Genomic DNA, 50,739 nt, shown 5'->3' on the forward strand with positions numbered 1-50,739 from the left:
CAATGGCGCGCGCGTCTTCGTCTCAACGTGCTGAGCCTATGTGGCGCAGGCTCGCCGCTGCCGGCGTTCTACGGCGAGCAGGCATTTGCCGATGGGGCGGGCGGCAATGCTGCCCGTGACTTCCTGGACCTGTTCCACCACCGGCTGCACCGCCTGATGCTGCCGATCTGGCGTAAGTACCGCTATCGCGCGTGCTTCGAGGGGGGCGCGCGGGACAGGTTTTCCGAACAGATGTTCGCCTTGGCCGGGTTGAGAGGCCAGCCGATTCGCGATGCCGCCCAGTTGAACTGCAAGCGACTGCTGCCTTATCTCGGGTTGCTCAGCCTGCGCGTGCATTCCGCGGCCTTGATCGAGACGGTGCTGCGTTACTACTTCAGGCACTCCCGTCTGTGGGTCGAGCAATGGGTGGCGCGCTCGGTTGTTATTTCACCGACGCAGCGCAACAGGCTTGGCGACGCCAACAACGCGCTGGGTGTGGACCATGTCCTTGGCTGCCGAGTCGACGACCGCAGCGGGAAATTCAGGGTGCACCTGCCGGACCTCGACTGGCAGCGTTTTCACGATTTTTTACCTTCGGGCACCGACCACCCGCCGCTGTGTGCACTGATAGGACTGATCGCGCGCGAACCACTGGACTATGACCTGCGCCTGGTATTGAGCAAAGAAGAGATCAGACCGTTGCAGCTTGGCGAACACAACGTTTGTCGATTGGGCTGGGCCAGTTGGCTGACGCCTGCACGCGCCGATGGCGCGGTCATCGTGACCGGCAATATTCGCCGCAAGGGCAGAGGCATATGATGAATGTAGACCTGCAACAACTGATCCGCGCATTGAATCCCCAGGCGCGGCGAGACTTGGAACGTTCAGCCGAGCGTTGCGTGACGCGCGGAGGCGGCGAGGTTCTTGTAGAGGATCTGCTGGGCGTCCTGCTGGAACACCGCGAAGGCCTGTTGATCAAGGCACTGGCTGACGCCGAGGTTGACAGCGCTGAACTGGCAGCCACGCTGCGGCCAAGGATTGAAACGAGTGCTTCGCCTAATCCGGTGTTCGCCAAGGGCCTGGTGCAATGGTTGCAAAACGCGTTGATGGTCGCCCATCTGGAGTTGCATCAAACCGAGGTGGACCATGCCGCGCTGTTGTTGGCGTTGTTGTGTCACCCGCCACAGCCTGAAGGTTGCGCTTATCAACGCGTGCTGAGCCGCCTGGATGCGCAGCGCGTGCGCGAGTTTGCTGCAAGTCGGAAGGTGGAGGGCGCCCCGGCAAGCGATGGTGAGTCGTGCCTGGCACGGTTCACTCACGATCTGACCCGGCAGGCCCATGAAGGCCGGATCGATCCGGTGCTGTGTCGCGATGGCGAGATTCGCCAGCTGATCGATATCCTTGCGCGACGACGCAAGAACAACCCGATCCTCGTTGGCGAAGCCGGCGTAGGCAAAACGGCTGTGGTCGAGGGGCTTGCCTTGCGGATCGCCAGCGATCAGGTGCCGGAACTGCTCAGAAACGCACGGGTGCTGACCCTGGACATGGGCATGCTGCAGGCCGGAGCCAGTCTCAAGGGCGAATTCGAACGGCGCCTCAAGGGCGTGATGGATGAGGTCAACGCCTCGCCACAAGCGGTCATTCTGTTTATCGACGAGGCGCATACGCTGGTGGGCGCGGGTGCCCAGGCGGGTGGCGCCGATGCGGCCAACCTGCTCAAGCCGGCGCTGGCCCGAGGTGAGTTGCGCACTATCGCCGCCACCACCTGGTCGGAATACAAACGTTACTTCGAGAAAGACCCCGCCCTGGCTCGGCGCTTTCAACCGGTCAAGGTCGGCGAGCCGAGTGTTGAGGAGGCGGTTTCGATCCTGCGTGGCCTGGTGCCGGTGCATGAAGCCAGCCATGGCGTCTATGTACGAGACGACGCCGTGGTGGCCGCCGCCTGCCTGAGTGCCCGCTACCTCGCTGGGCGCCAGTTGCCCGACAAGGCCGTGGACGTACTGGATACCGCCTGTGCCCGTGCACGCATCAGCCGGGTCTGCGCCCCCGAGTCGCTGCAGCGGCTGGGTGCGCAGAAGGCTGAATGTATGCGACAGCGTCTGTCGCTGTTGCGAGACACAGGCGCAGGGTTGCCGATGGATGCGCAGGCATTGCGCGCGCTGGAACGGCGACTGGCGGCTGTCGAGCACGCGTACCAACAGTTACAAGCACGTTGGCTTGAAGAGCAGGCGTGCGCGCAACAGGTACTTGCACTGCGACAGCAATTGGACGATGCCCGCCAGGCAGGGCAGGACGTGGATGCCCTGGAACAGGTGCTGGCAGAACAGCGTGCCCGACAGGGCGCACATCCCCTGGTTCATCTCGAGGTGTGTCCGCGCCTGGTGGCCCAGGTCGTCAGCGCCTGGACAGGTATTCCGGTTGAACGCCTGGCGGTCGAGCACAGTGAGACGGTCCTGGGATTCGCTGACGCGCTGCGCTCGCGCATCCTGGGTCAGGAGCACGCCGTGCAGGCCCTTGATCGCAACTTGCGTGCCGTCGCCGCAGGTCTCAACACGCCCGACGCGCCTGTTGGCGTATTCCTGCTGGTGGGCCCAAGTGGCGTAGGCAAGACGGAAACGGCCATGGCCCTGGGGGATTTGCTCTATGGCGGCGAGCGCTTTGTCACGATCCTGAACATGGCTGAATATCAGGAAAAGCATGCGCTGTCTCGACTCATTGGTGCACCTCCCGGCTACGTCGGCTACGGGGAGGGCGGTGTACTGACGGAAGCGGTGCGTCAGCGCCCGTATTCAGTGGTGCTGCTGGACGAAGTGGAGAAGGCTGACCCCGACGTGTTGAATCTGTTTTATCAGATCTTCGACAAGGGCCTGGCCAACGACGGCGAGGGGCGTGAGATCGATTTTCGCAACACGCTGATTCTGATGACCTCCAACCTGGGCAGCGAATGCATCACCAAGCTGTGTGCCGGCGCTCAGCGGCCCGACCCGCAGGTACTGCAAGCGGCCATCTATCCGATGTTGCGTGATTATTTCAAGCCGGCCCTGCTGGCTCGAATGCGTGTGGTGCCCTATTACCCGATCGCCGGTGACGTGCTTCACGATCTGGCCAGGCTCAAGCTGGAGCGTCTCGGCTGCAGGCTGCAATTGCGTCGTTTGTCGTTCAGCTATACGGACGATCTGGTCAAGCACATGGCCGAACGTTGCAGCCACAGCGACAGTGGCGCCCGTTATATCGACCAATGGATCGACAGCTGCCTGTTGCCGCAGATGGTTGACCGGCTTCTGGAGACCATGGCTGTCGGCGAATCCGTAGCGCGCGTGCATGCCGGTCTGGACGCCAACGCCCAGCCGATCTGCGAGTTCAGCCAATGACAGACAATCCGTTCAGCCAAGTACCCCATCCCCTGGACTATGCCGAGGCTATGCTGGCCTGGTTCACTCGCCTGGGCAGTGAGTGTGACGAAGCCAGCTTGCCTGACGCGTGCGTCGCGGCGGCGGCCCAGCTCAGCGGTTGTGAACTGAGCCAATTGTATTGGCGCGACGAGACAACGGGCCGGCTCGAGCTGACTGCCCAGCATTTGCCAGGGGTCACGCGACCCGCTGACCCCACGTGCGGGCCGGACTTTCAACATGAGCAACTGCTGCACTACGTAATCGATCAGGCTACCCCGCTGTCGCTCGATGAGTTGGCGCGCAGCGTCTATGCGTGCGGCTTCCTGCCGGCAATGGCGACACCCTGGCAGTCGTTGTCCTGCATACCGTTATTCGGGCGGCGCAAGTGCGTTGCCGGCCTGTTGCTGTGCGCCAGCCTACGTAAACAATCGTTGCAGGGTTACGCGTCGTCATTGGGGCAATTGGGCAGCTTTGCCTTGAGGCAGCTCACGCTGCTCAGGCGTACGGGGCCTGCACACACGCGTATGGGCGCCACGCCTCGTATGGGTGCATTCGGGCTGATCGGCAACAGCGCCGCTATGGCGGCAACCTGTCGCTTGATCGGTAAGGTGTTATTTGCCCCCAGCACCGTGCTCCTGCGGGGCGAGACCGGAACCGGCAAAGAGGTGGTGGCGCGTGCGATCCACGACGCAGGCCCGCGCAAGGGCAAGGCTTTCGTGGTGCAGAATTGTGCCGCCTTCCCCGAGGGGCTGCTGGAAAGCGAACTGTTCGGCTACCGCAAGGGGGCGTTCACGGGGGCCGAGCGTAACCATATCGGCTTGTTTGACGCGGCCAATGGCGGCACGTTGCTGCTGGATGAGATTGGCGATATGCCATTGTCGCTGCAGGCCAAGTTGTTGCGGGTACTGCAGGACGGGGAGATTCGCCCGCTGGGTGCCGGCGCGCCGCATAAGGTGGATGTGCGGATTATCGCCGCCACCCACCGCGACCTCGCCGCGATGGTGGCCGAGGGCCGTTTTCGCGAGGACCTGTATTACCGCCTGGCGCAATTTCCTATCGAACTGCCGCCCCTGCGTGAGCGAGAGGGTGATGTGCTGATGCTGGCCCGGCATTTTATGCAGAACGCCTGCGATGCGTTGGGACGCAGCCCCCTGGAGTGGTCAAGCGCTGCGCTGGATCAACTGTCGAGTCACGCTTTTCCGGGCAACGTTCGGGAACTCAAGTGCCTGGTGGAGCGCGCGGTGCTGCTCTGTGAAGAGGACGTGATCCTTCCGGCGCACCTTGCTCTCACGCCACCACCAGTGACCTGCGCCGTCGAGGCAACGTTGCGTCAGCGCCTGGAACGGGTGGAGCGGGTGTTCTTGATCGATTGCCTGCACAAGAACCGCGGCAATCGAACCCGCACTGCCCGCGAACTGGGGGTGGCACGTCGCACCCTGCTTTATCGTCTCGCACGCTTGAACATCCCTTGTGACGACATGCGCGGGGAGCGCTGATGAAGAGCTCATGGGTGCGATTTCCGGCTGCCCGGCCTGTTTTTCCTGGAGAAGCCTGATGCATTTTCGTCCATGGCAAGCCTGGTGGCTTGCGTTGTGTTTGTTGAGTGGCTGCAACGCCAATTACGTGTTTGATGACGCCGACTACCGTCCGCTGGGTGATCCCCAACTGACGCGTAGCGGCCGTTGAACGAGGGCCCTGGCATGCAATTAGTGTTTGAAGTGTGCGACGCCGCAAGCGGTGATTCGTCGGCGCGCAAGGTATTCGATGACGCCGGCGGCGTGATCGGTCGTGGGGTAGGGTGTGATTGGAACCTTGCCGATCCCAGTCGCTTGCTGTCCAGCCATCATGGTCTGGTCAGTTACCGTGACGGGCAGTACTTTCTCACCGATATCAGCAGTAACGGCATCGGCCTGCGGGGCAGCAGCGAACGCCTGCGCAAAGGCCTGGCACGGCTGATCAGCGACGGTGACGTCTATCAACTGGGGCCGGTGGATATTCGTGCGCGGCTGGCGGAACGACCAAGCCCCATCGCGGCGCAGAGCTGCGCCGGTAGCGAGACGATCCCCCATGATGCCTTTGTGGGGCTGGACCCGTTGCAGGCAATGCCCAGTGACGACTTGTCCCATCCGCCATCCGAAGATTCGCACGGGTTGCCCGACAACGCTGCGTTGAGCGCCCGCGCGCTTTCCAGCGGTGACTTGGCGCGCGACCACTTGATCGCGCCGAGATGGGCCGATGTCCAGGAAAAAGCACCGGATGTCGAACCGCTTTCGGCTCCTGTTCCGGTCCCTGCGGTCTTCTGGACGCAATTCGGCGAAGCGCTGGGCCTGCGGATGGAGGGGCTTGATTCACGCACGCGCGAAGCACTAGCGATCAAAGTGGCGGGCTTGTTCAGGCAAACCGTCGAGGGTATTCAGCAAAGCTTGCGCACCCGCGATGAGCTGAACAGCGAGTTGCACCTGGACCTGACCACCTCACCCTTCAAGCGCCAGAACCCGCTCAAGGACTGTGTCGACCCCCAGGCTGCCATGAGCGCGCTGCTGGGCATGGAAGAACAAGGCCAGCTTTGCTCCGAATGGGCGGTTGCCCAGGCTTGCCGTGAACTGCAGATCCACCAACTGGCGCTGCTCGTGGCTTGCCGTGCCACGGTGCGCAGTGCGGTAGCGGCGTTTGCCCCAGTGCATCTGCTGACATGCTTTGAACGTGAGCGCAGCCCGTCGAGGTTCACCACCGCTGGTGCACATTGGCGCGCCTACCAACGTCATTACCAACGACTTAACGACACGCCTGGCCTTGAGGAACGCCTGTTACGCGAGGATTTTTCCAAAGCCTATGACGAACAGGTGCGTCTGGTTTCAACACTGCACACGGCCTATCCGGGATGACTTTCATGTATCGAGCTGTCGTCGTCTTTCTACTGTCGGCGTTGAGCCTGCTGGCCGGCTGCCACAGCCTCTCTCCTTTTTCGACCTTGACCAAGCTGGAGCTGACCCTGACGGCCAGCGAAACGCTTAATCCGGACCTTCACGGTCGTCCATCGCCGGTGGTCATACACCTGATCGAACTGCGGCACCCGGCGGCATTTGAGCATGCTGATTTCTTCAGCCTGTATGGACGCGCTGAGCAAGCGCTGCCCAAGGACTGGGTCGGCAGCGAGGAGCTGGCCTTGAGTCCCGGTGAGCGGCAGATGCTCAAGCTCAGTATCGAACCGCAGAGCCGCTACGTCGGCGTGCTGGCGGCCTACCGGGATCTGCCTCGTGTGCAGTGGCGCAGGGTACTCAGCGTTCAACAACAGCAGTTGACCCGTGTCGACCTTGTGCTTGACGAGGCGGGTATCCGCATCGTCGGCCATGAGGCCGGTCGCTTGGGAGATCGAAATGCAGATCTATAACGTCATCTGGCAGGAGGGCATGTTGCTGCGCCCGCAGCACTTGCAGCACAGCGACCGTTACTACCACCAGCAGCTTAACCAGACCCGCCTGTTGCAGGGCGATGGCTGGGGATTCCTGACGCTTGAGGTCGACTCGCAATACCTTAACCTGGGCAAAGTGGTAGTCGCCCGAGCCAGCGGGGTATTTCCGGACGGCAGCCTGTTCGAGCTGGGCAGCGCGAACGAACCCTTGGTGCTGCAGGTGCCTGCTGACGCGGGCGGGCAAGCGGTGTACCTGGTGTTGCCGCTGGCGGTCGGCAATCAGGTGGAGGTGCGCAGGGCGGAGCAAGGCGACGTTCTGGCGCGCTACGTCAGTCATGAAACCCAGGTAGGCGACTCCAATGCCGGTGTCGATTCCCGTTGCCCGATCAATTGCGCTCGTCCGGACCTGCGACTGGCGTTGGGGGAGCAGGCCGGCGACCCGCTCCTGGTGAAACTCCAGGTGGCCCAGGTGCTGGAGTCGACACGCGAGGGAGGCGTGACGCTGGACGCGGACTTTGTGCCGACGTTCATCTACCTGCAACGCTCAGGCTACGTGTCGTCGTGCGTCAATGAGGTGATCAGCCTGCTGGGTACCCGTGGCGACGCGATTGCCGAGCGCATCCAGGGCAACGACGGATCGAGCACGCAACTGGGCGATTTTCTCATGCTGCAGTTGATCAACCGTACAGAGTCGACCCTGCGTCATTACCTGACCCAACCTCAGGTTCGTCCAGAGACGTTGTACCGCGAGTTGTTGGTGATCCTCGGTGAACTGTCGACGTTCGCTACCCACAATAAACGCGCCCAGATAGAGGCGAGTTACCGGCATGGCGACCAGGGTGCGAGCTTTCGCGGGTTGATGGACGGCATTCGAACGGTGCTGTCGTCGGTGCTGGAGCAGCATGCCATTGAGCTCGTACTGCAACCGCGCCAATACGGGGTGCTGGTCTGTCCGGTCAGTGACCTCAAGTTGCTGGGCTGCGCCACTTTCATTCTGGCGGCCACTGCCCAGTGCGACTCGGAAGAGCTGCGCCAGCGCTTGCCCGCGCACCTGAAGGTCGGCCCCGTGGAGCGCATTCGCGAACTGGTCAACCTGCATCTCGCGGGAATCAAGGTCAAGCCGCTGCCCGTGGCGCCGCGACAGATCCCGTTCCATGCCGGCAAGACGTATTTCATGCTTGAACTCAGTGCTCGTGACATCGCGCAGCTGGCGCAATCGGGAGGTTTTGCCTTCCACGCCAGCGGCGAGTTTGCCGGGCTTGAGCTCAAGTTCTGGGCCATCAGGAACTGATCGTTATGACTATGGACAGTGAATACCCGCAGGACGAGAAAACCGTACTGCTTGATCGCGATGGTCACGGTCCCGTGCAGGGCGCCGTGACGGATTTCGCAGCGCCGCCGCGCTTCGAGCACCTCGAGGACCGGATGATCTACACCGCCGGCCTGCAGGGCGCGCACAGCTTTACGATAGGCCCCAACCTCCTGGTCGCGTCGGCCTGGGACCTGCTGCTCCAGACGGTCCAGCTCAAGACCAGTTCGGGACGCGAGAGCCTGCAGGCGCTTAACGACCGGCTGTCCGCAGGGATCCTGGCCTTCGAGGCGCGCGCCCTGCATCACGGCGAGGAAAACAGTCAGGTCATGTCCGCGCGTTATGTACTTTGCAGTGTGATTGACGAAGCGGTGGTGACCACGGCGTGGGGCGGCCATAGCGATTGGTCGAAAACAAGCCTGCTGAGCCGCTTTCATCAAGAGACCTTTGGCGGGGAAAAGTTTTTCCAACTGCTGGAGCGCTTGTCCCTCGATCCGCTTAAGCACCTGGCGATGCTGGAATTGATGTACCTGTGCCTGTCCATCGGCTTTGAAGGCAAGTACCGCGTGACGGAGCGCGGTGGGGTGCAGCTTGAAGCGGTGCGCGATGGCCTGTACCGACAGATTCGACATGGGCGTGGCGAACACGCGTCGATGACGGTTTCCACCGAGCGAGACAGACCGGCGCGCACGCGGCTACGCATGGTGCCGGCCAAATGGGTCGCCACTTGTGCTGGGATCTGCCTGCTGGCGATGTATCTGGCATTCGCCGGCGTGCTCGGCGACCAGCGCACGACCTTACTGCAATCCTTTCAATCTTTGGCGCCGGATCTGACGCGGACGTCCTCGTAACGCTGGGAGCAATCATGAGCGCATTCTTCAAGGGCGTGGGCGCGTTGCTGCGCAAAATTTGGTTATGGAGCCTGTTGTTGGTACTGGGCAGCGCACTGTTGGTATGGTTTGCCGGGCCGCTGTTGGCGGTCGCTGACCACCGTTTCTGGCAAAGCTCGACGGCGCGTCTGCTGACGATCAGCGCGTTGCTTCTCGCATGGGGGCTGGCGATGGTGGGGGCCGGCGGACGGCGTGCCGCACGGTTGCGCTTACCTGAGACCGAGGCGAGTCACCCGCGCGACGGATTGGTGGAGACGGAGCAACGCCAGGTGCGCGGGCGTTTCAAGGAGGCCTTGCACACCTTGAGAACCACGCGGCGTTACGGTGAGCGCAGCGCGCGCTGGCGCAACGAGTTGCCTTGGTATTTGTTGATTGGCGAGCAAGGCAGCGGCAAAAGCTCTTTGCTGTCGGCCAACGGTTTGGTTTACCCGCTCGATCGCTCAGAGGCGCGGTCTTCGAGAGCGAACGCTTACTTTGATGCCTACCTGGCCGACGAAGCCGTTGTGATAGAGGTTGCCGGGCGCTATCTGACGCAGCCTGACGTGCCGGTGGACGGTGCTGGATGGTCGACGTTGCTGGGCCTGCTCAAGTCGCGACACCGAGCGCGGCCGCTCAACGGTGTGGTGGTGACCCTGGCGGTGGAAACGTTGCTGGGCATGAACGAGCACGACCTCGACCTGCATGCACGACGGATACACACGCGTCTGCAAGACATCCAGCAACGGCTGCACATGGACGTGCCGGTGTACCTGATACTGACCCAGGCCGACCGCTTGCCGGGGTTCGCCGAATTCTTCGACTCCCCTATGGGCGACAGCGCAGAAGCGGTGCTCGGAGAGCCCCTGGCGGCAGGCAAGGCCGGCACCGAGATCGGCCATGTGCGCGAAGCGTTCGAGAGGTTGCTGAAGCGTCTGGGCACGCAGGTGATTGCTCGCTTGCATCTGGAACGTGATGTCGAGCGCCGCGGGCAGATGCTTGACTTCCCCCGGCAGGTTGCCCATATCGGTGAGCGTTTATGCCTGTTCGTGGAAACTGCGTTCTGCGCTCATCGCTTCCAGCGCATCAATCGACTGCGCGGGTTCTACCTGGCCTGCGGGGCGTCGGAGGACGGACGCTCGTATTTCGTGCAGGGCCTGTTCAACCGCGTGATCTTTGCGGAGGCTGACCTAGCGGGGCTGCATACCCCCGAGCGACAACGCCTGCGCCGCCGCCAAGGCCTTGGGATGCTGGTCGCTTCGTTGCTCGTGGTCGTGGCGGGAATAGTCTGGACACACAGTTACTCGGTCAACCACCAGCGCCTGCTGCAATTGGCGCAACTGCTCGACATCCAACCGCCCGATCCTGCCATAGCGGATTCCACCCTGGCACTGCTGCCGCGGCTGGACAGCCATCGGGCTGCGACCCAGGTATTCCCTCCCGTGGCGCAGGTGCGGATGGTCGAGCGGGTAGGGTTGTTCCAAGGCGAGGCCGTCCGTCCGCTGTTATCCGATGTTTATGACAGGACACTGCATCAGCAACTGCTGCCGCAAGTGGTTGCCCTGCTTGAAGAACAGGTCCGGGCCAGCCTGGGCGATCGCGAAACGTTGATGGATACGTTGCGGGCGTACCTGATGCTTAACTTGCCGAAACGTCGTGATAATGCCTGGCTGAAGGAGCGTGTGGCGGGTCATTGGTCTGCACGTTACGCCAGCGACCCGTCGGTGCAGAAGCGCTTGAACGAGCATTTCTCGCGCTTGCTTGAGCAACCGTTCGTGATGCCCTTGAGCGATGACCTGGTGGCCGAGGCTCGCCAACAATTGCGCGGTGAATCGCTCGCCGGCGTGGTCTATCGGGCGCTGCGTCACCAGGCTCGCAACCTTGAACCTTATCGACTGGTACAGGGGCGCGGGCTTTCCGCGCCGGATGAACCCATCCCCGGCTTCTTCACCCGGCGGTATGTGCAGTACTTCGAAAAGCAGGGGCCGCGACTGGTCAACGCCATCGCGCAGGACAACTGGGTGCTCGGCGAAAGCGGTGACCTGAGCCCCACGGATTTACGCCAGCTGATGCTGGAGCTGGAGCAACGCTATTTCAGCGAGTATGCCGATGCGTGGAGCCACGCCATCGGTCAGGTTCGGCTGTTGGAGAGCGACAACCTGCGACAGCATGCCGAGACGCTTGCCGATCTGGCATCCGCCCAGTCGCCGTGGGTGCAACTGTTGCATCAGTTGCTTGAAAACACCCGGCTTGTGGCGCAACGCGAGCACCTTGAGGGCGTGACGCGCCAAGTTGGCGAGCTGGGCGTTGCGGCGCAGGCGGGCGCGTCCCTGTTGTCAGGCAGCGCATTACCGGGGCAGATGGCACCTGATTCCGCGCGGCGCGCGTTGCAGCGGCGCTTCGAGCCCTTGCATCAATTGGTGGATGCGGAGCAGAACCCACGTGAACAACTGCTGCAGGCGTTGCGGCTGCTGGATGAATGGCAACTGCAGTTGGCGGGCTTGAACCGCGATGACTTGCCCGAACAGGCCGCGTTCAGGATGGCCAGCCGGCGCATGGATGGCCAGCAACCGCAATTGGGGCGTTTACGTGATACGGCTGCGCGCCTGCCGCAACCTCTGAAAGGGTGGTTCGACAGTATTGCCGACGATAGCTGGCGGCTGTTGCTTGACAGCGCTCATGCCTATGTCAATCAGCGCTACCAGAGCGAACTCTACGGCTTTTACGCCAAGACGATTCAGCGTCGGTATCCATTCACTGCCAGCGCACGCACCGATGTCGCCCTGGAGGATTTTCAGGAATTCTTCAAGCCACGGGGGAGTTTGGCGCGCTTCTACGACAGCCATCTGCGCGCGTTTGTCAGTGCAGACGGCCGCCGCTACCGCCTGCGTAGCCTGGACGGCCGCAGCCTGCCGATGTCGCGCTCGCTGCTGGACCAACTCAGCAAAGCCCAGATGATTCGTCAAGGTTTCTTCAATGACGAGCAGGAGTGGGCGGTGCGGTTCAGTCTGGCGCCCTACAGCCTGGACCCGGCTGTCAGCCGTGCGATGCTGAGTATTGGCGACAAACAGCTCGAATATCGCCACGGACCCATCGTGCCCATGGTGTTCGACTGGCCCGGCGAGGCGGACCAGAGCCGCACCAGCCTGGTACTGGAGCGTGGCGCGCAGCGGCCATTAGGCATCAAGGATAACAGCGGGGCGTGGTCATTGTTTCGGTTCGTCGAGCTGATGCAAAGTGAGCTCATTGATGCTCGCCAGGCCCGCCTGTTCAAGGCTGATCTCTCCGGGCTGCGTGCGCACTTCCTGCTTTCCAGCCAGCGCAACCCGGTGCCGCTGCAGTGGGAGCAATGGCGCACCTTTCGCTTGCCGGAGCAACTATGACCCCGATGCCTGCGTTGTGGCGCAGCGCCGGGCGTACAGCGCGGGGCAAGCTGCGTGCGCGCAACGAGGACGCTTTCCTCGACTGCCCGCAGCGTGGCTGCTGGGCGGTAGCCGACGGCATGGGCGGCCATCGTGCCGGGGATGTGGCCAGCCAGTCGGTCATCCGAAGCCTGGCGTCGTTGCCTGGCGATGATGGCTTCGATCAGCGTATCGACACGGTGCGCAGGCGCCTGCGCGCACTTGACCGCCAGTTGAGCCGCGCGGCGCCATCGGTTGATGGCAGCCTGACGGATATGATGGGCAGCACCGTGGTCGCCTTGCTGCTGGATGGCAATCGTGCCGCCTGCCTTTGGGTCGGCGACAGCCGATGCTACCTCTGGCGCGGGCAACGTCTTTACCAGTTGTCGCGGGACCATTCACGCTTGCAGCAATTGATGGATCGCCAGCACTTGACCCTGGAGCAGGCGCGCGGCCATCCGAATGCCAGAGCCCTGACGCGGGCCATCGGCGGCCGACAACCCCTGAGCCTGGAGGTGCTGGAACTGTGCGTCCGCCCCGGCGATGTGTTTTTACTGTGCAGCGACGGTTTGTATCAGGGGCTCAGCCACGGCGTGCTGGGGCGTGCGCTGAGTATGAACAACCCTCGGCAAATGGTGGATCGGTTGTTCGCCGAAGTGTTGCGCGGCTCGGCCCAGGACGACCTGACGGCGGTGGTGGTGCAGCCATGAGCGCGGCCCTGGGCCCGCCCGACCTGCTTGCGGGGCGCTATCAGCTTGAGCGCGTGTTGGGAACGGGTGGGATGGGTGTGGTTTATCGTGCACGAGACCTGCTGCACGAAGCCTTCGGTGAGCCCAGCCCCTGGGTCGCATTGAAACTGCTGGGCGACAGCCTTTCCACCTGTCCCGATGGGCATGTGCTGCTGTACAGCGAATTCGCCCTGACACGAAGGCTGCGCCATGAGCACGTGGTGCGCGCGTTCGCTTTTGAAGTCGACACGGTGCGTCAGGTGGCGTTCTTCACCATGGAGTGGCTGCCGGGGCTGACCCTGGACCGGCTGCTGCTGGAGTACCCGGACGGCCTGCCTTGGAATGAGCTGCAACCGATGGCCGTGCAACTGTTGGATGCGCTTGCTTATGCGCACCGCGCGGGTGTGCTGCATGGGGATATAAAACCGACCAACATCATGGTCGGGGAGCAGGGCTTGTGTCTGTTCGACTTCGGCCTGGGGCATGCCGAGTCGCAAAGAGCCGCCGGATTACCAGGCTTGAGCCACCGTCGCTTGAATGCCTGGACCCCGGCCTATGCCGCCCCGGAGTTGAAGGACGGCGGCGGACCGTCAGTGAGCGCCGACCTTTATGGCGCCGCGCGCGTACTGTACGAGTTGGCCCAGGGAAGGCGCGTCGTGGAGCCTCACCGCACCCGCCCACTGCCCCGGCCGCGCAGGTTGCCCAGGCGCTGCTGGAGCGCGTTGCGTTCAGCCTTGAGCTGGGCTGCGACGCATCGAACGGTTACGGTTGAGCAACTGCGCGATAGCATGGCGGTGACGCACCGGCGATGGTTTGTCTAGGGGAGTGGGACGCCGGGCAGGTTGTGCAGCTCGCAGTATTCGGACCAGCTCAATCCGGCCATCTGCGCCACTTCCCTGTGCACTTCCAAGCGTTGAGCGTTGAAGGCTTCGGGGGACTCGGCGGTGAGTTTAAGCGTCAGTTCCCACGCGAACAAACCCAGGCGCTCGGCTTCCGCCTCGAAGGCTTCGTGCAAGCGTTCCGCGCGGTATTGGGCAAGCGATTCACCCTTGGCCTGAGCGGCCAGGGGATTCAAGGCGTCCAATTGCGCGAGGAGCTCCGGATGGGCCACAAGAAATCGATCAAGGGCCAGTTGATGGCTATCACCCGGCTCAGCTACAGGATCGTTTCTACGCTCAGACACCGGTGCCGACCTCCTGGTGGGATTCCCTGCGTCGAGCACGCTTGCGCAGGTGGCGCGATACCCGATGCTGCAGTGGTTCGAGTATGAAGAACAGCAGATAGGCCATCAGCACCAGCGTCAGATCAACCCAGGTACCGGCGATCGGTCCGGACACTTCTTCAACAATATCTTTGATTACAAACAACAGGGCGACTCCGCCCAGCCATAGCATTGCGTTAAGCAGCAGTGGCCGCATTGCGTTCGACAACTTGTGTTGCATTTTGAACCTACCTCCTGGGTACCTGGTATGACTCAGGCCCTGCTTCCCTGAATTGGCGACCTCAGCCTGACGCTTTGCCGGGTCACACTCACGCTCCATAAGCCGTCAATAGTACCCGCTCAACCACGATTAGGGATTTTTCCTACTTAAAAAGTTCAATTAATTGCGCGCGATCATCCATTCCAGGCCGCAACCCCCTGGAAAATCGACGCCAACGCCGTAAAGGCCTTTCGCTCCCAGTGCCTGGGCGTGTAGCGTTACCTCGTGTTTCCGGGCCCTGCCTTGAAGGGCATCGTGCGATGGGCAGAGGGATGGGTCATGGCGCAAACGCTCTTCAAGCTTTTCTTCACCCAACGTCTGGCGGCCTTGGCCAGCACCGAGTCGTTGCGGGCAATCCGCGAAGGGCTGTTGTGGATCCTGCCTTGCCTGCTCGTTTCGGCCGGGTTTCTGATCCTGTCCGAATGCGCCCGGGTGCTGGGATTCGACCCGCGACTGGTGGCCTTTCTCGCGGGGCTGCATAACCAGATCAGTTCGGTCATCCCACTGCTGGTGGCCGCGTCCATTGGCTACATGCTGGCGATCCAGTATCGCCTCCCGCAGCTTCCGGTGGCGTTTCTCTGCCTGGCCCACGTGGTGATCGCCACCTTTGTACTGCGCGACTACCCACGGGCCTCGGCCACCTTCGTGTTATTCATCGCCATCGCCTCGCCGTTGCTGAACGTGCCGGCCGTGGCCTGGTTGCACCGTTATCGTTGGACGCGGCTGGTCAACGAGGACCTGGTGGGGCACAACCTGCGTGGCACCATCAACATGGTCGTGCCCGGCGCGCTCACCGCCCTGGCATTGGTCACGGTCCTGTCGTTACTGCTGCAAGTCCCGTATGTGGCACAGTTGCAGGGGCCGCAGGTGCTGGATGCGTTGCAGTCGCCCTACGGCAGCGGCCTGTTCGTGACGCTGATGAATTCGCTGTTGTGGTTCTTCGGAATCCACGGCGTGTACGCCATGCAGCCGCTGTTCGATGTGTTGGATCAGGCCGTGGTGCTCAACGGCACGGCGGCGGCTGCAGGGGAGCCGATCAAGTACCTGTTGAACAGCGGTCTGCTCGGCAGTTTTGCTTTTATCGGCGGTTCGGGCGGCGCGTTATGCCTGCTGCTGGCGATCCTGCTGTTTTCCAAGAGCCAGTCCATGCGCCTGGTCGCCGTGGCGAGCTTGCCGCTGTCACTGTTCAACGTCAGCGAGGTGCTGCTGTTCGGCTTGCCGATCATCCTCAACCCGCGTCTGTTCATCCCCTTTCTATTAGTGCCTGCCATGAACGCAATGCTGGCCTTGGGGGCGGTGCAGATGGGCTGGGTTTCGCCGGCGGTGGCCAGTGTGCCGTTCACCTCTCCGGTGTTGCTCAATGCTTATCTGAGCACTCACGGCGACCTGGCGGCGGTCGCGCTGCAGGTGGCGTTGCTGGGCCTGGGCACGCTCGTGTATGTGCCGTATGTGCGGGCGATCCATCGCCAGGCCAGCGAAGGCGGCACGGTGTATCTCAAATCCCTGGACATGACCTTCCGTGGCCTGGAGGAAAAAGGCCGGCTGCGCGAACTGGACCCCGTGCTGGCTTCCCACAAGACCCTGGCGCGTCACGCCAATGAGCTGAGCCGCATCCAGCAGATCAGCGACTACGATTTCTATCTGGAATTCCAACCGCAAGTCTCGACCCGCACCGGACTGTGCACCGGGTGCGAGGCCTTGATGCGCGCTCGCGATGCCCAGGGCACGGTGCATTCGCCCTGGGAATTCCTGCAATGGCTGGCCCAGGCCCAATTGATGCCGGACGTGGACATGTGGGTGGCGTCCCAGGCCGTGCGCCAATACCAGAAATGGCAAAAGTTGGGGTTCACGCTACCCATGACCATTAATATTTCCAGCGCGACGCTGACGGATGCCACCTATGGCGAGCGCCTCGTCGGCATCCTGGCACAGGCCCACGGGCAGGTCTCGGTGGAGATCACCGAAGATGCTCTGGTCAGCGATATCCAGGCTACGCGGCGGACGATTCAGAAACTCCAGGCGATTGGCGCCAAGGTGTATATCGACGACTTTGGCACCGGTTTTTCAGCGTTGAGTTACCTGCACCAGTTTCCGGTGGACTTTATCAAGATCGACCGTAGCTTCGTGGTGGCCCAGCATGATCCCAAGGGCGCGCAGGTCCTGACCGGGATGCTGCGTTTCTGCGAGGCGTTGAACCTGGGTGTGGTCGTCGAAGGGGTGGAGACCGCCGAGCAACTGGCCTTCCTGAACACCGGCAGCGAACTGTTTATCCAGGGCTGGTATTTCAGCAAGGCGCTGCCGGGCGATCAGTTGGAAGGCTTTGTGCGCGAACGTGCGGCGTTGGCGCAGACCTAGGCGGATTCGTAGCCGCGCCGGGTCTGTTCGATGTCGTCGACCAAAGCGTCGATACCGGCCAGGTGCGCGCGATTGTCATGATCCCAAGGGTGGAAGCCTGGCTTGAAGTAATGCAGCCAAGGCACCAGCATGCGCGGGAAAATGCCTTTAGGGCCATACAGAAACTTGAGCATGCGCCAGAAGCCCTTGAAAAAACCTCCCGCCTTGCGGTCCGCCACCAGCAAGCGCACATGAAAGTCCAGCACCACCAGCCAGAACAGCAGCGTAGTGGTGAGCATGGTCCCGGTGCGCAGCAGATAGCGCCCGGGGCCCGGCTTGATCACAGTGTTCCATACGTCAAACGCCACGGCTTTGTGCTCGGTTTCTTCGAGGGCGTGCCAGTACCACATTTGCTGGTAGCCCTTGAGTGAATGGCCGAAGCGCGACGGGTCGCTCAGCAGGATCTCGGCGAGCATCGCGGTGTAGTGCTCCAGGGCGATGGTCACGGCCAGGTTGAACGCCGGCGGCAGGTGTTTTTTTTGCCAGTCGAGGATGAATTTCAACCGCCGATCGAGGGTGTGCGCCGGCAGGCCCGCCGCTTGCAGCAGGTCGTTATAGGCCACATGTTCGCGGCTGTGCATGGCCTCTTGACCGATAAAACCCTGGATTTCCTTCTTCAACAGCGGGTCGTCGATGCGCTGCCGGTAATGGCGCACGCTGTCCATGAAGAACAGTTCGCCCTGGGGAAACAGCAGCGACAGGGCATTGAAGAAGTGCGTGATGAACGGGCCTTGTTCGTGCCAGTCCTTGATGCGCTCGGCGGGCAGGGCAAAACGGACATCGCGACGGATGGGTAGCATGGGCTGTGCTCCTGTTCAGAGACGAGACTCGTCGTTGGTTTCAAACACTGGCGTGCGCGGTTTGGGAGCCATGCGTTTGCTGGCAAATACCACCAACGCCTGGTAAGCCGCCGGCAGGCAACGGGCAAGCAGGTCGAGGGCATAGGCGTCGCGGCCGATCAACACGCGACGCTTGTTTTTGCGCACTCCGTGCAGGATCACTGTCGCGGCCTGGTCGGCATCGGTGATAAACAGTTTTTCGAAGTCGGCGCGGGCCTGTTGTTCGCTGTGGATCAAAAAACCGGTCATGTTCGCGTCGATACGGCTGCTGCGGCAGATATCGGTGCGGATCCCGCCGGGGTGCACGCAGGTCGCCGACACGCCGCAGCGTTGCAGGTCGAGTTCCTGGCGCAGCGCCTCGGTAAAGCCACGCACTGCGAACTTGCTGGCGTTGTAGCCGCTCATGCCCGGCTGCGCGAACAGCCCGAACACGCTGGAGGTGTTGATCACGTGGCCTTCGCCGCTTGCCTTGAGGTAGGGGAGGAAGGCCTTGGTGCCGTGGACCACGCCCCAGAAATTGATACCGACGATCCACTCCAGGTCAGCGTAATCCACGCCCTCTATGGTACTTGACAGTGCCACCCCGGCATTGTTGAAAACCAGGTTGACCTGGCCGTGCTCGGCCATGCAGCGCGCGGCCCAATCCTGCATGGCTTGGCGGTCGGCCACATCAAGCATCTGCGTAGTGATCCGCACCGGCGGCAGGCCCGACTCTTCGATCAAGGCGCGGGTGTGTTCCAGGCCTTGAAGGTTTTTGTCCGCCAGTGCCAGGTGGCACCCCTCACGGGCCAAGGCCAGTGCCAGCGCGCGACCCATGCCGGAGGCCGCGCCGGTGATGGCCGCAACGCGGCCGTTGAATGACTTCATGACAGGCTTCCTTCGGGATTGGCGCGGACCACGGAGGGCGCACGCGCAGGGGGGCTGAGGACCGCCATGCCCGTCACATAATCCTTGAGCGCGAACTGGCGGGTGAGTTGCTTGAAACGCCAGGTCGAGCCGGGCCAGAGCGTGGTGTTCCTGCCGGTGCGCGGGTCCAGATACCAGCTCTGGCAACCGCCGGTGTTCCAGATGGTGCGTTCAAGCTTGTGTTGCAGATGGTGGTTGTAGGCCTGTTCCACCGTCGACTTGACCTCCACCGTGGCGATACGCTGGCGTTGCATCTGCTTGAGCGCGTCGAGGATGTAGGCCACCTGGGCCTCAATCATCAGGATCATCGAGTTGTGCCCAAGCCCGGTATTGGGCCCGACAATCAGGAACAGGTTGGGATAGCCGGGCACGGTTGTGCCCTTGTAGGCATGGGCGCCCTCACGCCAAGTGTCCATCAGGTCCATGCCGTCGCGGCCGATGATGCAGCCGCGTGGCAGCGGGTCGCTGGCCTGGAAGCCGGTGCCGAAAATCAGGCAGTCCGCCGGGTGCTTGATACCGTCGGCGGTGATCACGCCGTCGGGTTCGATGCGCTGCACAGGCTCGGTCACCACCTCGACATTGCTGCGCGACAATGCCGGGTAATAGTCATTGGAGATCAGCACGCGCTTGCAGCCGATGGTGTAGTCCGGCGTGAGGCGCTTGCGCAGGGAAGGGCGCGCCACTTGCCTGTGCAGGTGACGCAGGGCGATACGCTGCACCATCTTCATCAGCCGCGGATGCCGCGCAAAGCCCACCACCCGTCCTTCCAATGCCCAGTAAAACCCCGCGCGCATAAGCCGCTGCGTAACAGGCACGTGCTTGAACAGCCAGCGTTCCAGCGGCCCAATCGCACGGTCGGGTTTGGGCATGATCCATGGCGGCGTGCGCTGGAACAGGTCCAGATGGGCCACCTGCGGGGCGATCTGCGGCACGAATTGAATCGCGCTGGCGCCGGTGCCGATCACCGCCACGCGCTTGCCCTTGAGCGAATAACCATGGTCCCACTGCTGCGAGTGGAAACGCTGGCCCTTAAAACTTTCCAGGCCCGGAATATCCGGCAACGCCGGGCGCGACAGGCCGCCCATCCCCGACACCAATACCCGTGCGCTCACCTGCCGACCGTTGCTGAAACTCAGGTGCCAGCGCTGTTGGGCTTCATCGAACACCGCGCGGGTCAACCCCATACCGAAGCGCAGGTAGGGCGCCAGCTCGAAACGCGTGGCGCATTGTTCCAAATACGCGCGAATTTCCGCCTGCGGCGCGAACTGCCGTGTCCAGTTCGGGTTGGGCGCAAAGGAAAACGAGTAGACATGGGACTGCACATCGCAGGCACAGCCGGGGTAATGGTTGTCGCGCCAGGTACCGCCGAGGCTGTCGGCCTGTTCGGCGACGAAAAAGTCGGTAAGCCCGGCCTGCTTGAGCTGGATGGCCATGCACAGGCCGGCGAAGCCTGTACCGATGATGGCGATGTCGATCGAGTCATTGTGGGCATTCATAGGCTGTCCTGAGTGGGCATCGGATGGGCTCCTGATCTTGTTGTGTCTTTTGGGTGGAACGCCGTTGCAAAGGAAAATTTAATTAATTATTTTAAAAAAGATTTTAAATAATCTACCTGAAAATATCGCCTACGCTAGGTCCTTGTCTCGAATGTGCGATTTGTCCGACGGACGCGCATGTCTGTATCAGGCTCGGGTCCAGGGTGTGTGCGGTGGCCGAGGCCCGACCAATTCCGGTTGGGGCGCCGGCGGCAGGGAATGCAGAGGACCGAGCGCATGACGATGGAATGGGTAATGGCTGCGGGTGTGGGGGCGTGTGCAATGGCCTGGGGTTTCAGCGCCTGGATGACGCGGCGCATTGAAAAGGCCGTGCCGCGCGATGGCCGTTTTATTGAGGTCGACGGCGAGCAATTCCACTATGTGGAAGAGGGCAACGGGCCGCCATTGGTGATGATTCACGGATTGATGGGTAGCAGTCGCAACCTGACCTACGCCTTGTCCGGTCACTTGCGCGAGCAGTTTCGGGTGATCACCCTCGACCGGCCGGGCTCGGGTTACTCCACGCGCCGCGCCGGCACTGCGGCCGACCTGCCGGGCCAGGCGCGGCAAATTGCCCGGTTCATCCAGGCGTTGCGGTTGGACCCACCGCTGGTGCTTGGGCATTCCCTGGGGGGCGCGCTCGCTCTGGCGCTGGCCCTCGACCATCCTGAGACGGTATCGGGCCTGGTCCTGGTGGCGCCACTGACTCATCCCCAGCCGACATTGCCGCCGGTGTTCTGGTCGCTGGCGGTGCGGCCGGCATGGCTGCGCCGCTGGGTTGCCCATACGTTGACGGTGCCCATTGGCCTGTTGACTCGGCGCAGTGTGGTCAAAGGCATCTTCGCGCCGGATGTTGCGCCCGAGGATTTCGCCACCCGTGGCGGTGGCCTGTTGGGCATGCGTCCAGCCAACTTTTATGCCGCCTCCAGTGAAATTGCCCTGGTCAACGACGACCTGCCGCACATGGTCCGGCGCTACCCAGGCCTGACCTTGCCGATTGGCTTGATCTACGGCGCGCGGGACCGGGTGCTGGACTTTCGCACGCACGGTCAGGCGCTCGCCGACAGGGTGCCGGGCCTGAAACTGCAGCTCGTTGAAGGGCGCGGCCACATGCTGCCGATTACCGCCACGCCGCGGGTGGTGGAGCTGGTGCAGCAGTTGGCCAAGCGCGTGCGGTCAGGGCATGCCAATACGCAACTGACCCCGCCCGTTGCCCTGGCGAACAAATAATCATCGCCGTCGTGTTCGGGCGGGGCGGTGCAAACCGTTGTTCTAGAGACCTGACTGGCGGACCTAAAAAAAGACTGCGCAGTCACCTGAAAAAGCGCTCGACAAAGTAGTTGACGACCTAACGATTCCGCGCTATCTATTTAAAAAAATATTTCAATATTTATTTTGAAATGAATTTTTTGAAGTGCCTAAGAGCGAACAAAAATGAAAAAAACGCTTTTTATCGCATGCTTGATGTCCGGGGACCGCTCGCGCTCCCCCATCCTGTGGTCCGCCACTCGGCCTGCGCGTTTTGCCCGGAGGCTGCCATGAACCAGACGCTCGCAGCACCTTCGGTATGGGCCGATGGCAAACGCCACCTGTGGTGGCTGGGCATCATGCCCCTGGCCACGCCGCTGTTGTCCGGAGCACTGGCGATCAGCACCGGCGTCCAGCAGCTCTGGTGGGTCGGGGTGCTGGTGATCTTCGGCCTGATTCCGTTGATCGACGGCCTGCTCGGCGAAGACGTCAGCAACCCACCGGAATCCGCCGTCGGCCACCTTGAATCCCAGCGCTATTACCGCTGGATCGTCTACACCGGCGTACTCTTTGTGATCGCCTCGGTGGTGATTACCGGCTGGCTCGCCGCGGGGGGCATTGCCTGGATCATCGACGGCGGGCTGCTACAGGCCACCGCCCATCTCGACCCGGCTGACTGGCTGTCCCAGGTGGCCGCTTACGTCACCGCCCGCACTCAGTTGCATGGCGAACCGAGCTGGTTCACTTACCTGGGCATGGCCATGTCGACCGGTGCCGCCACCGGGATTGCGATCAACACCGCCCATGAACTGGGGCACAAACCCAAACCCCTGGAGGTGTTCCTGGCCAAGGTCACGCTGGCGCCGACCTTCTACGGGCACTTTTACACCGAACACAACCGTGGCCATCACGTCCGCGTCGCGACCCCGGAAGATCCGGCCAGCTCGCGCCTGGGGGAAAGCTTCTGGGCATTTCTACCACGCTCGGTGTGGTTCAGCGCGCGCTCGGCCTGGAACCTTGAGCGTGAGCGCCTGCGCAAACTCGGTCTGCCGGCCTGGCACTGGAAAAACGCCGTGCTCAGTGCCTGGATGTACAGCGTGGTGCTGTGGGGCGCGATGATTGCCTGGCTCGGGGCGGCGGTGATTCCGTTCCTGATTATCCAGGGCATCTATGGATTCTCGTTGCTGGAAGTCGTGAACTATGTCGAACACTACGGCCTTAAGCGTCAGAAGTTGCCCAACGGGCGCTATGAGCGTTGTTCACCCCGACATTCCTGGAACAGTAATCGGATTGTCACCAACATCTTTCTATTCCAGTTGCAGCGCCATTCCGATCACCATGCCAACCCCACGCGCAGTTATCAGTCGTTGCGCCACTTCGATGAGTCGCCGCAACTGCCCTATGGTTATGCAAGCATGATTGTCTGGGCCTATGTGCCGTACTTGTGGCGCCGCCGCATGGACCATCGCGTACTTAATCATTATGCCGGGGATATCACCCTGACCAATCTTCAACCGTCGCAACGTTTGAAGTATCTGGAGAAGTACAGCCATAACGCCACACCGTTCTAATGTAATTAGAAACAGGGTTATCGGCGCGCGGTGTATCCAGCGCGCGGGTTTTTGTCGCCCTGGGTTTGTCGCTCAAATAGTTAGCAAGTTGTGTTTGACCCGAACAAAAACAATTAAAGGGAAGGACGTCCACCATGCAGGCACCCGCCAAATTCACCGCTCATGTCGTATTGGCCGCGTTGGGGCTGATCGCCTATCACCAGGCCCAGGCCGCCCGCATCGAGCCGGCCGGCAGCGCTTTTACGGCACAGGGTCCCATCAGCTTTTCCAAGGGGGCACTGATCAGCGCCGACTGCACCATTAAAGTCGCCGGCAAAGTGGCGGCGGATGGCGCATCGGTCAATGTCGACAAAGTTGAATTCGATGGCGGCCTCAAGTGCAGCCGGGTGGAGGCCATTAACTTGCCTTGGATACTGGTGGCCAAAGACAGCCGCAGCGGGTCCATGTCAAAAATCAGCGTTGATGTACATGCCTTCGGTCTGGGCGGCAAGTGCGGTCCCTCTACCGCTGATGGCACCTGGGATAACGCCACCGGAAAGTTGGAAGCGGCCAATGTGCCGATTGGCGAAGACTGCAAGATAAAAACGGTGTCGATCAAGATGCCGCCCAACTTCAAAGTGGTTGATTAACGCAACGCACATTAATAGCGGTAATTGCATTGAAATTTGGCTGGAAAGGGAAGTTCTGCAGTTTCACCGTGACCTCTCGTTCATGGCCATTACCCCTGGCGAATGACTCGCCATCACTGTGAGGAAAAACAATGAAAAGCTTGAAAACCCTCGTATCGTTGTCTGCTCTGGCTGTCTGCATGGGTGCTGCGTCGATGGCGAACGCCTATAGCATCGCCCCGGTCAATACCAGCTTTACCGCACCTGGGACGATTTCGGTGAAATCGCCGTCTTCTTTCCAGGCAACCGTCAACTGCGGCGCCACCTTCACCGGTAATGTCGACGCCACCGGCGTTGCCAAAATCACTGGCGTGGCGGTCACCGGTGGCGGTCTTTGCGCATTGCCGAAAATCACCGGCCTGCCGTGGACCCTCACCGCCACCGGCCCAACGGCGGGTACCGTGACCAACGTCGGCTATACCATCGCCGCTTCGATTCTGTACCCGGCTTCCAATTGCGGCCCGTCCACCATCACCGTGGGCTACAGCGGTGGTGTGCTCACCGCGACCAACCAGACCCTGAGCGGCAACTGCACGGTCGCCAGCCTGAGCGTGACCCCAAGCCCGGCACTGACCATCGTGCCTTGATCGCCGGTTGAGAACGAAGGGCTGATCACCCGTGGAAAAACCGGCGCCTTTACCGGGCGCCGGTTCAGGCTGGGCCAGGCAGCAGGACGAACCGGCAGGGCCGGCTCGGAGCGATAACAATAAGGAGTGCCGCATGAATAATAAGAAACAACATGTGCAGGTTTTGCTGGGGCTGGCGTTGATAGGCGGCGTGGTAGTGGCCGCGCCTGTTCAGGCCGGCGGCTTTTCAACCCCCACTTACGGCGCGCCAGGCTGGGGCAGGGCCTTTGCCGGCGGTTCGCTGTTCAAGAATGACCCCAGCTCCGCCTACAACAACCCGGCGGCCATGGCCTTCGTCGAACACAACGTCGCGCAGCTTACCGTCGACTATGCGCGCATCAAGATCAAGTACAAGGGCGATGCCTTCGATTACGCCGGCAACCCCGTTTCCAGCACGCCGCTGGACGCCAACGGTTTTCCTGACGTGGCAGCCGCCACGCCGAATAACAACGACGGCGGCGAGGGCGGCTTTACCGCGTGGCTGCCCACCGGTTTTATGGTCATGCCCCTCGGAGACCGGTTCGCGTTCGGCTTGAGCCAGGTCGTGCCGCAGGGCATGCGCTCCACCTGGGATGAAAATTCGAAACTGCGCGATTTTGCCGTGGACACCAAGATTGAAACGGTGGGGCTCACCGGCTCCCTGTCCTTCAAGGTCAACGACCAGTTTTCCCTCGGCGGGGGATTGATCGTGCAGCACAGCAAGGGCTTCGTCAGTCAGAACGTCGACCTGCTGTCCGCCGCGGCAGTGTCCGATTCAGTCCTGGGTGGCATCAACTTCCCGTCGGATGTGGGCAGCGCCCTGATGCGGGTCAAAGTCGATAATATTTCGACCGGCTGGTTTACCGGGCTCGTGTGGAAACCCACGGACCGCGACACGCTGGGCTTGAATTATCACGCCAAGATCAAGAACAAGATGACCGGCAAATACACCGTCCGCGCCGACCAGTTCTCCAACAACCTGATGACTCAGCCGAGCCCGTTCGGCGGCACCGGTACGCTGGTCAACACCGCTTATCCAGGGCTTGAACTGTACCCGAACGGCGCCCATGCCAGCGTCCAGTTGGACATCCCCGCCACGGCGGGCCTGGACTGGGTGCACCAGTTCAATGACCGTTTGACCCTGGGGGCGAGCGTCACCTGGACCGAGTGGTCATCGTTCAAGGACCTGACCCTTGAGTCTGGCGGCACCACCGTTGTCTCCATTCCCTACAACTACAAGAACACCTGGATGTATTCCCTGGGCGGCGACTATCGGTTGACCGACGAACTGACCCTGCGCGCCGGTGTTGCTCTCGACCAGACGCCGACCCGCAATTCGACCCGCGACCCGCGCATTCCGGATGGCGATCGCACGTTCCTGTCATTGGGCGCCGGCTACGATGTCAAAGCCGTCAAGGGCCTGAGCCTGGACTTGGCGTATTCCCACCAGTTCGTGCAGGAGGTCAAGCTCAAGACCCAGAACGTGGATCGCCTGGGCGGCGCGCGACTCGACGGTAAAGCCGAATCGTCGGGCGATGTGGTCAGCGTATCGGCGACCTACGCGTTCTAACCGTACGTTGAAGGGCGGGAGCAGCCAGCGCATCTGGCTGCCTTGCCGGTGATTTTTTCGTGCAACCCGGCTGAGTCCGCTCAGCCGTTATTTTTCGCCCAGGCATTAAATAAAAATTTCAAAACAAAATTTGAATTTGTATCTTCCCGTTTGTAGTGTGGCTTTACGCCGCTGTCGTGCTTGCGCGACCTGCTTAGGTGTCGTGCCCTGAATCGAGTAGAGGTCTCCCATGGTTATCTGGTTATTGGCGGGTTTCGTAGCAGCGCTTGCCCTGGCGTATCGACAAGCGGCGGCAGCCCAATGGCTGGGGGTCAGCCTGGTGTGGCTGGCGCTCGCTTACCTGTTCGGCGTGGTCGCTGGCCTTGGCGTCAGCGTTGCGGTGCTGCTGGTGGTGGCTCCCGCGTTGCTGATGACGATAAAACCCTTGCGGCGCGCGCTGCTAAGCAGCAGGGCCCTCGGCCTGTTTCGCACGATCATGCCGGCCATGTCCGACACGGAACGCGCGGCCATCGAGTCCGGCACCGTGTGGTGGGATGCCGAGTTGTTCAGCGGTAAACCCGACTGGCGGCGCCTGCTGCAGGCCGCACCGGCCAGTCTCAGCGCTGAGGAACAGGCGTTTCTGGATAACGAAGTGGAAACCCTGTGCGACATCGCCAACGACTGGGAAACCACCCAGGTCTGGCAGGACATGTCCCCCGAAGGCTGGCAGTACACCAAGAGCGCCGGTTTCCTCGGCATGATCATTCCCAAGCAATACGGCGGCAAAGGCTTCTCCCACTACGCCCACTCCCAAGTGGTGATGAAGCTCTCCACGCGCTGTTCGGCAGCGGCCATTTCAGTGATGGTGCCCAACTCGCTCGGCCCGGCCGAACTGTTGTTGCACTACGGCACCGATGCCCAGCGCAATTACTACCTGCCGCGCCTGGCCCGTGGCGAAGACATCCCGTGCTTCGCCCTGACCAGCCCCTACGCCGGTTCCGACGCCGGGGCGATTCCCGATGTGGGCATCGTCTGCAAGGGCCTGCATGACGGGCAGGAAGTGCTGGGCCTGCGGGTGACCTGGGACAAGCGCTACATCACCCTTGGCCCGATCGCGACGGTGCTGGGCCTGGCGTTCCGCGCCGAAGACCCGGACGGCCTGCTCGGCACGCCCGGCTCGCTGGGCATCACCTGCGCGTTGATTCCCACCTCCCACCCCGGCGTCAACAGCGGCCGGCGGCACTGGCCGCTTAACGCGGTGTTCCAGAACGGCCCGACCACCGGCAAAGACGTGTTTATTCCGCTGGACTGGGTGATCGGCGGCCGCGAGCAGGTCGGCAACGGCTGGCGCATGTTGATGGAGTGCCTGGCCGCCGGTCGTGCGATTTCCCTGCCTTCGGCCAATGTCGGCCTGGGCAAGGTCGCGGTGCGGGGCACCTCGGCCTACGCGGCCATGCGCAAACAGTTCGGCCTGCCCATCGGCAAGTTCGAAGGGGTGCAGGCACCGCTGGCGCGCATGGTCGGGCATTTGTACGCCTGCGACGCGGTGCGCAAGGTCTCGGTGGCGTCCCTGGATGCTGGAGAAAAACCCTCGGTGATCTCGGCCATCGCCAAGTACCACGTCACCGAGCGGGCGCGGATGATCGTCAACGATGGCATGGACATCGTCGCCGGCAAAGGCATCTGCATGGGCCCCAATAACTTCCTGGCCCGTGCCTACCAGCAAAGCCCCATCGCCATCACCGTGGAAGGCGCGAACATCATGACGCGCTGCCTGATCATCTTTGGCCAGGGCCTGATCCGTTGCCATCCCTATGTGTTCCGCGAGATGGAAGCGGCGCGCAACCCGGACCGGCGCCAAGCGCTGGAAGCGTTCGACAGCGCCATGTTCGGTCACGTGAGTTTTGTGTTGGCCAATACCGTACGCGCGGCGGTACATGGGCTGACCGGCGGCCGGCTGATTTCCGTACCGGCCAAGACCGACCCGGCGCTGGCGTCCTACTACCGCCAGGCCAATCGGCTGTCGGTGGTGTTGGCGCTGATCTCGGACGTTTCCATGGGCGTGCTGGGCGGTGCGCTCAAACGCAAGGAAAGCCTCACCGGGCGCCTGGGGGACGTGCTGTCACAGTTGTATATCCTGTCCTGCGTGCTTAAACGCTTTGAGGACGATGGCCGCCCCCAGGCGGACCTGCCGCTGGTGCATTGGTCGGCCCAGGACGCGCTGCTGCGCGCCCATGAAGCCTTGGCCGAAGTGCTCGACAATTACCCCTCCAAAACCGTTGCGCGGGTGATGCGGGCCATGAGTTTTCCGTTCGGTCTGCCCTTGCGCAAACCGTCGGACCGCCTGTTGGCCGACGTCGCCGACGCGGTACAGACCCCCGGCGCCACCCGCGACCGCTTGCTGGCCGATTCCTACATCCCGCGCCCGGAAATCGACAAGTTGGCTTATGGCGAACTGGGCTTCCGTTTGCTGCCCCAGGTGGAGCTGATCGACGCCCGGCTCAAGCCCGCGATCAAGCAAGGCGTGCTCGACCCGCTGCCGATCTCCGCCACGGCCTTTGCCACCTGGCGCGTCAAGGCCCGGGCGCTGGACCTGATCAGCGACGATGAGGAGACCTTGCTCGCCCGCTACGTGGAATACGCCGATCACGGCATCCAGGTGGATGACTTCCCCCAGGACTTCGGATTGCTGGAGGCGTTGCAACAGCGCAAGCAGGCGCTGGAGCCGACCACCAAGCGTCGTACGGCTCAGGGCGAAAACGCCTCGGTCAACTAGGAAAAACCCGATCAGAATGTGTGAGAGTGATTGCTGATATGAGTGACAGCTACCTAACCTTCGTCAATTCGCCCTGGGGCCGTCGCCTGGCACAGGCGGCGGGCTTGCCGCAGCCCTTGCCGTTGCAGCGTCATCGCAGCGGCCAGCAAAGTCTGGTGAACCCGGTGATTGTCGCCGGGGCAGGGCGCCTGATGACCCAGGTGCAACGGGTTTTCAGCGACACCGACACAGTTGCCGCCACCCCGGCGACACTCAACGCGCCGTCTACGGTCAAGGTGCAAGGCGCGGTATTCGATGCCAGCGGGCTTGCCAGCCTGGAGCAACTCGACGAGCTGTACCGGTTCTTCCACTGCAATGCCAGACGCCTCGGCCAGCACGCGCGGGTGGTGGTGCTCGGCACGGCGCCGGAGCACTGCGCGGATCTGCCCCAGGCCGTCGCCCAACGCGCCCTCGAAGGCTTGGTGCGGTCCCTGGCCAAGGAGCTGCGCCGGGCTATCACCGTGCAGTTGCTGTACGTGGCACCGGGCGCTGAGGACGCGCTGGACAGCAGCCTGCGGTTTTTCCTGTCGCGCCGATCGGCCTATGTGTCGGGGCAAGTGGTGCGCGTACACGCGCCGGTGGACGGCCACGTCACGGTCAGCTGGGACAAACCCTTCGCCGGCCGCCGCGCGCTGGTCACCGGCGCGTCCCGTGGTATCGGCCTGGCCATCGCTCAGGTGCTGGCTCGTGACGGCGCGCATGTGGTCTGTGTGGACGTGCCTCAGGCCCACGATGCCCTGCAGCAGGCCGCCGGCGCAGTGAACGGTTCGGCATTGCCGCTGGATATCACCGCGCCCGACGCCGCCTCGCTGTTGCAGGCCCATGTCAGCCAGTACGGCGCGTTCGATGTGGTGGTGCACAACGCCGGGATTACCCGCGACAAAACCATCGTCAAGATGAGCGAATCGGCGTGGCAGAGTGTGCTGGCGGTCAACCTGCAGGCGCCGCTGTGCTTGAGCAACGCGTTGCTGGAGTGCGAGGGCCTCAACCCTGGCGGCCGCATTGTCTGCGTGTCGTCGATTTCCGGCATCGCCGGCAACCTCGGGCAAAGCAACTACGCCACCTCCAAGGCCGGTGTGATCGGCCTGGTACAAGGGCTGGCGCCGCGCGCGGCGACTCAGCAGGTTACGGTCAATGCCGTGGCGCCAGGCTTTATCGAGACGCAGATGACGGCCCGCATCCCTTTGATGATCCGCGAGGCAGGGCGGCGCATGAATTCGCTGTCCCAGGGTGGGCAGCCGATCGACGTGGCCGAAACCATCGGCTGGCTGGCCCATCCGGCGTCGGGCGGGGTTAACGGCCAAGTGGTGCGCGTGTGCGGCCAAAGCCTGTTGGGAGCCTGATGCCATGGACGACCTGACGCAAATCATCGACCCACCGCCGTCACGCACGCGACTGCTGCTGGATGGTATGCGCGCACTGCGCAAACCCAAGCTGGACGGCGCGCCGCTGCTGCCCAAGGCGCGCCTGGTGCGCCCGGCGGTGGAGCTGTCGGCTGAGGGTATCGCCGCGTATGGCCGCGCCTGCGGTTTTCGCCGCGAGCAGGGCGTGCCGTTGACCTATCCCCATGTGCTGGCCTTTCCTTTGCACTTGATGTTGTTGACCCGCCCCAGTTTCCCGTACCCGGCCAGCGGCATGGTGCACCTGGCTAACCGCATTCGGCAGTACCAACGCCTGCGGGAAGGCCAGGCGTTGCGGCTGGAGGTGTATGCCGAGCGCTGGGTCGCTCACCCTAAAGGGCAGGCCCTGAGCATCGCCACTCGTGCCTACAGCGCGGGCGCGCTGGTGTGGGAGGGCGATAGCCTGTACCTGCGCCGGGGCGTGGCGGACCCGGTCGGCGAACCTTGGGTGGACGCGCTGGGCGTGGCTTCAGACAGCTGGGTCCGTACCCAGAAGTGGCTGTTGCCGGCCGACCTGGGCCGGCGTTTTGCCAAGGTGTCCGGGGATTTCAACCCGATCCACACCTCGGTCATCGGCGCCAGGCTGTTCGGCTTTCGCCGCGCCATCGCCCATGGCATGTGGACCCTGGGCCGCGCGCTCGCCGCCCAGCAACCGCCGGGTGGCCTGGAGCGCGCCGAGGTGCGGTGCGAATTCAAGTTGCCGATCCTGCTGCCTGGCCAGGTCGCGCTGTGGAATCCACCTTCCAGCGGCCCGCGTCGCGCTTTCGAAGTGCGCAACGGTGCGGGCGACAAACCCCATCTGCGCGGCCTGCTGTCCTTCAATGAGAACCTGCAATGAGTCACTACAGCTTCAACCCGGCGCCGACCCGCCGCGTGGCGATTATCGGCGGCAACCGTATTCCCTTCGCGCGCTCCAACACCGTGTACGCCCACGACAGCAATCAGGATTTGCTGGTGGCGGCGCTGCAAGGTCTGGTGGACCGCTACAACCTGCACGGCCAGCGCCTGGGCGAGTTCGCCGCCGGTGCGGTGATCAAGCATTCGCGGGATTTCAACCTGGCGCGCGAGTCGTTGCTGTCCACCACGCTGTCGCCCGAAACGCCCGCCTACGACGTGCAGCAAGCCTGCGGCACGGGGCTGGAAGCGGCGTTGCTGGTGGCCAATAAAATTGCCCTGGGTCAGATCGAAGCGGGCATCGCCGGGGGCGCCGACACGACCTCCGATGCGCCCATCGGCATCAACGAGTCCCTGCGTCACACCTTGCTCGCGGCCAATCGCGCCAAGGGCATGGGTAACCAATTGAAGGCGTTGCTTAAGGTCCGTCCGTCGATGTTTTTCAAGCCGCTGCTGCCGCGCAACGGTGAGCCGCGCACCGGCCTGTCCATGGGCGAGCACTGCGAAGAAATGGCCAAGCGCTGGCAGATCAAACGCCTGGCCCAGGATGAATTGACCCTCACCAGCCATCAGCGCCTCGCGGCGGCGTACCAGCGCGGCTTCTTCGACGACCTGATCAGCCCCCATCGTGGCCTGGCCCGGGATAATAACCTGCGTGCCGACGCCAGCCTGGAGAGGCTCGCCGGCCTGTCCCCCGCCTATGACCGCCAGAGCGGCACGCTCACCGCCGGCAATTCCACGCCGCTGACCGATGGCGCCTCGGTGGTGCTGCTGGCCAGCGAAGCCTGGGCCGCCGAGCACGGTTGGCCGGTGCTGGCTTACTTGCGTACCGGCGAGACGGCAGCGGTCAATTTTGTCGACGGCAGCGAAGGCTTGTTGATGGCGCCGGCCTATGCGGTGCCGCGCATGTTGCAACGTGAAGGCTTGAGCTTTGCCGACTTCGATTTGTTCGAGATCCACGAAGCGTTCGCCGCCCAGGTGCTGTGTACGCTCAAAGCCTGGGAAGACCCCGACTACTGCCGCGAGCGGCTAGGCTTGGCGGCACCGCTGGGGGCGATCGACCGGGCCAAAATGAATGTCAACGGCGGCTCCCTCGGCTGCGGTCATCCGTTCGCCGCCACCGGCGGTCGGCAGTTGGCGGCGCTGGCCAAGGCGATCCATGAGCGCGGCGGCGGCCGCGGCCTGATTTCGATCTGCGCCGCGGGCGGGCTGGGCATTACCGCCATCGTCGAAAAATAGCGCTGTTAAAAACAACAACAAGGAAACCGCCATGAACGCTATCAGCCTGGAACAACGCGAACGCATCTGGTTGGACGCTTATCTGCCCGGCGTCCCGGCCGATATCGACGCCGGCATCGAGGACTACCCCTCACTGCGCGAGGTGTTCCTGGAGCACCTGGAAAAATTCCGCGAGCGCGTCGCCTACGTCAGCATCGGCACCGAAATGACCTACGCCGACTGGCAGGTGCAAGGCTTTGCCTTTGCTGCCTGGCTGCAGGCCCAGGGCGTACAGCGCGGCGACCGCGTGGCACTGATGATGCCCAACTGCTTGCAGTACCCGATCTGCCTGCTCGGCACAATCCTGGCGGGAGCGGTGGTGGTCAACGTCAACCCGCTGTACACCGCCCATGAGCTCAAACATCTGCTCAAGGACAGTGGCGCCGAAACCGTGGTGATCTTCGAAAACTTCGCCCACACCCTGGAAAAAGTCATCGAAGGCAGCAGCGTCAAACGCGTGGTGATCGCGGCCATCGGCGACCTGCTCGGCACCTTCAAGGGCGCCGCCATGAACTTCATCCTGCGCCGCGTACAAAAGCAGGTGCCGGCCTTTACCTTGCGTGGCTCGGTGCGCTTCAAGCGGGCGTTGCAACAGGGCAGGGCGCTTGACCCGCAGCCAGTGGCCATGCATCTGGATGACCTGGCGTTTCTGCAGTACACCGGCGGCACCACCGGCGATGCCAAAGGCGTGATGCTCAGCCATCGCAACATCATCGCCAACCTGTTGCAGGCCAAGGCGTGGGTCGGGGACCAGTTGGATCAGGACAAGCAGGAAACCAACGTGACCTTGCTGCCGCTGTACCACATCTTTTCTCTGACGGTGAACTGCCTGATGTTCATGTGCCTGGGCGGGCGCAATATCCTGATCGCCAACCCTCGGGATGTGAAGCGGGTGCAGATGATTCTGCGCAAGGAGCGTTTCAACGGGATTGCCGGGGTCAACACACTGTTCAATGGGTTGCTGGAAAACCCGGAATTCTGCGCGCGGGACTTCTCCGACCTGCGCATGGTCATCGCCGGCGGCATGGCCACGCACACCGCTGTGGCCAAGCGCTGGAAAGAAGTCACCGGGCTGCCGATCATCGAAGGCTATGGCCTCACCGAGTGCTCGCCGGTGGTGAGCATCAGCCCCATCGATATTTCGCGCATGCGCGAGATGGACTTCACCGGCAGCATCGGCGTGCCGTTGCCGTCCACTTGGGTGCGTTTTATGCGCGAGGACGGCGAATTGGCCGACATCGGCGAGCAGGGTGAGCTGCAAGTGCGCGGCCCACAGGTGATGCAGGGCTACTGGAAACGCCCCAGGGAAACCGCCGAAGTGCTGGATGCCGAAGGCTGGCTGGCCACCGGCGATATCGGCGTGATGGACGAACGTGGCTATATCCGCCTGGTGGATCGTAAAAAAGACATGATCCTGGTCTCAGGCTTCAACGTGTACCCCAACGAAATCGAAGACGTGGTGGCCCTGCACCCCGGCGTGGCCGAAGTGGCGGCGATTGGCGTGGAGGACGGCGTGACCGGGGAGAAGGTCAAGATTATCGTGGTGCGCAAGGACCCGAGCCTGACCCAGGAGCAAATACTCGCTCACTGCCGGGAATACCTGACCGGTTACAAAGTGCCGCGTTACGTGGAATTCCGCACCACCGAACTGCCCAAGACCACCGTGGGCAAAGTCCTGCGCCGCGCGTTGCGCTGATGTAAATGTATGCAGCTGATCTAAAGGTGGGAGGGGGCAAGCCCCTCCCACCTTTGATAGCCATTCCAGGCGATGTGGTTTCAGCTGACACTCCGAGGTGCCTGGGTGTGGTGCCGCTTCGCAGCCCAGCGCAGGGCAAGCCTGCTCACCACAGAATTATTTGTCAGTCTTTAGGGTTTGCGTGGAGTGTCAGACCGCGTTTACGTTGACCCAGCGTTCCTCGCGGGCCGCCAGGCGAATCGCGGTCGCCAGCCGCTCCACGGCCCACGCCGCTTCAAAGTCAGTGCCGTCCGCGCCCTGGCCGGCCACGGCCATGAGCAGCTCGTGCACTTCCAGTGTCTTCAATTCGTTGTAGCCCAGTTGGTGCCCCGCCGCCGGGCTGAAGGCGGCGTAACCGGGCAGGGCGGGGCCGGCCAGCAGGCGCTGGAAACCTTCCTGGCCGACGCGGCACAGGCGCAGTTCGTTCAAACGTTCCTGATCGAACGCCAATGTGCCCTGTGTGCCGCTGATCTCGACACTCAGATGGTTCTTATAACCGTGCTTGAGCCAACTGCTGCTCACCGTGCCGCGTGCGCCATTGGTGAAGCGCAGCAGGGCATGCACCTGGTCGTCCACCGCGATGACTTTGCGTTCGGCGCTGCCGGTGACCGCAGGGCGTTGGCGGTGGACGGTCTGGGTGTCGGCGCACACGCTAGCCACTTCGCCCACCAGGTAACGCGCCATCGACAACACGTGGCTGCCCAGGTCCGCCAGGGCGCCGCCGGCGTGTTCCACTTCGCAGCGCCATGACCACGGCGACTGCGGGTCGGCCATAAAGTCTTCGCTGAATTCACCCTGGAAACTGATGATCTCGCCCAGCTCGCCATTGGCGATCATCTGCCGCGCCAGGCCGATCATGGGGTTGTGTTGATAGTTGTAACCGACCCGCGTCACCACCCCGGCGGTGCTCGCTGCACGGCGCATGGCGTCGGCCTGTTCAAGGCTGACGGCCAGGGGTTTTTCGCAGTACACCGCTTTACCGGCGGCAATCGCGGCCATGGCCATGGGGTAATGCAAGTGGTTAGGTGTGGTGATAGCCACGACATCCACGGCCGGGTCTTCGATCAGCGCCTGCCAATCGCCATGGGCCTTGGCAAAGCCCCAGGCGTGGGCGCAGCGCTGCGCACGCTCGGTGTCGGCGTCGGCCAGGGCGGCCAGCTTGAGGTGCACCGGCAGTTCGAATACCGCCCGGGCGTTATTGAACGCCAGGGCGTGGGCACGGCCCATAAAGCCTGTGCCGATCAGGCCGATTCCGAGTTCGCGCATAGCCTTTGATCCTTTGGATTATTGTTGTGAGAGCGGCTATTAATGGAATAAAAATTCTCATAATTCAATAGATGGAATAAAAATTCAGATAGCCCGGCACAATCAGCCTGACGAATGCGGCGATATTCACCACATGGCCAAACGCCGCCAGTTAACAAAAGATAACGTAGCGCTGATTGTCAGACGATTCCAAAGCCCGATAGGATGGCCCCTGCTTCCTCCAGGCGCTCTAGATTGCAGGTTTCAGAGCCCGGGATGGCAAGACCTAACAATAATAAATGGGAGAAAGGTCTATGAGTGAGCCTGTCATGGGTTGGGTTGTCTGCCGCCCACGCGCCGCACGCAGGGTTGCGTTGCTGGCCACAGCGCTCTCGCTGTTTGGGGCTGTCGCGTTGTCGACCGCCGTCCAGGCCGCCAGCGATACCCCCGCCGCCGCGGTGTTTGCGATTGAATCCCCCAAGGCCGCCAAAGGCCTGATGATCGACGTAGTCCACGCCGGCAAGCGCCTGGTGGCGGTCGGTGATCGCGGGCATATCCTCTATTCCGATGACCAGGGCGCCACCTGGGCCCAGGCCAAGGTCCCCACCCGGCAACTGCTTACCGCTGTATTTTTCGTCGATGACAAACACGGCTGGGCCGTCGGCCACGATGCGCAGATCCTCGCCAGCAGCGACGGCGGCGCCACCTGGACCCAGCAGTATCAAGACCTCAAGCGCGAAGCGCCGTTGCTCGACGTGTGGTTCAAGAACGCCAGCCACGGCCTGGCCGTCGGCGCTTACGGTGCGCTGCTGGAAACCAACGACGGCGGCAAGAGCTGGGAAGACGTCAGCGACCGCCTCGACAACGAAGACCAGTTCCACCTCAACGCCATCGCCGCCATCAAGGACGCCGGGCTGTTTATCGTCGGCGAGCAGGGCAGCATGTTCCGTTCCAGCGACGACGGCCAGACCTGGGAAAAACTCGAAGGTCCCTACGAGGGCTCGCTGTTTGGCGTGATCGGCACCGCACAACCTCAAACCCTGCTGGCCTACGGCTTGCGCGGCAACCTTTACCGCTCCACGGATTTCGGCGGCACGTGGGAGCAGGTCGAGCTCAACGCCGCGCGCGGCGCCCTGGAGTTCGGTCTGTCGGGCGCCACCTTGCTGGAGGATGGCTCGCTGGTGGTGGTCGGCAACGGCGGCAGCGTGGTGGTCAGCCACGACGACGGCCAGACCTTCAGCGTGTTCAACCGCCCGGACCGCATCTCCCTCTCGGCGGTGACCGCCGCAGGCAATGGCAACCTGATTCTGGCCGGGCAGGGCGGCGTTCGCGTCGCCAGGCCAACGGGCGCCGAACTCGAAAAACAATAAGAAGGCAGAGAAAGCATGAGCAGTCATCACAACGATAAAGCGACCTTTCTTGAGCGCCTGATCTTCAATAATCGCCCGGCGGTGATCGTGATCTGCCTGCTGGTGAGTGTGTTCTTGTTCTGGCAGGCGACGTTGATTCGCCCGTCCACCAGCTTCGAAAAAATGATCCCCCTCAAGCACCCCTTCATCGAAAAAATGATGGAGCATCGCAACGACCTGGCCAACCTGGGCAACACGGTGCGTATCTCGGTGGAAGCCAAGGACGGTGACATTTTCACTAAGGAGTACATGGAGACTCTGCGGCAGATCAACGACGAGGTGTTCTATATCTCCGGCGTCGACCGCTCGGGCCTCAAGTCGCTGTGGAGCCCCAGCGTGCGCTGGACCGAAGTGACCGAAGAAGGCTTCGCCGGTGGTGAGGTGATCCCGCAGAGCTACAACGGCTCGCCGCAAAGCCTCGATCAACTGCGCAACAACGTGCTTAAGTCCGGCCAGGTCGGGCGCCTGGTGGCCAACGATTTCAAGTCGAGCATCGTCGATATTCCGCTGTTGGAGTCGTACCCGGACCCGCAGGACCAGGGCAAGTTGCTCGCCCTGGATTACCAGAAGTTTTCCCACGAGCTTGAAGACAAGATCCGCACCAAGTTCGAAGCGCAAAACCCCAACGTGAAAATCCATATCGTTGGCTTTGCCAAGAAGGTCGGCGACCTGATCGACGGCCTGATCATGGTCGTGCTGTTCTTCGGCATCGCCTTCATGATCACCCTGGTGCTGCTGTACTGGTTCACCTGGTGTATCCGCAGCACCATCGCCGTGCTGATCACCACCCTGGTGGCGGTGGTCTGGCAGCTGGGGTTGATGCATGCGGTGGGCTTCGGGCTGGACCCTTACTCGATGCTGGTGCCGTTCCTGATCTTCGCCATCGGCATTTCCCACGGCGTGCAAAAGATCAACGGCATCGCCCTGCAATCGAGCGACGCCGACAACGCCCTGACCGCCGCGCGCCGCACGTTCCGCCAGTTGTTCCTGCCGGGCATGATCGCCATTCTCGCCGACGCCGTGGGCTTTATCACCCTGCTGATCATCGACATCGGCGTGATCCGCGAGCTGGCCATCGGCGCCTCCATCGGCGTGGCGGTGATCGTGTTCACCAACCTGATCCTGTTGCCGGTGGCGATTTCCTACGTCGGCATCAGCAAACGCGCCATCGAGCGCAGTAAAAAGGATGCGCATCGTGAGCATCGTTTCTGGCGCCTGCTGTCCAGGTTCGCCAGTGCCAAAGTCGCGCCGGTCTCGATCCTGCTGGCCCTGGTCGCTTTCGGCGGCGGCCTCTGGTACAGCCAGCACCTGAAGATCGGCGACCTCGACCAGGGCGCGCCGGAACTGCGCCCGGACTCGCGTTACAACAAAGACAACAACTTCATCATCAGCAACTACTCCACCAGCTCCGACGTGCTGGTGGTGATGGTCAAGACCAAGGCCGAAGGCTGCTCGCGCTATGAAGCCATGGCGCCCATCGACCAGTTGATGTGGAAGATGCAGAACACCGAGGGCGTGCAGTCGGCGATCTCGCTGGTCACCGTGTCCAAGCAAATGATCAAGGGCATGAACGAGGGCAACCTGAAATGGGAAACCCTGTCGCGCAACCCCGATGTGCTGAACAACTCCATCGCCCGCGCCGACGGCCTGTACAACAACAATTGTTCCCTCGCGCCGGTGCTGGTGTTCCTCAACGACCACAAGGCCGAGACCCTCGACCGCGCGGTGCATGCGGTGCAGGAATTCGCCAGGGAAAACAACAAGGACGGCCTGGAATTTATCCTGGCCGCCGGTAACGCCGGCATCGAAGCGGCCACCAACGAGGTGATCAAGGAGTCGGAGCTGATCATCCTGATCCTGGTGTACCTGTGCGTGGCGACCATGTGCATGATCACCTTCCGTTCCTGGGCGGCCACCCTGTGCATCGTGCTGCCGCTGGTGTTGACCTCGGTGCTGGGCAACGCGCTGATGGCGTTCATGGGCATCGGCGTCAAGGTCGCGACCCTGCCGGTGGTGGCGTTGGGCGTCGGGATCGGCGTGGATTACGGCATCTACATCTACAGCCGCCTGGAAAGCTTCCTGCGCGCGGGCCTGCCGCTGCAGGAAGCCTATTACCAGACGCTCAAGTCCACCGGCAAAGCCGTGCTGTTCACCGGCCTGTGCCTGGCGATCGGCGTGTGTACCTGGATTTTCTCGGCGATCAAGTTCCAGGCTGACATGGGCCTGATGCTCACGTTCATGCTGCTGTGGAACATGTTCGGCGCGTTGTGGCTGCTGCCGGCCCTGGCGCGCTTCCTGATCAAACCGGAAAAGCTGGCCGGGCAGAAGGGCAATTCGCTGTTCGCCCACTGAGCCTTGAGCGGCCCGTGCTTCAGAGCACGGGCCGTACGCTTCATGGGCGGGGTGCGATGGCCAGGAACAGCTGGTCCACGGGCGGGCTGATCAGCGCGTAGACGATGCTGCGCAGCGGCACCGCGCCAGGTTCTCCGTGAGCCTGCAACTGCTGCTGCACATGCTCCTTGAGCAGGTCCTTCTGGGTGAACTTGCGCTGTTCGGGCAATTTCAAATGCGCCCGCGTGTACGCGGCGGCCGGCGCCTGCGCCGTGGCGTAGTGGAAGTGGGCGTACCACAACACCTTCGGTGGCTTGCCGACCTTGTCGTACACCGCGTACTCGGTGAAAAAGTCACCGCGCAGGGTCGGCCGTTGCGGGTCCGCCAGGCTGGTCAGGTTGATATCGATCTGCTGGTTGCGCCATAAGTACTCGATGCCTGCCTGGGTCGGCCACTGCCGCTTGTAGGCGGCGCTGCACACCTGTACGGCCTTGCGCTGCATGTCCCGGGCGTTGACGCGAAACTCCTCGATCAAGTCTGTGGACGCCTCGGGGTAATGGTGGGCCAGTTCGTCGGCCACCGCGTCCAGTTCACGGGCCTGGCCGCCCAGCAGCTCCTCCCAGTCCGCCGGGTTGATGGCCTGGCGGGTGACAGGGTCGTCGAGTTCACTCTGCTGGGCGCTGATGACCTGCTCGATGGCGGCTCGTTGGTTGATCAATCCACGGCCTTGCTCGCGCAGGGTGGCCAAGGCGATTTTAGGTGGGCTCGTCACTGGCGCGTCCGGGTCTTTTTCAACGACTTGCGCCCAACCGTCGCCGCTTTTCTTGAAGGTAGTGAGGGCCCTGGTGGTGAAGGCGTCGGTGATGGTCACCTGCTCCTCCTGTGCATCGGTCAGTTTGAAATCGCCCACCAGATAGTCTTTCCCGCGGGTGCGGAATACCTTGGTGGTGGGGGCCTTCGCCCGCAGGGTTTTCGACAGGGGCAATTCGACCGCCAGGGCCTCCTGTTTGCGCACCACGCTTTCTAATTCGTTTTGCGCCAATGCCTGTGCGTACCGCAGGCTTTGTAGAAAACGCTCGGAACTGGACGGCAATCGCAGCGGATTGATGGCCTTGAGCGCCTGAATGCCGTTCTCGTACTCGTTGTAATGGCCGAGCAGGCTTTCATAGACGTTGCGTTGCTCATCGAGAGGAAACCCGTCGCTGCTGCGCACGGCGATGTGCGACTGCACCGCCTGATGAATATCGAGGCTGTTGAGGCGCTTGACGTACAGCGCCTCCTGGGGTGGCAACCGGCTGTCGGAAACGACGGCCGTCACTCCGGCCAGCGCCGATAGCGCCCTAAGGCGCATGTTCTCGTTGAAGAAAGTGCTCGGATTGATCATCGCCAGGAAATCCTGACGGATCGCGCGACCCGCGCCGGAATCCTGTTCCAGTTGATCGAGGGTGGTTTCCATCTCACTGGCGAGTTGGCCCATACGCTCAAGTGCATCGGCCATTTCGATGCTGCGGCTGACATGTTCGTTGTAAGCACCGGGATCGCCCAATACGTAACTGACCAGCATGCGTTTTTCCAGATGGCCCATCGGCTCGCCACGGTTGGAGTACAGCAGGGAGTTGGTCCAGTTACGCAGATAGGTGTGAATGACGAATTGCTGCTCCCAGATCAGCTTCAGCATCTTGGCGCGTTCCTGCACGTGCATCCTGGCGCCGCCGAACTTTTCCAGGTCGCGGCCGACCTGGATGGCCTCCTGGCGCAACCGCGAGGTGTGCTCGAAGCGTTCGATCAGGGTCTGCATAAGGATTTCGAATTGGGCGCGGGCCGCGCTGTGCCGTTGCATCTCCTGGGTGTGCCGGGCCTGCAGGGCCGGTCTTTGCTGCACGTCGGCCTGGTCCATCAGGTTCCACGCCACATTCAGCACGCGTCCTTGTCTGGCCAGGGCCTGGTCAGCCTCTTCCATGCGTGTCATCGATTCCCTGAGCGTAGCCATCTGCGGTGTGATTTCTGCGTTGAGGGCTTCTGCGCGATTGATCAGTTGGCGCGTTTTCTCACGATTCTCCTCGCGCAGCGCAGCAATACGCTTGGGGCCACCGCCCTGCAGTTTCAGGCCTCGATCCAGCGTCCAATGACCTTTGCCATCGGTCTTGAGCTTGATGCCGGGGTGGTCGGTTTTTTGTGGATGGATGATGAACACCTCGCCCACACCCGGTACGATCGAGACGCGAAACAACAGGCCGCCCACCGAGGCATGCCACAGGCTGTCGATCCTGTACAAACCCTGGAACGGGCCGATATCGACGGCAGCGGGCGCAGGCTTTGGCCAGGGCCGGCTGACCGCCAGCAGTTTTTCCAGTAGCCGCGCCGAAGCGCTGTCACTGGCCAGGGAGCGGTCGAAGTCCAGCGGCGTGCGCCCCCCGCCGGGCGGCTCGGAAGGCACGCCGGTGCCTGCGTAGTGCACTTGCGCTTGAGGGTGGCTGACGGGGTCGCCAAGGCGTCGACGTAACGGCAGCTGGGCGAGGGTTTGCGCGCGGTGCTCCGTTTCTACCATTGCCTCGCTCGCCTGGCCCTGATGCACCAGCAGCATGCCGATGTTCAACAGCACGTCGACCCAGGCCAGCTCTCGGGCAACCGGGTCATCGCTTTGCAGCGCCGGCAGATCCTGGCTAAGGCTCTGCGTCAGTTGCAGCATCCACGCGGCGGCGGCCAACGGCCCGCGTATCACCACCAGCAGCGTGTTGAAACCCAGTTGCACGCCTTCGAGCAGATGCGCCCAGCGACTTTGCGCGCTGGACGTCGACTGGCGCTGCGCCAGGTCCACCAACTGGCGCGCCTCACTGCCGAACAGGTACTCCATCAACCGGCCATTGCTGAGGTAACCCAGTATCTCGCCCGCGCTGCGATCGTCTGCCGGCGCCAGCGTGGCGGGGCTGGGAACGCCGGGCAATACGTCGGATTCGGAGCCCAGGCTGAAACGGATGATATGGGGCTCGGTAAAACCACCGTTGCTGTAGATCGCCCTGGCGTTATCCGGCAACCAGGTCAGGACGCTGTCTTGCAACTCGCCAGGCGCGGCGATAGCGTTGAGCAGTTGTTCGCGGCTGGCAAACTCCAGCAGTGACTGAGCGTAGGCCGGGCGATACAGCACATGCGGTCCGGCATCCGCATTGCGCGGCTCGATGATGAACATGTTTTGTACGACGTCGGCGTGGGCGTCGGGTTTTCGTCTGAAGGCCAGCACGCGCATGATGATTTCATCGTCGCCGACGCAGCGTTGGGCGCGAACGGGCTCGACCACCGCGCTGACGCACTGGAAACCACGCCGGGTCAGTCCGCCTTCACCCTTGATTTTGTACTCCAGTGCCAGGGTCTTGAGTTGCACCGGGCATTGTTGAATGAACAATTGCTGGCGTTTCTGCGCCTGCGGATTGTCGTCCAGCAGGTGTTCGCGCAAATAGGCGGGATAATAGCGACCAATGTCGACCTGTTCGATCATCTGCATCAGGTAATCGGTGGTCAGCCACGCTTCGATTTCCCGCCTCTCGCGGTGGCGCAGGGTGACGTTGCCGCTGGGCTTGCCCGCCAGGTTTTTCAGGGCCAGGTCGACCAGGCTCATCGTCACCGTTTCCAGGTAACCGCCCTGCAGCGTACCGATTGCGACCTTGAAGACCAGTTGCAAGTCTTCGGCGCGCCAGGCCAACGTGGCGTCATCGGTGCAGGTTTCCTCCAGGTTCAGGGCGGCATTGCGACCCCGGCACAATTGCTGGTTCAAGCGTTTGGCAGCAAAACTGCGCAGCGTCTCGATGCCGTCCAGATACCGTTCGCCAGGGTTCAGGCGCTGCAGGCTGGCCTGCTCCAGCAGGCATTGGCGATAGGCCAGTCGGTCGGCCGTCGAGGCGTTTTTGAGCCAGTCGGGAAGCGCGGCCCGGACTGCCTCCAGCGACGGCGCAGGCGTCGACCCAGGCGCAATGAACAAGGGCGCCGGATCGGTGAGCGCGGCCAATCGGGCGGCCAGTTCGATTGGCGTGGTCTGCACGCGCAGATCGAACGCGGCAAGGTCTTCCAGTTGCTGGTTGAGCACCAGCGCCGCTTGCACCTCGAACAGGTCGCCATCGGGTTCGTATTGGCGCCAGGTGATCTTTTCGGCGTTGTAGCGTTGCGCCATGCGTTCGCCCCATGCCAGGCCAAAGGCTTGCAGGCTGGCAAAGGCTTCCAGTTGGCCCGGCAGGCTATACAGCCAGACCCGTTCGCCGCTGACGATGAGGATTTCACTGCCCTGTAGCGTGAGCGTGACGTCGTCGTGTTCCAGGCGCGTTTCCACGCAATAAGCATGCACGGCGCTGCCGGGCCATGCCTGTCGATTGCGGGTTTCCCGTGCGGGGTAGCGGACCAGGCTGGTCAGGGTGCGCAGTTGCAAGGGGTCGGTCCCGGGCTGGTTGATCGTGCAGCCCCGAAACACGCCCTGCAACACGCCGGCGAGCCATTGCCAGCGCGTGTTACCGCTGCCGTCGTCCTCGCTCCAGAACACGCTCAAGGCTTCTTGAAAACCTACATGCAGGATCAAGGGCAGCTCCCGGATTGCATCCTGGATAACGGTCAGGTCATACGCGCGCGAGCCTTGCGCGTCATAAACCAGGCGTGTTCCGCTGGCGTCGCTCAAGTAGGCATCGAGGCCGCCGCGCGTTGACAGGTCGGGCAGTGAGCCGTCGGCAAGGTAAGTCAGCGCGACCTCCACCAACGGCGCCAAGGCGCGGCCGCCGCCGTCACGCGGGTGGGCCAGGTAGAGGGCGGAGGCGGGCAGGGTCAAAGGCGGGTATTTATCCCGCAGGTTGTCGGCCAACATCTGTGTGGTGACCGAGCGCAAGGTAGGTCGCGCGGCAAATTGCGCGTGTACGGCTTGCGCCAGGATCCGGGTATCTGGAGTGGGCATGAAATAGTCCTTTATAAGTCTTGAGCGGGTATATCGCGCCGTTACGACGCCAACGGCAGGAACCAGCGCTCGGCCAGGGCCTTGCCGATCAGGCCACGGTGCACGTTCACCACGGCCTGGGGGGTGTCAGCCTTGGCCAGCAGTGAGTAGTAGCTTTGCTTGCGCTGCTCCTTGGTTTTGAGGTGCGCGACGGTGTAATCGGCTTTGGGGGTGTCGGCATTGGCGTAGTGAAAGTGCGCGTACCACAACAGTTTTCCTTGCGGGTCTGTCAGCGCGTATTCCTGAATGAAATCCCGGCGCTCGCCACTCAGAGGCACGCGCTCGCCATACCGGGCCACACCGACCTGCTTTTGCTCGATCAGGTATTCAAGGTTTGCATGGGTGGGCGGTAGGTCCAGACACAGTTGCAGGCGCAGTTCGTCGCCCTTGGCCGTCAGCCGAGCGCCGGCTTCGAGCAGGTGCGTTACCAATGCCCGATCGGCGTTATTGCGGTCTATTTCAGGCAACGCCTGGATGGCCTGATCCAGCTCCGTGGCGAGGCTGTTGAAGCGGTCGCTTTGATGCTGCATGAACTCCTGCACTTCTTCAGGGTGTCGGGAAATTCTGCGGTACTCGTTGCCGCGGCGCAGGTGCTCGTCCAGCGTGGCCAGCAGCTTGCGAGCCTCGCCCTTGACCAGGTTAAGGCTGCGCACGGCGGACGGTGGGCGCGCAGCAGCGGGCTGCAGGATTTCATCCCACACCTCACCTTTCTGCGAGTACATGCTCAGCAATTGATCGTTGTCTTCGGACCTGACCTCGACGACCTCTATCGGCAAGGTGCTTCCCGCCGGTTTCAGGTCGCCGATAAACGTGCCTTTCTTGCGCGTCCTGATGACTTTTTTCTGGGGCCTTCCTGGTGCGGTCGGAGGGCGTCCGGGCCGGCGTTCGCGCGGTTGGGCGACGGGTTTGATTTCGTCGGCCAGTCTGCGGGTGACATCCAGGTACAGCGCCTCAATCAATTTGAAAAGCCGGTTCGAATACGGTCTATCAGGGGCCTGCACGGCCACGATGCCTAGCCCCTGCAAGGCGTCCAACGCTCGGCCGTAGTGTTCGACCAGGCTGTCCAATACGCTCACCCGGTCACCGGCAGTCAACTCCAGGGTGTTGAGCTCGCTATGGGTACGCACGTGTTGCGACAGCGGTGACACGATGGCGTCCAAAGCCTGAAACGCCGGCGCATCTTCTTTGATGACCTGCAGCTTGAGCGTGCGAATCTGCAGGTCCTGGATTGCCAGCGCACTGATCTCTTGCGGCCGACCTTCCGTCAACCGCGTAAATGCTTGCGCACCAGGGGTTCCCTGGCCAAGCAGTTCGTTGAGGTGACGGTCCTTGGCTTGCAGCCAGTGGATCGAGCGTTCATTGATGTCCAGCAATGCCTTGATGAACTGTTCATGGCCTTCGGGATCGAGCATCACCGCCAGATCGAATTCGGCGCCCTGGACGGTGAATTTGCTGTTCGCCCTGTAGAGCGCTTGCCGGTCGGCTTCGGCGACCACCACCAGCTTTCGTGCGTTGTTGACGCTGTTTTCCAGGAGTACCGCCACTGTTTGCGCTGACAAGGGGATGTCCAGCTCCCGCCTTTCCTGTGCACCTTCGAGAATCTTTTGGTACGAACGGGTTTGTTGTTCCAGGGCGGTTTCGAAGCGCCTGCGCGTATCGGCACGCTGTGCATCGGTGTATCGCGTGTCTTGCTGCGCACTTTCCATGACCGCCTGGGCGACCTCGACTGTCCGGTTCTGCGTGGCCTGCTGACCCAGGAACTGCGCGTAGTCGGCTTCAAGCTCGGTGACTCTCTGAGCCTTGCGTCGGCGTTGCTCGGCAATACGTCTGGGCGGCATGCCGCCGCGCAGGCGTAGGCGGGTATCGAGGGTCCAGGTGCCCTGGCCGTCGGTACGCAGGTGCGGGCCGCGACGCGCGGAATCGAGCGAGTCGACGATGATCACCGCGCCGTTCCCAGGTTCGAGTTCCACCTGATACCACTGGCCGTCTACCAGGGCGTGCCAGAGGTTGTCGACCACATACAGGCCCTTGCGCGGCCCGTGCAATATCGGGGCAGGCAACACCCGTGGGCGCTGCGCCTTGTAGCCGGCCAGGCGCGCGCGTTGGCTGGCCGTCAAGCGCTGCCGCGCGTGGGCGAAGCTGAAGTCCAGCGGCGCAGTGTCGGCGCCGAGCAATACGCCGGGCAATGCCACCGCGCCTTGATGAATATGGGGCGCAGCTGGAACGGGCCATTGCTTGGCAACATGCGGCGGCAGCGGCAGGGAGGACTTGCGCGGGGTACCTGTGGCGACATGCGCCACCGTCGGCAATGGCGGGCCCTCCAGCAAGGCCAGGCCCAGGTTGAGCAGCAGGTCGACCGTGGCCAGTTCCCGGACCTGCGGGTCCGTGGATTCCTGGCCCTGGACGTCGTGTTCAAGGCCTGCGTACAGCGTGGCCAGCCAGGCGGTCAGCAGCAGCGGGCCGCGCAGTAAGGGGTACAACACGCTGCCGAACAGCAACCCACCGCCCTCAAGCAGTACTTGCCAACGGCTTTCGCTGTTGGACACCGATGTGCGATCAGCCTGGGCCACAAGCGCCTGGGCATTGCTGCTGTACAGGTACTGCATCAAGCGGCCGGTGAGCAGGCACTGGTGCAACTCGTCGTTCAGGCCATCGACCGACAACGTGGCAGGCTCCGGCGTGCGCACAGGGCTGAATTCATCGCCCTGGCCAAAGCGCAGGTAATGCGGCTCATGAAATCCATTGTTGGCGTAGATCGGCCGCGCGGAGTCGTTCAGCCAGAGCAAAACGCTCGATTGCAACTCTCCCGGTTCGGCAATGGCGTCGAACAAGGCCGCGCGGCTGTGAAACTCCCGAAGCGGTTCTCGGTACAGCGGTCGATACAGGATATGCGGCCCATCCTCGATGTTACGGGCTTCGATGATGTACATGTTCGCCACCTGGTCCGAATGGGCGCCAGGGTGGCTGGACAAGGCCAGATGGCGAATCACGATGTCCTGCTGGTCGGCGACGTCCCTGGCCGTCAGCGCCGCCACGCGTCGGGCGCCGGCGCGGGTCATGCCGCTGGCGTGTTGCAGGCTCAGTTCCAGGGCCAGCATCGGCAGCTGTACCGACACCTGATCGGCGAACAATACTTCGCGTTCGCGGGCTTGCTCATCGTCGCCGAGCAGTTGGGTCTGCAGTAGCCCGGGATAATGCCGGCCGATGTCGACACGTTCGATCAGCCCACCGCTTCCCGTGACATAGTCGGGCGTGAGCCAGGACGGCAGCGGCAGGCCCTGGCGGTGGTTAATGCGCATCTGGCCCTTGGGGCGGCTGGACAGGTTATTGACTGCCAGCTCGGTGAGGCCCATGCGTTCGTGCTGGATGACGCCTACGGTGCCTGGATAGCCGGCGGCGACGCTGAAGGTCAGCTCAAGTTGGTCGGGGTCCAGCGCCGAGGCTTCGGCGGGCGAGTTGAAGCGCAGTGCATCGCGGCGCAGCTCGTTTCGCAGGTTGTCGGCGGTGAACGTCTTGATATCTTTGATGCCGCTGAGGAAAGTACGCCCGCCCGCGCGTTGTTTTGCGCTGGCCAAGGTCAGGCTATAGCGACCGTACTCGGCCTTGGTGGCGCTGTCGGCGTCCTGCAACCAGGCCGGAAGTTGGGGGCGCAAGGTCGTGAGAAGGTCGGGCGCGATGGTCGGCGAGTCGGCAAAGAACTGCGCTGGATCGACGATCCGTCGGTATTCTGCCTGCAAGGCTGCAAACCCCTGGGTGGCGGGCAGGGACAGGGCGCCCAGTTGTTCCAACTGCCGGTTGAGGAGCAGGGCGGCCTCGTGATCGAAGGCGTTGGCGTCCGGCTCATAACGGCGGATGAGGATGTCATCGACGCGGTAGCCCGCGCCCTGGCGTTGGCCCCAGGCCTGGGTCAACGCGTCCATCGAGGTGAATGCCTCGATCTGCCCGCCGGGGTTGCACAGCAGCACGGTGGACGTGCCGTGGCTGGGGCGCGTCAGCACCAGCTCCGGCCCCAGTACGGTGACGCTTCGGCCAGCGCTGCGCAGGGTGGCTTCCAGGCAATAGGCAAACACCGCCTGGGTGCCATGACGGGCGCTGCGCTGTTCACGATCGGGCGTGCCGATGAACTGGTCGAGCATGTCCCGAGCCTGGTCATCCAGGTCGGTGCGACGCAGGGCGGCGATTCTCAACGTGTCCATCAGCATGTCCGCCAGCCAGCGCCAGCGGTCGTCTCTGCTGTCGTCGCGCCAATAGTCGCCTATGGCGTTCTGTAAGCCGATCGGCAGGGTCTCGTTCAGCTCCTTGATGAGGCCTTCGATCACCTTCATGTCTATGCGCGTTGCGGTTGTGCCGGGCAGTTTCAACTGGCGTGGAGGGTTGTCGGTCAGGTAATAACCGAGGTTGCCGATATCGCTGAAGTCCAGATTGACGACGCCGCCCAGGTAGTCATGCACCACTGACAGCAGCGGACGGAAAAACCATTGTTTGCCGTTCGGGGTCGCCAGTTGAGTCGCGGCCAGATCCAATCTCAGCGACGGATAGCGCTGGCCAATGGCGGTGGCGAGCTGGTGTTGAATCACCTGCTCAAGGGTCGGAAGACCGGCGAACTCGCGTGCGACCGCCAGGGCTGGGGTATTCACCCCGGCAGGCAAGGCGGAAGGAGGACTGAAGAGCGCAGCGGGGCTTGAGTCGGGCATGTGTATTCCATGGCGGCATGAGGAGTTGTGCCGAGGATGCCAAAGCGGCCGCGCAGGGGACCCATAACCGGGTACCTCAACCACACAAAACCCGCAAAGCCGCAGCGGATTGGCCTATCATCAGCGGTTTTCTTGACTGATGAATGATCCCGATGACTGCTTCCAGCCTGCCCGCTGAACTTCACACTGCCGACATGCTCGAAATCGATGGCTTGCATGCCTTTGACTTCACCTTCGACGAGAACGGCCTGCGCACCACCTGCATGGACGGCCGCGCCGAAAAGCGCTGGTCGTTCAGCCAGGCGCAGGTGCAGAGCGCCGCTTTTGACGACAACTTGCAAAGCTGGACCCTCACCGGTGAGTCGGGCGAACACCGCCTGGTGTGCATGAGCGCCTTCACCGGCAACAATAACGACGAGGAAGACGAGCATGATGATGCGTAGATTCTGGCCGCTGCTGATGGCCGGCAGTGTTGGTGCGATGTCGGTGCAGGCAGCACCGGCGGACACCTATGAACTGTTGGTGGGCAGCTACACCGCCGGCACCAGCGAAGGCATTTACCGCCTGCAATTCGACAGTCGTACCGGGCAGTTCCAAGGCAAACCGGTGCTGGCGGCCAAGGCGGACAACCCGTCGTGGTTGACCGTATCCAAGGACCAGAAGCATCTGTTTGTGGTCAATGAAAATGGTCCGGGCCAGAAAGATGCGGTGGGGCGCGTGAGCAGCTACGCGATCGACCCGAAAAATCACCAGCTCACCCTGGTCAATCAGGTGCAGAGCCTGGGTAACGAACCGACCCATTCCAGCGTGGCGGCGGACGGGCGTTACCTGTTTGTCGCCAACTATTCTGTGGTGGAAGACCCGGGCGGCAGCCTGGCGATCCTGCCGGTGGACGCCGGCGGCAAGTTGTCGGCGCCGGTGCAGTTGAGCGGGCACCCGGCCAGCCGCGTGAACCCTGAACGCCAGGCCTCCAACCACGTGCATTCGGTGGTCTCATCGCCAGATGGCAAGTACGTGTTCGTTCAGGACCTGGGAGCGGACAAGCTGTTCGCCTACCGGTATGACCCGACGACCAACCACGAATTGCCATTGACCCCGGCCAATCCGGCGTCGGTGCAGCTGCCGCCGGGCAGCGGCCCGCGTCACCTGCTGTTCAGCGCGGACGGCAAACACGCCTGGTTGACCACCGAGATGAGCGCCCAGGTCGCGGTGTTCGATTACAACGACGGCAAGCTGACCCAGACCCAACTGGTCGACTACGCCGCCGGGCAGCCGGTGTCCGACAAGGCCGGCGCGGCGTTGCATGCCTCCAGCGACGGCAAGTTCCTGTATGTGAGTAATCGCGGCACCGCCAACCAGATCATCGTATTTGGCGTGGACCCGGCCACCGCGCACCTCAAGGAGCTGCAGCGTCGCAGTGTGGAAGGCGACCATCCGCGCGAGTTCACCCTCGACCCGAGCGGCAAGTTCCTGTTGATCGCCAACCAGAAGAGCAATGAAATCGTAGTGATCGAGCGCGACCTCAAAACCGGCCTGCTGGGTAAAACCGTGCAGAAATTGCCGATCGATGCACCCAGTGACCTTAAGTTCCTGCTGCGTCAATAAGCCACAGGCTCCGTTCAGCGGGGCCTGAGCCTGTGTATTAATTGTATTAATAGCGGCTAATGTTTCAAAGCATTTCTAAGGCGCGGCCCTCGGGCGTACGTTTGGTTCCAAGGCCACCCCGGCCACACCACCAAACGTACACGAGGGTTACCGCCATGAACTTCAATCTGTTCTCCGTCATCGCCGCTTCCGCTGTTTCCGCCACCGTCGCCTTGCCGGCCGCCGCCAGCGTGGAAGTCACCAGCCGCACCTCCAGCACCAGCGCCTATACCCAGAAATACCTGCAGCAAAGCGCCAACTTCTATGCAGCCCTGGATCATAAAACCCAGCACTGAGCACGTCAGGCCACGCCTTTTGATCGTTCCCACGCTCTGCGTGGTAACGCCTCTTGGGACGCTCCGCGTCCCGCCCAGCGCCGCAAGCTCAGGCTACTGCGCACAGGCGACGCGGAGCGTCACGGGCTGCATTCCCACGCGGGAGCGTG

At 62.5% G+C, this 50,739-nt stretch carries 35 protein-coding genes (1 of these 35 cut by a window edge); 27 read left to right on the forward strand and 8 right to left on the reverse strand.

Annotation, left to right across the window (positions count from 1 at the left end; translation table 11 throughout):
• The 11 genes in view from tssG to QRN10_RS24075 are tightly spaced (at most 58 nt apart) and all read left to right on the forward strand, a layout consistent with a single transcriptional unit that may run on beyond the window.
• Positions 1-798 carry the 3' portion of a type VI secretion system baseplate subunit TssG gene (gene tssG, locus QRN10_RS24025; protein WP_253508029.1) on the forward strand. 228 nt of this gene lie to the left of the window's left edge, so only the last 798 of its 1,026 coding nucleotides appear in the window; the start codon falls outside the window, past its left edge; its stop codon occupies positions 796-798.
• Positions 795-3,350 (forward strand): type VI secretion system ATPase TssH, encoded by a 2,556-nt coding sequence (gene tssH, locus QRN10_RS24030; RefSeq protein ID WP_285429314.1) that lies wholly within the window; start codon positions 795-797, stop codon positions 3,348-3,350. Before tssG ends, tssH begins: the two co-directional genes overlap by 4 nt.
• Positions 3,347-4,867, forward strand: coding sequence for a sigma-54 interaction domain-containing protein (locus QRN10_RS24035; protein WP_285429315.1), 1,521 nt, complete (start codon positions 3,347-3,349; stop codon positions 4,865-4,867). The genes tssH and QRN10_RS24035 overlap by 4 nt, the downstream gene beginning before the upstream one ends.
• A gap of 58 nt (positions 4,868-4,925) precedes the next feature.
• On the forward strand, positions 4,926-5,057 hold the full coding sequence (locus tag QRN10_RS24040; protein ID WP_181076909.1) for a type VI secretion protein: 132 nt from the start codon (positions 4,926-4,928) through the stop codon (positions 5,055-5,057).
• A gap of 14 nt (positions 5,058-5,071) precedes the next feature.
• On the forward strand, positions 5,072-6,256 hold the full coding sequence (gene tagH, locus QRN10_RS24045; protein WP_266247906.1) for a type VI secretion system-associated FHA domain protein TagH: 1,185 nt from the start codon (positions 5,072-5,074) through the stop codon (positions 6,254-6,256).
• Between the two features lie 5 nt (positions 6,257-6,261).
• Positions 6,262-6,762 (forward strand): type VI secretion system lipoprotein TssJ, encoded by a 501-nt coding sequence (gene tssJ / locus QRN10_RS24050; protein WP_285429316.1) that lies wholly within the window; start codon positions 6,262-6,264, stop codon positions 6,760-6,762.
• Positions 6,749-8,074: a type VI secretion system baseplate subunit TssK gene (gene tssK / locus QRN10_RS24055; protein WP_285429317.1), complete on the forward strand. Its 1,326-nt coding sequence runs from the start codon at positions 6,749-6,751 to the stop codon at positions 8,072-8,074. The genes tssJ and tssK overlap by 14 nt, the downstream gene beginning before the upstream one ends.
• A 5-nt stretch (positions 8,075-8,079) precedes the next feature.
• Positions 8,080-8,943 (forward strand): type IVB secretion system protein IcmH/DotU, encoded by an 864-nt coding sequence (gene icmH, locus QRN10_RS24060; protein WP_285429318.1) that lies wholly within the window; start codon positions 8,080-8,082, stop codon positions 8,941-8,943.
• A 14-nt stretch (positions 8,944-8,957) separates the two neighbouring features.
• Positions 8,958-12,341 (forward strand): type VI secretion system membrane subunit TssM, encoded by a 3,384-nt coding sequence (tssM, locus tag QRN10_RS24065; RefSeq protein ID WP_285429319.1) that lies wholly within the window; start codon positions 8,958-8,960, stop codon positions 12,339-12,341.
• Positions 12,338-13,069: a PP2C family protein-serine/threonine phosphatase gene (locus QRN10_RS24070; protein ID WP_285429320.1), complete on the forward strand. Its 732-nt coding sequence runs from the start codon at positions 12,338-12,340 to the stop codon at positions 13,067-13,069. The genes tssM and QRN10_RS24070 overlap by 4 nt, the downstream gene beginning before the upstream one ends.
• Positions 13,066-13,908 (forward strand): serine/threonine-protein kinase, encoded by an 843-nt coding sequence (locus QRN10_RS24075; RefSeq protein WP_253508016.1) that lies wholly within the window; start codon positions 13,066-13,068, stop codon positions 13,906-13,908. The genes QRN10_RS24070 and QRN10_RS24075 overlap by 4 nt, the downstream gene beginning before the upstream one ends.
• Here the strand turns inward: QRN10_RS24075 and QRN10_RS24080 are convergent.
• Positions 13,905-14,270, reverse strand: coding sequence for a DUF6388 family protein (locus tag QRN10_RS24080; RefSeq protein WP_253508014.1), 366 nt, complete (start codon positions 14,268-14,270; stop codon positions 13,905-13,907). The two genes, QRN10_RS24075 and QRN10_RS24080, sit on opposite strands and share 4 nt — an antisense overlap.
• The gene (locus QRN10_RS24085; protein WP_181076923.1) at positions 14,263-14,529 is read right to left on the reverse strand and encodes a hypothetical protein; all 267 of its coding nucleotides are present in this window, start codon (positions 14,527-14,529) and stop codon (positions 14,263-14,265) included. The genes QRN10_RS24080 and QRN10_RS24085 overlap by 8 nt, the downstream gene beginning before the upstream one ends.
• Positions 14,530-14,847: 318 nt before the next feature.
• On the opposite strand from QRN10_RS24085, the gene QRN10_RS24090 reads away from it, so the two are divergent.
• Complete coding sequence (locus tag QRN10_RS24090; RefSeq protein WP_181076924.1) at positions 14,848-16,923, forward strand: PTS sugar transporter subunit IIC/EAL domain-containing protein; 2,076 nt, start codon at positions 14,848-14,850, stop codon at positions 16,921-16,923.
• On the opposite strand, the gene QRN10_RS24095 is transcribed toward QRN10_RS24090, so the two are convergent.
• The 3 genes from QRN10_RS24095 to QRN10_RS24105 are packed head-to-tail and all read right to left on the reverse strand — an operon-like array spanning position 16,920 to position 20,203.
• A complete protein-coding gene (locus QRN10_RS24095) occupies positions 16,920-17,762 on the reverse strand; it encodes a metal-dependent hydrolase (protein WP_285429321.1) in 843 nt (280 codons plus the stop codon). The genes QRN10_RS24090 and QRN10_RS24095 overlap by 4 nt on opposite strands.
• A 15-nt stretch (positions 17,763-17,777) precedes the next feature.
• Positions 17,778-18,668, reverse strand: a complete 891-nt coding sequence (locus QRN10_RS24100; protein ID WP_285429322.1) for an SDR family NAD(P)-dependent oxidoreductase — start codon at positions 18,666-18,668, stop codon at positions 17,778-17,780.
• Positions 18,665-20,203 (reverse strand): flavin-containing monooxygenase, encoded by a 1,539-nt coding sequence (locus QRN10_RS24105; RefSeq protein WP_253508008.1) that lies wholly within the window; start codon positions 20,201-20,203, stop codon positions 18,665-18,667. The genes QRN10_RS24100 and QRN10_RS24105 overlap by 4 nt, the downstream gene beginning before the upstream one ends.
• A gap of 276 nt (positions 20,204-20,479) precedes the next feature.
• On the opposite strand from QRN10_RS24105, the gene QRN10_RS24110 reads away from it, so the two are divergent.
• The 10 genes from QRN10_RS24110 (at position 20,480) to QRN10_RS24155 (ending at position 33,966) form a co-directional block, all read left to right on the forward strand.
• Positions 20,480-21,472: an alpha/beta fold hydrolase gene (locus tag QRN10_RS24110; RefSeq protein ID WP_285429323.1), complete on the forward strand. Its 993-nt coding sequence runs from the start codon at positions 20,480-20,482 to the stop codon at positions 21,470-21,472.
• A 308-nt stretch (positions 21,473-21,780) separates the two neighbouring features.
• Positions 21,781-23,061, forward strand: a complete 1,281-nt coding sequence (locus QRN10_RS24115; RefSeq protein WP_181076932.1) for an alkane 1-monooxygenase — start codon at positions 21,781-21,783, stop codon at positions 23,059-23,061.
• Positions 23,062-23,195: 134 nt separating this feature from the next.
• Positions 23,196-23,690: an alkane oxidation protein activator PraA gene (gene praA, locus QRN10_RS24120; protein WP_181076933.1), complete on the forward strand. Its 495-nt coding sequence runs from the start codon at positions 23,196-23,198 to the stop codon at positions 23,688-23,690.
• A 131-nt stretch (positions 23,691-23,821) separates the two neighbouring features.
• Complete coding sequence (gene praB, locus QRN10_RS24125) at positions 23,822-24,316, forward strand: alkane oxidation protein activator PraB (RefSeq protein ID WP_181076935.1); 495 nt, start codon at positions 23,822-23,824, stop codon at positions 24,314-24,316.
• Positions 24,317-24,449: 133 nt separating this feature from the next.
• A complete protein-coding gene (locus QRN10_RS24130) occupies positions 24,450-25,904 on the forward strand; it encodes an outer membrane protein transport protein (protein ID WP_181076936.1) in 1,455 nt (484 codons plus the stop codon).
• Positions 25,905-26,133: 229 nt separating this feature from the next.
• Positions 26,134-28,659: an acyl-CoA dehydrogenase gene (locus QRN10_RS24135; protein WP_285429324.1), complete on the forward strand. Its 2,526-nt coding sequence runs from the start codon at positions 26,134-26,136 to the stop codon at positions 28,657-28,659.
• Positions 28,660-28,697: 38 nt separating this feature from the next.
• Positions 28,698-30,041: a 3-oxoacyl-ACP reductase gene (locus QRN10_RS24140; RefSeq protein ID WP_285429325.1), complete on the forward strand. Its 1,344-nt coding sequence runs from the start codon at positions 28,698-28,700 to the stop codon at positions 30,039-30,041.
• A 4-nt stretch (positions 30,042-30,045) separates the two neighbouring features.
• Positions 30,046-30,936: a MaoC/PaaZ C-terminal domain-containing protein gene (locus tag QRN10_RS24145; RefSeq protein ID WP_285429326.1), complete on the forward strand. Its 891-nt coding sequence runs from the start codon at positions 30,046-30,048 to the stop codon at positions 30,934-30,936.
• Complete coding sequence (locus QRN10_RS24150) at positions 30,933-32,231, forward strand: acetyl-CoA C-acetyltransferase (RefSeq protein ID WP_181076944.1); 1,299 nt, start codon at positions 30,933-30,935, stop codon at positions 32,229-32,231. Before QRN10_RS24145 ends, QRN10_RS24150 begins: the two co-directional genes overlap by 4 nt.
• A gap of 31 nt (positions 32,232-32,262) precedes the next feature.
• Positions 32,263-33,966 carry an AMP-binding protein gene (locus QRN10_RS24155; protein ID WP_181076945.1) on the forward strand — a complete coding sequence of 568 codons (1,704 nt, stop codon included), beginning with the start codon at positions 32,263-32,265 and terminating at the stop codon, positions 33,964-33,966.
• 189 nt (positions 33,967-34,155) lie between these two features.
• Here the strand turns inward: QRN10_RS24155 and QRN10_RS24160 are convergent, their stop codons facing one another.
• Complete coding sequence (locus tag QRN10_RS24160) at positions 34,156-35,271, reverse strand: Gfo/Idh/MocA family protein (protein WP_181076947.1); 1,116 nt, start codon at positions 35,269-35,271, stop codon at positions 34,156-34,158.
• 308 nt (positions 35,272-35,579) lie between these two features.
• On the opposite strand from QRN10_RS24160, the gene QRN10_RS24165 reads away from it, so the two are divergent.
• Together QRN10_RS24165 and QRN10_RS24170 are read left to right on the forward strand one after the other, a co-directional pair.
• Positions 35,580-36,620, forward strand: coding sequence for a WD40/YVTN/BNR-like repeat-containing protein (locus QRN10_RS24165; RefSeq protein ID WP_285429329.1), 1,041 nt, complete (start codon positions 35,580-35,582; stop codon positions 36,618-36,620).
• Between the two features lie 15 nt (positions 36,621-36,635).
• Positions 36,636-39,011: an efflux RND transporter permease subunit gene (locus QRN10_RS24170; protein WP_181076949.1), complete on the forward strand. Its 2,376-nt coding sequence runs from the start codon at positions 36,636-36,638 to the stop codon at positions 39,009-39,011.
• Positions 39,012-39,051: 40 nt separating this feature from the next.
• Here the strand turns inward: QRN10_RS24170 and QRN10_RS24175 are convergent, their stop codons facing one another.
• The gene (locus QRN10_RS24175; RefSeq protein ID WP_285429327.1) at positions 39,052-43,917 is read right to left on the reverse strand and encodes a dermonecrotic toxin domain-containing protein; all 4,866 of its coding nucleotides are present in this window, start codon (positions 43,915-43,917) and stop codon (positions 39,052-39,054) included.
• 41 nt (positions 43,918-43,958) lie between these two features.
• The gene (locus QRN10_RS24180) at positions 43,959-48,650 is read right to left on the reverse strand and encodes a dermonecrotic toxin domain-containing protein (RefSeq protein ID WP_285429328.1); all 4,692 of its coding nucleotides are present in this window, start codon (positions 48,648-48,650) and stop codon (positions 43,959-43,961) included.
• A 152-nt stretch (positions 48,651-48,802) separates the two neighbouring features.
• Between QRN10_RS24180 and QRN10_RS24185 the strand changes: the two genes are divergently transcribed.
• From QRN10_RS24185 to QRN10_RS24195, 3 genes are all read left to right on the forward strand, one after another.
• Complete coding sequence (locus QRN10_RS24185; RefSeq protein WP_266247924.1) at positions 48,803-49,093, forward strand: DUF5629 family protein; 291 nt, start codon at positions 48,803-48,805, stop codon at positions 49,091-49,093.
• Positions 49,080-50,255: a lactonase family protein gene (locus QRN10_RS24190; protein WP_253507988.1), complete on the forward strand. Its 1,176-nt coding sequence runs from the start codon at positions 49,080-49,082 to the stop codon at positions 50,253-50,255. The genes QRN10_RS24185 and QRN10_RS24190 overlap by 14 nt, the downstream gene beginning before the upstream one ends.
• 155 nt (positions 50,256-50,410) lie before the next feature.
• The gene (locus QRN10_RS24195; RefSeq protein ID WP_181076955.1) at positions 50,411-50,590 is read left to right on the forward strand and encodes a hypothetical protein; all 180 of its coding nucleotides are present in this window, start codon (positions 50,411-50,413) and stop codon (positions 50,588-50,590) included.
• Positions 50,591-50,739 lie beyond the last annotated feature (149 nt).

It is taken from the genome of Pseudomonas sp. lyk4-R2A-8, from assembly GCF_030209095.1.
Taxonomy (GTDB): Bacteria; Pseudomonadota; Gammaproteobacteria; order Pseudomonadales; family Pseudomonadaceae; genus Aquipseudomonas; species Aquipseudomonas quebecensis.

Bases quoted from the DNA above. Each gene is read 5' to 3' on its own strand.
- tssH (WP_285429314.1), top strand. From the start codon at position 795: ATGATGAATGTAGACCTGCAACAACTGATCCGCGCATTGAATCCCCAG.
- QRN10_RS24035 (WP_285429315.1), top strand. From the start codon at position 3,347: ATGACAGACAATCCGTTCAGCCAAGTACCCCATCCCCTGGACTATGCC.
- QRN10_RS24040 (WP_181076909.1), top strand. From the start codon at position 4,926: ATGCATTTTCGTCCATGGCAAGCCTGGTGGCTTGCGTTGTGTTTGTTG.
- tagH (WP_266247906.1), top strand. From the start codon at position 5,072: ATGCAATTAGTGTTTGAAGTGTGCGACGCCGCAAGCGGTGATTCGTCG.
- tssJ (WP_285429316.1), top strand. From the start codon at position 6,262: ATGTATCGAGCTGTCGTCGTCTTTCTACTGTCGGCGTTGAGCCTGCTG.
- tssK (WP_285429317.1), top strand. From the start codon at position 6,749: ATGCAGATCTATAACGTCATCTGGCAGGAGGGCATGTTGCTGCGCCCG.
- icmH (WP_285429318.1), top strand. From the start codon at position 8,080: ATGACTATGGACAGTGAATACCCGCAGGACGAGAAAACCGTACTGCTT.
- tssM (WP_285429319.1), top strand. From the start codon at position 8,958: ATGAGCGCATTCTTCAAGGGCGTGGGCGCGTTGCTGCGCAAAATTTGG.
- QRN10_RS24070 (WP_285429320.1), top strand. From the start codon at position 12,338: ATGACCCCGATGCCTGCGTTGTGGCGCAGCGCCGGGCGTACAGCGCGG.
- QRN10_RS24075 (WP_253508016.1), top strand. From the start codon at position 13,066: ATGAGCGCGGCCCTGGGCCCGCCCGACCTGCTTGCGGGGCGCTATCAG.
- QRN10_RS24085 (WP_181076923.1), bottom strand. From the start codon at position 14,529: ATGCAACACAAGTTGTCGAACGCAATGCGGCCACTGCTGCTTAACGCA.
- QRN10_RS24090 (WP_181076924.1), top strand. From the start codon at position 14,848: ATGGCGCAAACGCTCTTCAAGCTTTTCTTCACCCAACGTCTGGCGGCC.
- QRN10_RS24095 (WP_285429321.1), bottom strand. From the start codon at position 17,762: ATGCTACCCATCCGTCGCGATGTCCGTTTTGCCCTGCCCGCCGAGCGC.
- QRN10_RS24100 (WP_285429322.1), bottom strand. From the start codon at position 18,668: ATGAAGTCATTCAACGGCCGCGTTGCGGCCATCACCGGCGCGGCCTCC.
- QRN10_RS24105 (WP_253508008.1), bottom strand. From the start codon at position 20,203: ATGAATGCCCACAATGACTCGATCGACATCGCCATCATCGGTACAGGC.
- QRN10_RS24110 (WP_285429323.1), top strand. From the start codon at position 20,480: ATGACGATGGAATGGGTAATGGCTGCGGGTGTGGGGGCGTGTGCAATG.
- QRN10_RS24115 (WP_181076932.1), top strand. From the start codon at position 21,781: ATGAACCAGACGCTCGCAGCACCTTCGGTATGGGCCGATGGCAAACGC.
- praA (WP_181076933.1), top strand. From the start codon at position 23,196: ATGCAGGCACCCGCCAAATTCACCGCTCATGTCGTATTGGCCGCGTTG.
- praB (WP_181076935.1), top strand. From the start codon at position 23,822: ATGAAAAGCTTGAAAACCCTCGTATCGTTGTCTGCTCTGGCTGTCTGC.
- QRN10_RS24130 (WP_181076936.1), top strand. From the start codon at position 24,450: ATGAATAATAAGAAACAACATGTGCAGGTTTTGCTGGGGCTGGCGTTG.
- QRN10_RS24135 (WP_285429324.1), top strand. From the start codon at position 26,134: ATGGTTATCTGGTTATTGGCGGGTTTCGTAGCAGCGCTTGCCCTGGCG.
- QRN10_RS24140 (WP_285429325.1), top strand. From the start codon at position 28,698: ATGAGTGACAGCTACCTAACCTTCGTCAATTCGCCCTGGGGCCGTCGC.
- QRN10_RS24145 (WP_285429326.1), top strand. From the start codon at position 30,046: ATGGACGACCTGACGCAAATCATCGACCCACCGCCGTCACGCACGCGA.
- QRN10_RS24150 (WP_181076944.1), top strand. From the start codon at position 30,933: ATGAGTCACTACAGCTTCAACCCGGCGCCGACCCGCCGCGTGGCGATT.
- QRN10_RS24155 (WP_181076945.1), top strand. From the start codon at position 32,263: ATGAACGCTATCAGCCTGGAACAACGCGAACGCATCTGGTTGGACGCT.
- QRN10_RS24160 (WP_181076947.1), bottom strand. From the start codon at position 35,271: ATGCGCGAACTCGGAATCGGCCTGATCGGCACAGGCTTTATGGGCCGT.
- QRN10_RS24165 (WP_285429329.1), top strand. From the start codon at position 35,580: ATGGGTTGGGTTGTCTGCCGCCCACGCGCCGCACGCAGGGTTGCGTTG.
- QRN10_RS24170 (WP_181076949.1), top strand. From the start codon at position 36,636: ATGAGCAGTCATCACAACGATAAAGCGACCTTTCTTGAGCGCCTGATC.
- QRN10_RS24175 (WP_285429327.1), bottom strand. From the start codon at position 43,917: ATGCCCACTCCAGATACCCGGATCCTGGCGCAAGCCGTACACGCGCAA.
- QRN10_RS24180 (WP_285429328.1), bottom strand. From the start codon at position 48,650: ATGCCCGACTCAAGCCCCGCTGCGCTCTTCAGTCCTCCTTCCGCCTTG.
- QRN10_RS24185 (WP_266247924.1), top strand. From the start codon at position 48,803: ATGACTGCTTCCAGCCTGCCCGCTGAACTTCACACTGCCGACATGCTC.
- QRN10_RS24190 (WP_253507988.1), top strand. From the start codon at position 49,080: ATGATGATGCGTAGATTCTGGCCGCTGCTGATGGCCGGCAGTGTTGGT.
- QRN10_RS24195 (WP_181076955.1), top strand. From the start codon at position 50,411: ATGAACTTCAATCTGTTCTCCGTCATCGCCGCTTCCGCTGTTTCCGCC.